The sequence below is a fragment of the Mycobacterium sp. NPDC004974 genome (assembly GCF_053600815.1).
Genome location: NZ_JBSGAQ010000003.1, coordinates 111,455 through 167,955, shown reverse-complemented (window position 1 = coordinate 167,955; position 56,501 = coordinate 111,455). Strand labels below are relative to the sequence as shown.

At 67.4% G+C, this 56,501-nt stretch carries 51 protein-coding genes (2 of these 51 running past the window's edge); 24 read left to right on the top strand and 27 right to left on the bottom strand.

What is annotated here, in order from left to right:
* A protein-coding gene (locus tag ACWEFV_RS08835) for an HpcH/HpaI aldolase/citrate lyase family protein (RefSeq protein ID WP_135457259.1) crosses the window boundary here: on the top strand, positions 1-870 show its 3' portion. Its footprint begins 96 nt before the window's first position; only the last 870 of its 966 coding nucleotides appear in the window; its start codon lies beyond the left edge, outside the window; the stop codon is at positions 868-870.
* A gap of 41 nt (positions 871-911) precedes the next feature.
* Here the strand turns inward: ACWEFV_RS08835 and ACWEFV_RS08830 are convergent, their stop codons facing one another.
* Positions 912-1,604 (bottom strand): DUF4190 domain-containing protein, encoded by a 693-nt coding sequence (locus ACWEFV_RS08830; protein ID WP_450069865.1) that lies wholly within the window; start codon positions 1,602-1,604, stop codon positions 912-914.
* Positions 1,605-1,730: 126 nt separating this feature from the next.
* On the opposite strand from ACWEFV_RS08830, the gene ACWEFV_RS08825 reads away from it, so the two are divergent.
* The 6 genes from ACWEFV_RS08825 (at position 1,731) to ACWEFV_RS08800 (ending at position 7,432) form a co-directional block, all read left to right on the top strand.
* Positions 1,731-2,237, top strand: coding sequence for a general stress protein (locus ACWEFV_RS08825; protein ID WP_135457255.1), 507 nt, complete (start codon positions 1,731-1,733; stop codon positions 2,235-2,237).
* 160 nt (positions 2,238-2,397) lie between these two features.
* Positions 2,398-3,795 (top strand): ABC transporter substrate-binding protein, encoded by a 1,398-nt coding sequence (locus ACWEFV_RS08820; RefSeq protein WP_450069864.1) that lies wholly within the window; start codon positions 2,398-2,400, stop codon positions 3,793-3,795.
* Positions 3,792-4,682: a carbohydrate ABC transporter permease gene (locus tag ACWEFV_RS08815; protein WP_135457251.1), complete on the top strand. Its 891-nt coding sequence runs from the start codon at positions 3,792-3,794 to the stop codon at positions 4,680-4,682. Before ACWEFV_RS08820 ends, ACWEFV_RS08815 begins: the two co-directional genes overlap by 4 nt.
* An 8-nt stretch (positions 4,683-4,690) precedes the next feature.
* Positions 4,691-5,515 carry a carbohydrate ABC transporter permease gene (locus ACWEFV_RS08810; RefSeq protein WP_210115690.1) on the top strand — a complete coding sequence of 275 codons (825 nt, stop codon included), beginning with the start codon at positions 4,691-4,693 and terminating at the stop codon, positions 5,513-5,515.
* A gap of 4 nt (positions 5,516-5,519) precedes the next feature.
* Positions 5,520-6,815 (top strand): ABC transporter ATP-binding protein, encoded by a 1,296-nt coding sequence (locus ACWEFV_RS08805; protein WP_450069863.1) that lies wholly within the window; start codon positions 5,520-5,522, stop codon positions 6,813-6,815.
* On the top strand, positions 6,812-7,432 hold the full coding sequence (locus ACWEFV_RS08800) for a suppressor of fused domain protein (RefSeq protein ID WP_450069862.1): 621 nt from the start codon (positions 6,812-6,814) through the stop codon (positions 7,430-7,432). The genes ACWEFV_RS08805 and ACWEFV_RS08800 overlap by 4 nt, the downstream gene beginning before the upstream one ends.
* 6 nt (positions 7,433-7,438) lie before the next feature.
* Here ACWEFV_RS08800 and corA read toward each other — a convergent pair whose 3' ends face one another.
* Positions 7,439-8,542, bottom strand: coding sequence for a magnesium/cobalt transporter CorA (corA, locus tag ACWEFV_RS08795; protein ID WP_450069861.1), 1,104 nt, complete (start codon positions 8,540-8,542; stop codon positions 7,439-7,441).
* A 133-nt stretch (positions 8,543-8,675) separates the two neighbouring features.
* On the opposite strand from corA, the gene ACWEFV_RS08790 reads away from it, so the two are divergent.
* The gene (locus ACWEFV_RS08790) at positions 8,676-9,887 is read left to right on the top strand and encodes an NAD(P)-dependent malic enzyme (RefSeq protein WP_135457241.1); all 1,212 of its coding nucleotides are present in this window, start codon (positions 8,676-8,678) and stop codon (positions 9,885-9,887) included.
* Positions 9,888-9,895: 8 nt separating this feature from the next.
* On the top strand, positions 9,896-10,747 hold the full coding sequence (locus ACWEFV_RS08785) for a glycine betaine ABC transporter substrate-binding protein (protein WP_450069860.1): 852 nt from the start codon (positions 9,896-9,898) through the stop codon (positions 10,745-10,747).
* A gap of 275 nt (positions 10,748-11,022) precedes the next feature.
* On the opposite strand, the gene ACWEFV_RS08780 is transcribed toward ACWEFV_RS08785, so the two are convergent.
* Entirely contained in the window at positions 11,023-11,364 is a 342-nt protein-coding gene (locus ACWEFV_RS08780) for an ArsR/SmtB family transcription factor (protein ID WP_135457237.1), read from the bottom strand.
* 268 nt (positions 11,365-11,632) lie between these two features.
* Between ACWEFV_RS08780 and mgtA the strand changes: the two genes are divergently transcribed.
* Genes mgtA through ACWEFV_RS08760 form a run of 4 tightly spaced genes read left to right on the top strand, consistent with a single transcriptional unit; the run spans position 11,633 to position 18,141 of the window.
* Positions 11,633-14,269 (top strand): magnesium-translocating P-type ATPase, encoded by a 2,637-nt coding sequence (mgtA, locus tag ACWEFV_RS08775; RefSeq protein ID WP_450069859.1) that lies wholly within the window; start codon positions 11,633-11,635, stop codon positions 14,267-14,269.
* A gap of 30 nt (positions 14,270-14,299) precedes the next feature.
* The gene (locus tag ACWEFV_RS08770; protein WP_450069858.1) at positions 14,300-15,016 is read left to right on the top strand and encodes an MgtC/SapB family protein; all 717 of its coding nucleotides are present in this window, start codon (positions 14,300-14,302) and stop codon (positions 15,014-15,016) included.
* A gap of 6 nt (positions 15,017-15,022) precedes the next feature.
* Entirely contained in the window at positions 15,023-16,765 is a 1,743-nt protein-coding gene (locus ACWEFV_RS08765) for an ABC transporter permease (RefSeq protein WP_450069857.1), read from the top strand.
* A gap of 23 nt (positions 16,766-16,788) precedes the next feature.
* Positions 16,789-18,141 (top strand): ABC transporter ATP-binding protein, encoded by a 1,353-nt coding sequence (locus ACWEFV_RS08760; RefSeq protein ID WP_450069856.1) that lies wholly within the window; start codon positions 16,789-16,791, stop codon positions 18,139-18,141.
* Here the strand turns inward: ACWEFV_RS08760 and ACWEFV_RS08755 are convergent.
* From ACWEFV_RS08755 to ACWEFV_RS08745, 3 genes are read right to left on the bottom strand one after another with little or no spacing between them, the layout of a single operon-like run.
* Positions 18,080-18,904, bottom strand: coding sequence for an SDR family NAD(P)-dependent oxidoreductase (locus ACWEFV_RS08755; RefSeq protein WP_135457227.1), 825 nt, complete (start codon positions 18,902-18,904; stop codon positions 18,080-18,082). The two genes, ACWEFV_RS08760 and ACWEFV_RS08755, sit on opposite strands and share 62 nt — an antisense overlap.
* 36 nt (positions 18,905-18,940) lie before the next feature.
* Positions 18,941-19,711 (bottom strand): class I SAM-dependent methyltransferase, encoded by a 771-nt coding sequence (locus ACWEFV_RS08750; protein WP_450069855.1) that lies wholly within the window; start codon positions 19,709-19,711, stop codon positions 18,941-18,943.
* A 16-nt stretch (positions 19,712-19,727) separates the two neighbouring features.
* The gene (locus ACWEFV_RS08745; protein ID WP_135457225.1) at positions 19,728-19,988 is read right to left on the bottom strand and encodes a helix-turn-helix domain-containing protein; all 261 of its coding nucleotides are present in this window, start codon (positions 19,986-19,988) and stop codon (positions 19,728-19,730) included.
* 69 nt (positions 19,989-20,057) lie between these two features.
* Here ACWEFV_RS08745 and map point away from each other — a divergent pair, with 69 nt between their 5' ends.
* A complete protein-coding gene (map, locus tag ACWEFV_RS08740) occupies positions 20,058-20,819 on the top strand; it encodes a type I methionyl aminopeptidase (RefSeq protein WP_450069854.1) in 762 nt (253 codons plus the stop codon).
* 13 nt (positions 20,820-20,832) lie between these two features.
* Here the strand turns inward: map and ACWEFV_RS08735 are convergent, their stop codons facing one another.
* From ACWEFV_RS08735 to ACWEFV_RS08725, 3 genes are all read right to left on the bottom strand, one after another.
* The gene (locus ACWEFV_RS08735; protein WP_450070157.1) at positions 20,833-22,143 is read right to left on the bottom strand and encodes an MFS transporter; all 1,311 of its coding nucleotides are present in this window, start codon (positions 22,141-22,143) and stop codon (positions 20,833-20,835) included.
* 146 nt (positions 22,144-22,289) lie between these two features.
* Entirely contained in the window at positions 22,290-26,015 is a 3,726-nt protein-coding gene (locus ACWEFV_RS08730) for a multifunctional oxoglutarate decarboxylase/oxoglutarate dehydrogenase thiamine pyrophosphate-binding subunit/dihydrolipoyllysine-residue succinyltransferase subunit (protein WP_450069853.1), read from the bottom strand.
* Positions 26,016-26,159: 144 nt separating this feature from the next.
* Positions 26,160-26,930 carry a hypothetical protein gene (locus ACWEFV_RS08725; RefSeq protein WP_135457222.1) on the bottom strand — a complete coding sequence of 257 codons (771 nt, stop codon included), beginning with the start codon at positions 26,928-26,930 and terminating at the stop codon, positions 26,160-26,162.
* Between the two features lie 146 nt (positions 26,931-27,076).
* Between ACWEFV_RS08725 and ACWEFV_RS08720 the strand changes: the two genes are divergently transcribed.
* Positions 27,077-28,375, top strand: coding sequence for a multidrug effflux MFS transporter (locus ACWEFV_RS08720; protein WP_135457221.1), 1,299 nt, complete (start codon positions 27,077-27,079; stop codon positions 28,373-28,375).
* A 79-nt stretch (positions 28,376-28,454) separates the two neighbouring features.
* Entirely contained in the window at positions 28,455-30,176 is a 1,722-nt protein-coding gene (locus tag ACWEFV_RS08715) for a DHA2 family efflux MFS transporter permease subunit (RefSeq protein WP_450069852.1), read from the top strand.
* On the opposite strand, the gene ACWEFV_RS08710 is transcribed toward ACWEFV_RS08715, so the two are convergent.
* From ACWEFV_RS08710 to ACWEFV_RS08700, 3 genes are read right to left on the bottom strand one after another with little or no spacing between them, the layout of a single operon-like run.
* Positions 30,139-31,503, bottom strand: a complete 1,365-nt coding sequence (locus tag ACWEFV_RS08710; protein ID WP_450069851.1) for an FAD-binding oxidoreductase — start codon at positions 31,501-31,503, stop codon at positions 30,139-30,141. The genes ACWEFV_RS08715 and ACWEFV_RS08710 overlap by 38 nt on opposite strands.
* Complete coding sequence (locus ACWEFV_RS08705; RefSeq protein ID WP_450069850.1) at positions 31,496-34,921, bottom strand: TM0106 family RecB-like putative nuclease; 3,426 nt, start codon at positions 34,919-34,921, stop codon at positions 31,496-31,498. The genes ACWEFV_RS08710 and ACWEFV_RS08705 overlap by 8 nt, the downstream gene beginning before the upstream one ends.
* A 39-nt stretch (positions 34,922-34,960) precedes the next feature.
* Complete coding sequence (locus tag ACWEFV_RS08700) at positions 34,961-35,497, bottom strand: LppP/LprE family lipoprotein (protein ID WP_450070156.1); 537 nt, start codon at positions 35,495-35,497, stop codon at positions 34,961-34,963.
* A gap of 111 nt (positions 35,498-35,608) precedes the next feature.
* On the opposite strand from ACWEFV_RS08700, the gene ACWEFV_RS08695 reads away from it, so the two are divergent.
* Genes ACWEFV_RS08695 through ACWEFV_RS08685 form a run of 3 tightly spaced genes read left to right on the top strand, consistent with a single transcriptional unit; the run spans position 35,609 to position 39,314 of the window.
* Positions 35,609-37,396, top strand: a complete 1,788-nt coding sequence (locus tag ACWEFV_RS08695) for a DEAD/DEAH box helicase (protein WP_135457208.1) — start codon at positions 35,609-35,611, stop codon at positions 37,394-37,396.
* Positions 37,393-38,553: an acyltransferase family protein gene (locus ACWEFV_RS08690; RefSeq protein WP_450069849.1), complete on the top strand. Its 1,161-nt coding sequence runs from the start codon at positions 37,393-37,395 to the stop codon at positions 38,551-38,553. The genes ACWEFV_RS08695 and ACWEFV_RS08690 overlap by 4 nt, the downstream gene beginning before the upstream one ends.
* Positions 38,554-38,603: 50 nt before the next feature.
* Positions 38,604-39,314 carry a siderophore-interacting protein gene (locus ACWEFV_RS08685; RefSeq protein WP_450069848.1) on the top strand — a complete coding sequence of 237 codons (711 nt, stop codon included), beginning with the start codon at positions 38,604-38,606 and terminating at the stop codon, positions 39,312-39,314.
* A 10-nt stretch (positions 39,315-39,324) separates the two neighbouring features.
* Here ACWEFV_RS08685 and ACWEFV_RS08680 read toward each other — a convergent pair whose 3' ends face one another.
* The 4 genes from ACWEFV_RS08680 to ACWEFV_RS08665 are packed head-to-tail and all read right to left on the bottom strand — an operon-like array spanning position 39,325 to position 43,623.
* Positions 39,325-40,161: a DUF5995 family protein gene (locus ACWEFV_RS08680; protein WP_450069847.1), complete on the bottom strand. Its 837-nt coding sequence runs from the start codon at positions 40,159-40,161 to the stop codon at positions 39,325-39,327.
* Between the two features lie 45 nt (positions 40,162-40,206).
* Positions 40,207-40,797 carry a TetR/AcrR family transcriptional regulator gene (locus ACWEFV_RS08675; protein WP_135457200.1) on the bottom strand — a complete coding sequence of 197 codons (591 nt, stop codon included), beginning with the start codon at positions 40,795-40,797 and terminating at the stop codon, positions 40,207-40,209.
* On the bottom strand, positions 40,797-42,035 hold the full coding sequence (locus ACWEFV_RS08670; protein ID WP_450069846.1) for a cytochrome P450: 1,239 nt from the start codon (positions 42,033-42,035) through the stop codon (positions 40,797-40,799). Before ACWEFV_RS08670 ends, ACWEFV_RS08675 begins: the two co-directional genes overlap by 1 nt.
* 58 nt (positions 42,036-42,093) lie before the next feature.
* Positions 42,094-43,623 carry a GMC family oxidoreductase gene (locus tag ACWEFV_RS08665; RefSeq protein ID WP_450069845.1) on the bottom strand — a complete coding sequence of 510 codons (1,530 nt, stop codon included), beginning with the start codon at positions 43,621-43,623 and terminating at the stop codon, positions 42,094-42,096.
* 215 nt (positions 43,624-43,838) lie between these two features.
* Between ACWEFV_RS08665 and ACWEFV_RS08660 the strand changes: the two genes are divergently transcribed.
* Positions 43,839-44,711 carry a rhomboid family intramembrane serine protease gene (locus ACWEFV_RS08660; RefSeq protein WP_450069844.1) on the top strand — a complete coding sequence of 291 codons (873 nt, stop codon included), beginning with the start codon at positions 43,839-43,841 and terminating at the stop codon, positions 44,709-44,711.
* Positions 44,712-44,718: 7 nt separating this feature from the next.
* Here the strand turns inward: ACWEFV_RS08660 and ACWEFV_RS08655 are convergent, their stop codons facing one another.
* The gene (locus ACWEFV_RS08655) at positions 44,719-46,065 is read right to left on the bottom strand and encodes an FAD-binding oxidoreductase (RefSeq protein WP_450070155.1); all 1,347 of its coding nucleotides are present in this window, start codon (positions 46,063-46,065) and stop codon (positions 44,719-44,721) included.
* A 44-nt stretch (positions 46,066-46,109) separates the two neighbouring features.
* Positions 46,110-46,799, bottom strand: a complete 690-nt coding sequence (locus ACWEFV_RS08650; RefSeq protein WP_450069843.1) for a maleylpyruvate isomerase family mycothiol-dependent enzyme — start codon at positions 46,797-46,799, stop codon at positions 46,110-46,112.
* Positions 46,800-46,875: 76 nt separating this feature from the next.
* Here ACWEFV_RS08650 and ACWEFV_RS08645 point away from each other — a divergent pair, with 76 nt between their 5' ends.
* Entirely contained in the window at positions 46,876-47,526 is a 651-nt protein-coding gene (locus tag ACWEFV_RS08645) for a winged helix-turn-helix transcriptional regulator (protein ID WP_450069842.1), read from the top strand.
* On the opposite strand, the gene ACWEFV_RS08640 is transcribed toward ACWEFV_RS08645, so the two are convergent.
* Together ACWEFV_RS08640 and ACWEFV_RS08635 are read right to left on the bottom strand one after the other, a co-directional pair.
* Positions 47,523-48,062 (bottom strand): DUF4262 domain-containing protein, encoded by a 540-nt coding sequence (locus ACWEFV_RS08640; protein WP_450069841.1) that lies wholly within the window; start codon positions 48,060-48,062, stop codon positions 47,523-47,525. The two genes, ACWEFV_RS08645 and ACWEFV_RS08640, sit on opposite strands and share 4 nt — an antisense overlap.
* A 9-nt stretch (positions 48,063-48,071) precedes the next feature.
* Positions 48,072-49,316: an MFS transporter gene (locus ACWEFV_RS08635; RefSeq protein WP_450069840.1), complete on the bottom strand. Its 1,245-nt coding sequence runs from the start codon at positions 49,314-49,316 to the stop codon at positions 48,072-48,074.
* 68 nt (positions 49,317-49,384) lie between these two features.
* Here ACWEFV_RS08635 and ACWEFV_RS08630 point away from each other — a divergent pair, with 68 nt between their 5' ends.
* Both ACWEFV_RS08630 and ACWEFV_RS08625 read left to right on the top strand, forming a co-directional pair.
* A complete protein-coding gene (locus ACWEFV_RS08630; protein WP_450069839.1) occupies positions 49,385-50,233 on the top strand; it encodes a uracil-DNA glycosylase in 849 nt (282 codons plus the stop codon).
* Positions 50,234-50,246: 13 nt separating this feature from the next.
* Positions 50,247-51,296, top strand: a complete 1,050-nt coding sequence (locus tag ACWEFV_RS08625; RefSeq protein WP_135457185.1) for an LLM class flavin-dependent oxidoreductase — start codon at positions 50,247-50,249, stop codon at positions 51,294-51,296.
* Here ACWEFV_RS08625 and ACWEFV_RS08620 read toward each other — a convergent pair.
* The 3 genes from ACWEFV_RS08620 to ACWEFV_RS08610 are packed head-to-tail and all read right to left on the bottom strand — an operon-like array spanning position 51,293 to position 52,664.
* Positions 51,293-51,736, bottom strand: a complete 444-nt coding sequence (locus ACWEFV_RS08620; protein WP_135460206.1) for a nitroreductase family deazaflavin-dependent oxidoreductase — start codon at positions 51,734-51,736, stop codon at positions 51,293-51,295. The two genes, ACWEFV_RS08625 and ACWEFV_RS08620, sit on opposite strands and share 4 nt — an antisense overlap.
* Positions 51,737-51,746: 10 nt before the next feature.
* Entirely contained in the window at positions 51,747-52,184 is a 438-nt protein-coding gene (locus ACWEFV_RS08615) for an HIT family protein (protein WP_135457183.1), read from the bottom strand.
* A gap of 9 nt (positions 52,185-52,193) precedes the next feature.
* Positions 52,194-52,664 (bottom strand): VOC family protein, encoded by a 471-nt coding sequence (locus tag ACWEFV_RS08610; RefSeq protein WP_135457181.1) that lies wholly within the window; start codon positions 52,662-52,664, stop codon positions 52,194-52,196.
* A gap of 27 nt (positions 52,665-52,691) precedes the next feature.
* Here ACWEFV_RS08610 and ACWEFV_RS08605 point away from each other — a divergent pair, with 27 nt between their 5' ends.
* Positions 52,692-53,516 (top strand): AraC family transcriptional regulator, encoded by an 825-nt coding sequence (locus ACWEFV_RS08605; protein WP_450069838.1) that lies wholly within the window; start codon positions 52,692-52,694, stop codon positions 53,514-53,516.
* On the opposite strand, the gene ACWEFV_RS08600 is transcribed toward ACWEFV_RS08605, so the two are convergent.
* The 4 genes from ACWEFV_RS08600 to ACWEFV_RS08585 all read right to left on the bottom strand — a co-directional run.
* Positions 53,513-53,806 (bottom strand): CDGP domain-containing protein, encoded by a 294-nt coding sequence (locus ACWEFV_RS08600; RefSeq protein WP_135457176.1) that lies wholly within the window; start codon positions 53,804-53,806, stop codon positions 53,513-53,515. The two genes, ACWEFV_RS08605 and ACWEFV_RS08600, sit on opposite strands and share 4 nt — an antisense overlap.
* A gap of 101 nt (positions 53,807-53,907) precedes the next feature.
* Positions 53,908-55,500 (bottom strand): DUF222 domain-containing protein, encoded by a 1,593-nt coding sequence (locus ACWEFV_RS08595; protein ID WP_450069837.1) that lies wholly within the window; start codon positions 55,498-55,500, stop codon positions 53,908-53,910.
* 78 nt (positions 55,501-55,578) lie between these two features.
* Positions 55,579-56,424, bottom strand: a complete 846-nt coding sequence (locus ACWEFV_RS08590; protein WP_450069836.1) for a sensor domain-containing protein — start codon at positions 56,422-56,424, stop codon at positions 55,579-55,581.
* 68 nt (positions 56,425-56,492) lie between these two features.
* Positions 56,493-56,501, bottom strand: the 3' end of a protein-coding gene (locus tag ACWEFV_RS08585) for an ATP-binding protein (RefSeq protein ID WP_450069835.1). It continues 3,159 nt past the right edge of the window; the window shows 9 of its 3,168 coding nt (coding positions 3,160-3,168); its start codon lies off the right edge, out of view; the stop codon is at positions 56,493-56,495.

Below are 56,501 nucleotides of genomic sequence, written 5' to 3'. Positions count from 1 at the left end.
GTGTTCCTGGACCTGGAGGATGCGGTCGCTCCCGAGGCCAAGGAATCGGCCCGTACGCAGGTGGCGGCGGCGCTGGCAGACGACGGCTGGGCCGGCCAGCTGCGCGGGGTGCGGGTCAACGACTGGACCACACCGTGGACCTACGCCGATGTGATCGAGGTGGTCACCGGGGTTGCGGCCGCCGGCACCGACTTGGACCTGATTGTGTTGCCGAAGGTGACCGAGGCGGCCCATGTCCAGGCCCTCGATCTGCTGCTCAGCCAGCTGGAGGCCACCCACGGCCTGGAACCCGGCCGGATCGGCATCGAGGCGCAGATCGAGAACGCGCAGGGACTGACCAACATCGACGCCATCGCGGCGGCCCCACGCGTGCAGGCGCTGGTGCTCGGCCCCGGGGACATGGCGGCCAGCCTCAACATGCGCACCCTGGAGGTCGGTGGGCAGCCCGACGGATACGACATCGGCGACGCCCACCACCACGTGCTGATGCGCATCCTGATCGCCGCGCGCAACCGCGGTATCAACGCGATCGACGGGCCGTACGTGAAGGTGCGCGACGTCGACGGGTTCCGCCGGGTGGCCGGCCGTTCAGCCGCGCTGGGCTACGACGGCAAGTGGGTTCTGCATCCGGACCAGATCGAGGCGGGCAACGAGATCTTCAGCCCACGCCAGGCCGATTACGACCATGCCGAGCTGATCCTCGACGCCTACGAATGGCACACCTCGCACGCCGGTGGGGCCAGGGGAGCGGTGATGCTGGGCGACGAGATGATCGACGAGGCCAGCCGGAAGATGGCGCTGGTGGTCGCAGGCAAGGGCCGGGCGGCTGGGATGACTCGGCTGGCCGAACCGTTCCGGCCGCCGAGCTGAGGCGGGTCGTGCAGTGCCGCACCGCAATTCGATGCGGCCTGCTACGTGGAGGATATGCCGATCAGGAACAACAGAATCCAGCCCCCGTTGAGGAGGGTGCCGAGCACGCCGATGATGATGCCGGCGATTGCCAGGCCCCGGCCTGATTGTCCGCCCTGCGGACCGAAGCCGGATTGCCCGCCCTGCGGACCGAAGCCCGCCTGCTCGCTCCGCGTGATCTGGTTCAGCGCGGTGATCCCGAGACCGATTCCGACCAGGGCGGGAAGCAGTCCGATCGCGCACATCGCGAGCAGTGGCAGCGACATGATCGAGGCCACCAGCGATCCGATGGCCACGCTGTTGGTCGTGCCCGACGGCGACATCCCGTAGCCGCCGGGGTATCCGGGGCCGGTTGGGTACGCGGGGTATCCCGGCATGCCGTAACCCGGCGGAGGCGGATACCCGGGCACTGGCGGGGGATAGGGCGGGGGATAGCCGGCCGCGCCCGGGTACGGCGGTGGCGGCGCGTAGTCGTGTGGGATGTCCGCGGGATAGTCGATCGCGGGCGGATACGGCGGGCTGGCCTCGTAGCTCTGCGGTCCCAGCTCGTAGGACGGTTGCGCCCCGCCGCTGTGCGGCCGATCCTGGGAATGCTCGATGGAAGGTGCTTCGTAGCCGCCGGACAACGGTTCCGACGGCTGGGAGCCGGGGTCGGATGGCGGCGTTTCGCCCGCGTTGCCGTCCGGGTTTGTCATGCTGATCAACCTAGCGCACGGACGGCAACGCCCCGGTCGCGTGACTGCGGCACCAAATCCGGTGCCAGGGCGTTGCTGTAACGAGAGCCGCCGCCGAGCAGGCGGTGCGGAGGAGAGTGAAGATCGATGACGAGCCCATTTCAGTCCGGTCAGACACCGGGTGCCGCGCCCGCTGCGCGCGGCGCGTTGCCGACGCCGCCCAAAGGCTGGCCAATCGGTTCCTACCCGACGTACGCGGAGGCCCAGCGTGCCGTCGACTACTTGTCCGACCAACAGTTCCCGGTGCAGCAGGTGACGATTGTCGGGGTGGATCTGATGCAAGTCGAGCGGGTCACCGGTCGGCTGAGCTGGCCCAAGGTGCTCGGCGGTGGTGTGCTGTCGGGTGCCTGGCTCGGCTTGTTCATCGGCCTGATCCTGGGTTTCTTCAGCCCCAACCCGTGGAGCGCACTGCTCACCGGCCTGGTCGCCGGTGTCTTCTTCGGCTTGATCACCTCTGCCATCCCTTATGCGATGGCTCGCGGCACAAGAGATTTCAGTTCGACGATGCAGCTGGTCGCAGGCCGCTACGACGTTCTGTGCGATCCGCAGAGTGCCGAGCAGGGTCGGGATCTGCTGGCGCGCTTGACGATCTGACCTCATATGCGGCCGCGGGCCGGCCGCGGTGGCAAATGTCCGCAGGTCACGATTGTGACGCGGCACGCCCAAACTGTTGCACATAAGCGGGCAGAGCTCTACGGTTTGCGCGCGGGAGCCGCTCTGGCGGCGACATCGAATGCGAACGGGAGGCACAGCGGTGCGCGCTCGGCGGCTATGTGCTGCGGCAGTGGCCGCGTTGACGACGGCCTCGGTGCTGTCTGCGTGTGGTAAGGCCGATGGCGGGATCGTCATCAACTACTACACGCCGGCCAACGAGATGGCGACTTTCACCGCCGTTGCCAAACGCTGCAACTCCGAACTCGGCGACCGCTTCACCATCAAGCAGGTGAGTTTGCCGAAAGGTGCTGACGACCAACGGTTGCAGCTGGCCCGGCGGCTGACCGGTAACGACAAGACCCTCGACATCATGGCGCTCGACGTGGTGTGGACCGCCGAGTTCGCCGAGGCGGGCTGGGCGGTCCCGCTATCAGAGGATCCGGCGGGTGAGGCGGAATCCGACGCGCTGGACAACACCCTGCCCGGTCCGCTGGAGACCGCCCGCTGGCAAGGCAAGTTGTACGCATCACCGATCACCACCAACACCCAATTGCTTTGGTACCGAGCCGATTTGATGGCTGAGCCGCCGTCCACCTGGGACGGTATGGTGTCTGAGGCGAACCGCCTGCACGCAGCGGGCAAGCCCAGTTGGATTGCGGTGCAGGCCAAGCAGTACGAGGGCCTGGTGGTGTGGTTCAACACCCTGCTGGCCAGTGCGGGAGGGCAGGTGCTCTCCGATGACGGGAAGACCGTCACGCTGACCGATACACCGGAGCATCGTGCGGCGACGGTCAAGGCGCTGGAAATCATCAAGTCGGTTGCCACTGCGCCCGGCGCCGATCCGTCGGTGACCCAGACCGATGAGGGGACTGCCCGACTCGCACTCGAGCAGGGCAAGGCCGCCCTCGAGGTCAACTGGCCGTTCGTGCTGCCCTCGCTGCTGGAGAACGCAGTGAAGGGCGGAGTGAACTTCCTGCCGCTCAACGAGCGTGCCGACCTCGCCGGGGCCATCAACGATCTGGGCACCTTCTCGCCCACGGACGAACAGTTCGAGTCTGCCTACGAGGCCAGCAAAGATGTGTTCGGGTTCGCCAACTATCCGGGCGTGCGCGAGGGGGAGCCGGCCAAGGTGACCCTGGGCGGGCTGAACCTCGCGGTGGCCAAGACCAGCCAGCACAAGGCCGAGGCCTTCGACGCCATCCGATGCCTGCGCAACGTCGAGAACCAGCGCTACACCTCGGTCGAGGGCGGGTTGCCCGCGGTGCGCGAGTCGCTCTACGACGATCCGGCGTTCCAGGCCAAGTACCCGCAGTACGCGATCATCCGTGAGCAGCTCACCAACGCCGCGGTGCGTCCCGCGACCCCGGTGTATCAGGCTGTGTCCACCCGCATTTCGGCCACCCTGGCCCCGATCACCGACATCGATCCGGAGCACACCGCCGATGAGCTGACCGAACAGGTGCAGAAGGCCATCGACGGCAAGGGGCTGATTCCATGAGCCGCACCGACAACCGCACGTCCGAACGCAAGTTGGCGTTCGCGCTGATCGCGCCCGCCGTGATTCTGATGATTGCGGTGACCGCGTACCCCATCGGATATGCGGTGTGGCTGAGCCTGCAGCGCTACAACCTGGCGGCCCCCGACGACACCGCCTTTGTGGGGTTCGCCAACTACCAGACCATCCTCACCGACCGCTACTGGTGGACGGCGTTCGCGGTGACGCTGGCGATCACCGTCGTCTCGGTGACCATAGAGTTCGTACTCGGCATGGCGCTGGCACTGGTCATGCACCGCACCATCTTCGGTAAGGGTGTGGTCCGTACCGCGGTGCTGATCCCCTACGGGATCGTGACGGTGGCGGCCTCCTACAGCTGGTACTACGCCTGGACGCCGGGTACCGGTTACCTGGCGAACCTGCTACCCGACGGCAGCGCCCCGCTGACCGAGCAGCTGCCATCGCTGGCCATCATCGTGCTCGCCGAAGTGTGGAAGACCACCCCGTTCATGGCGCTGCTGCTGCTCGCCGGCCTGGCGCTGGTGCCGCAGGATCTGCTCAACGCTGCCCAGGTCGACGGCGCCGGAGCCTGGACGCGATTGGTGAAAGTGATTCTGCCGCTGATCAAACCGGCCATCCTGGTCGCGCTGCTGTTCCGGACCCTCGACGCGTTCCGGATCTTCGACAACATCTATGTGTTGACCGGAGGTGCCAACAACACCGGGTCGGTGTCGATCCTGGGGTACGACAACTTGTTCAAGGCATTCAACCTCGGATTGGGTTCGGCCATCAGCGTGTTGATCTTCCTGTCGGTCGCGATCATCGCGTTCATCTTCATCAAGATCTTCGGTGCGTCGGCGCCCGGTGCAGACGTGGAGGGACACCGATGACCGAGCGAGTGGGTGCGCGGCGCGCGACCGGGTGGACGATCGTGAACATCCTGGTGGTGCTCTATGCGTTGGTACCGGTGTTGTGGATCCTGTCGCTGTCGTTGAAACCGACGTCAAGCGTCAAGGACGGCAAGCTGATTCCGACCAAGATCACGTTCGACAACTACAAGGGCATCTTCAGTGGCAACATCTTCACCTCGGCACTGATCAACTCGATCGGTATCGGTCTGATCACCACGGTGATCGCCGTGGCGATCGGCGGCATGGCCGCCTACGCCGTGGCACGGTTGGATTTTCCCGGCAAGAAGCTGTTGGTGGGCGTAGCCCTGTTGATCGCGATGTTCCCGCAGATCTCGCTGGTGACCCCGATCTTCAACCTGTGGCGGAGCATCGGGTTGTTCGACACGTGGCCCGGGCTGATCATTCCCTACATCACGTTCGCACTGCCGCTGGCGATCTACACACTGTCGGCGTTCTTCCGGGAGATCCCATGGGATCTGGAGAAGGCCGCCAAGATGGACGGGGCCACTCCGGCCCAGGCCTTCCGCAAGGTGATCGCGCCGTTGGCGGCCCCGGGCATCGTCACGGCGGCCATCCTGGTCTTCATCTTCGCGTGGAACGACCTGCTCCTGGCGTTGTCGCTGACCGCGACGCAGCGGGCAATCACCGCACCCGTGGCGATCGCGAACTTCACCGGCAGTTCGCAGTTCGAGGAGCCGACCGGGTCGATCGCGGCGGGCGCGATGGTCATCACCATCCCGATCATTATCTTTGTTCTCATCTTCCAGCGGCGCATCGTCGCTGGCCTGACATCCGGTGCGGTAAAGGGGTAATTGGATGGCCGAAATTGTGTTGGACCGGGTCACCAAGAGTTACCCCGACGGTGCAGGCGGTACCAGAGAAGCCGTCAAAGAGTTCTCGATGACCATCGCCGACGGCGAGTTCATCATCCTGGTGGGGCCGTCGGGCTGCGGTAAGTCGACCACGCTGAACATGATTGCCGGGCTTGACGACATCTCGTCGGGCGAGCTGCGCATCGGGGGCGAGCGGGTCAACGAGAAGGCGCCCAAGGACCGCGATATCGCGATGGTGTTCCAGTCCTATGCGCTCTACCCGCACATGACGGTGCGCCAGAACATCGCATTCCCGTTGACCTTGGCCAAGCTCAAGAAGGACGAGATCGCGGCCAAGGTCGAAGAGACCGCCAAGATCCTCGACCTGACCGAACTGCTCGACCGCAAGCCGGCCCAGCTGTCCGGCGGGCAGCGTCAGCGAGTGGCGATGGGCCGGGCGATCGTGCGCCGCCCCAAGGCATTCCTGATGGACGAGCCGCTGAGCAACCTGGACGCCAAGCTGCGCGTGCAGATGCGTGCCGAGATCGCGCGGCTGCAGAGCCGGCTGGGCACCACGACCGTCTACGTGACGCACGATCAGACCGAGGCGATGACGCTCGGTGATCGCGTCGTGGTGTTGCTGGCCGGCGAGATCCAGCAGATCGGCACGCCTGACGAGCTGTACAACAACCCCGCGAACCTGTTCGTGGCCGGTTTCATCGGATCCCCGGCGATGAACTTCTTCCCGGCCACCTTCACCGACGTCGGGGTGCGGCTGCCGTTCGGCGACGTCACTCTGACGCCGCAGGTGCACGATCTGCTGGACCGTCAGCCCAAACCCGACAACATCATCGTCGGAATCCGGCCCGAGCACCTGGAGGATGCGTCGCTGCTCGACGGGTACGCCCGGATCCGGGCGCTGAGCTTCGGAGTGCGTGCCGACATCGTCGAATCGCTCGGTGCGGACAAGTACGTGCACTTCACCATCGACGGTGCCGGCGCGGAGGCGGCGCAGCTCGCCGAGTTGGTCGCCGATTCCGGGGGCGGTGTCAACGAGTTCGTGGCTCGGGTGTCGGCAGAATCCACGGTGGCCAATGGTCAGCAGATCCAGTTGGCGTTCGACACCTCAAAGTTGGTGATCTTCGATGCCGAAACCGGAGCGAACCTGACCCGTACCGAGCCCGTGGCGGCCGAGGAGCCCGAGGAGCCCGAGACCGAAGAAGCCGAGGCACCCGAGGCGCCCGAGGCAGCTGCACCCGCCGAATCGGCCGAACCGGCCGGAGAACCGACAGAAGAGTGATCGACGTCCTGGCTGCGGTTCGCGCCCATGTGGTCGAGCACTTCGGTGCGGTGGGTATCACCGCGGAACCTGTCAGCGCCAGCGTCACCTTCCTGGGAACCGAGCGCATCGACGTGCTGCGGTTCGGGCCGGACCTGCGGGCCGGGGGTACCGACAGTGCTGGCAGGGATCTGTATCACTATGTGACGCTGGGCTGTTCGCGGCACCCGATGTTCGATCCGACTGAGCTGGTCTCCGATCCGATCCACGGTCCCCGGGCCGAGGTGGTGCTGTCGCTGCGGGGGCCGACCCCCGGCGGGCTGGCCCGGTCGCTGGCCGTCCTGGCTGCCGCGCCCGCCGTGGAGGGGCTGATCCTGGAGGCCGACGCGCTCGTCGACCTGGAGACGCAGTTGTTCGACTCCGCACCGTTCAGTGCATTCCTGTTGGGCCCCAGCGATATCGGCGAGGTAGTCCTGTCCGACCCGCTGTCTCCGGTGACGGTGCTCTCGGCTACGCCGATCACTGCCACCGAGGCCGCCTGGGTGCGGCTCAAGGGTGCGGATGCGATGCGCGAGGCGTGGCAGACCGACGGGGTCGACGTGCTCGATCCGACCCGAAGGGCCGCCAGCCCAAGCTGATCCGGGCTAGAGCCAATCGTTGTGACGGAACGTGCGGTACAGCACGAAGCAGATGGTGGCCATCGTCAGTAGCACGGCGGGATAGCCCCACGTCCACTGCAATTCGGGCATGTGTTCGAAGTTCATCCCATAGATCCCGGCCATCGCGGTGGGTACCGCGGCGATCGCCACCCACGCCGAGATCTTGCGCATGTCGACGTTCTGCTGCATGGCGACCTTGCCGAGCGCGGCCTGCACCAGTGAGCTGAGCATCTCGTCGTAGCTCGTGACGCGGTCGGAGGCCTGCACATTGTGGTCGTGCACGTCGCGCATGTACCTGCGCACCTCGACCGAGATCAGGTCGTTGTGGTCGGTCAGCAACCGGGCCAGCGCGAGCGTCAACGGCGCCACGGCACGGCGCATCTCGACGACCTCCCGCTTGAGCAGGTAGATGCACTCGATGTTGGTGTGCGTGCGGGGGGAGAAGATGTCCTCCTCCATGGCGTCGATGTCGGTTTCCATCAAGTCGGTCACGTCGAGGTAGCTGTCCACCACGTGGTCGGCGATCGCGTGCATGACGGCGAACGGTCCGAGTTTGAGGATGGCGGGCGAGGATTCGAGCTGTTTCCGGACCCCGGCCAGTCCGCCGTGTTCGCCGTGCCGCACGGTGACCACGAAGTCCGGCCCGACGAAGATCATGATCTCGCCGGTCTCGACGATCTCGCGGGCCAGCGCCACCGACTCGTGCTCGACGTAGTTGATGGTCTTGAGCACCAGGAACAGGGTCTTGTCGTACCGTTCGAGCTTGGGACGCTGGTGGGCGTGCACAGCATCCTCGACAGCCAGCTCGTGCAAGCCGAAAACGTCTGCCACCGACTGCATCTGGAATTCGTCGGGTTCGTGCAGGCCGATCCAGACGAACGCCTTCTCGCCTGCGGCCTGCAGTTCGCGGACCTTGTTCAGTGCCGCCGCGTGGGTGTATTTGCCGGGCAGCCGGTCGCCACCGCTGTAGACACCGCAATCGACCATGGCCCGCGCCACCGGAACGTGGATCGTCCTGGCGTCGGGGTCTGCGGGCCGGGTCCTCGCCGTGGCCCGCAGGGCCGGTGGCAAGGCGCGGAATGTGGGCATCGTTTCCGGCCTTCCTGGGCGATGTGCAGCAACCTGATCAGCACAACGAATGGTACGCGTACCTACTGTTAAGTAACGCTCACCAGCGGGGAACCCGCCCCTGTGAGAATTGGCATTGAAGTACCCTTGCGCCGTGTCGGAAAGTACAGTCGCCTCCTCGTCCGAGCGCTCGTCAGCGGAGCGCACCCCGCAAGTTGTCATCGAAGACGCCGAGATCTTCGATCATCACGAAGGCGGAAAGCTCTCGGTCGAGTTGAAGGAGCCGCTGGATACCCAGCGTGCGCTGTCGATCGCCTACACCCCTGGCGTCGCCCAGGTGAGCCGGGCGATCGCCACTGATCACACCCTTGCCGCCAAGTACACATGGGCCAACCGCCTGGTCGCGGTGGTCAGCGACGGTACCGCGGTGTTGGGCCTCGGCGACATCGGCCCCGCGGCGTCGCTGCCGGTCATGGAGGGTAAGAGCGCGCTGTTCAAGTCCTTCGGCGGGCTGAACTCGATCCCGATCGTGCTCGCTACCAAGGATCCCGACGAGATCGTCGAAACCCTGATCCGGCTGCGTCCGACGTTCGGCGCGGTGAACCTGGAGGACATCTCGGCCCCGCGGTGCTTCGAGATCGAGCGCCGGGTCATCGAGGCGCTGGACTGCCCGGTCATGCACGACGACCAGCACGGCACGGCGATCGTGGTGCTGGCCGCGCTGCTGGGCGCCACCAAGGTGCTCGAGCGGGACATCCATGCATTGCGTGTGGTCATCTCGGGTGCCGGTGCGGCGGGTGTCGCCTGCGCAAACATCTTGCTGAACAAGGGCATCGCCGACGTCGTCGTGCTCGATTCGCAGGGCATCGTGCACTCCGGCCGGGACAACCTCAATGCCTTCAAGGCGGAGCTGGCCGGGCGCACCAACCCGCGCAAGCTCACCGGCGGTGTGGCCGAGGCGCTCGAGGGCGCCGACGTCTTCCTCGGGGTGTCGGCCGGCGTCGTGCCCGAGGAGCTCATCGCGACGATGGCGCCCAACGGCATCGTCTTCGCACTGTCCAACCCGGATCCCGAGATCCACCCGGACGCCGCCCGCAAATACGCGGCGGTCGTGGCGACCGGGCGCAGCGACTTCCCGAACCAGATCAACAACGTGCTGGCCTTCCCCGGGGTGTTCCGCGGTGCGCTCGATGCCGGCGCCCGCCGCATCACGGAGAAGATGAAGGTGGCGGCTGCCGAGGCGATCTTCTCCGTCGTCGGCGATGATCTGGCCGTCGACCACATCGTGCCCAGTGCGCTGGATCCGCGGGTCGGCCCTGCGGTTGCGGCCGCGGTCGCGGCGGCGGTTGACCCCGCAGAGTCCTGAGCTCACGAATGCGCCGCACCCTGGCGTCGGCACTACTGCTGCTGTTGGCGCTGGTGGCACCGGTGTTGGGGGGATGCGTGTCCAACTCGGCCCCGGCCGCTCTTGCGGTCGGGGCGGGTCCGGCGCCCGAGTCGGTGCTGCTCGGTCATCTCTACGCGGCGGCGCTGCGCTACTACGGCACCCCGGCGGTGGTGACCGACACCGATGGCGTCCCCGGCGTGCTGGATTCCGGATCGGTGACGGTGCAGCCGGGGTTCACCGGCAGGTTTCTGACCGAGCTCGATCCGAGCGCCACGGCACGCGCGGATGAACAGGTCTACCGGGATCTGCTGTCGGCGCTACCCGAAGGTGTCGCGGCCGGCGACTACACCATGTCGGCGCAGGACAAGCCCGCGCTGGTGGTCACCGAGGCCACGGCCACGGCGTGGGGTGGGACCGATCTGAGCGCGCTGCGCCGTAACTGTGCCAAGGCCCGGCCGGGTGCCGTGGCGTCGATGCGTGTGCCCGCGGCAGTCGGGTCGTGCACGCTGCCCGAGGCACTCGTGTTCCCTGATGACAAGAGCCTGTTCGCGGCCCTGCGGGCCGGCAAGATCAACGCGGCCTGGTCGACGACGGCCGATCCGGCCATCCCGTCGGACCTGACCGTGTTGGCTGACAAGACGTCCCTGATCCGCGGCGAGAACGTGGTGCCGCTGTATCGCCGCAACACGCTCGACGAGCGCCAGATCCTGGCTCTCAACGAGATCGCCGGTGTCCTCGACACGGGGTCACTGGCCGATATGCGCAGGCAGGTCGCCGAGGGCAAGGATCCCGGTGCGGTGGCCGATGCGTTCCTCCAGGCCAACCCGCTGGGTCACTGAGCCTTCCCGGTCAGCCGGGCAGGCGCCGGTTGATGACCAATCCGGCCACAGTGGCCGGCGCCAGGGCCATCACTCCCAGCCAGTCCAACGGTGAACACCGCGAACGAGCACACCAACAGCAGTGCGGGTACCTGCCGCCATCGTGAAATCCGTTGCGGGGCAACGCTGGAAAGCGGGTCCAGAGTCGCGAAGCGCAGCACGCGCCTGCGTTGTGACACCTGCGCCACCGCATACCAGGCGCACAGGGCCGGTACCGGTGTCTGCTGCTGTCAGGCTCAGGCGTGGCGGATGCGCAGCGGCATGTCCGGGTCGGCGTGCCCGCCGATCGCCTCTCGGATGACAGCGAGTACGCGCGGGTCTGTCGCGACGTAGACCTGGCGCTTGCCGTGCCGTTGGGCGCGCACCAGGCCGGCCAGCTTGAGCTTGCCGAGGTGGTGGCTCACGGTGGCCAGGCTCTGTCCGGTCTTGTCGGCCAGGGTGCCGACGTCCTGTTCGCCGCGGGAGAGCAGCCACAGGATGTGCAGACGTACGGGCGCGGACAGCAACCCGAAGGTGGCCGCGGTGTCTTGCAACAGCCGCGGCGGAAGCTCGTCGTCAGCTGGCGTGGGGTCGGGCACGGAACTCCTCTCGATGGCATCTGCCAGGCTGACGGATTTCTAACAGTTGTGCAAGCGTTTGACTGTTCGGATGTCTTGGGTTCTACTGGACTGCGACGCCGCACCCGCGGCGAACGGCGGCTTGGAGGTGGACCACATGGTCGAGGGAAGTAGTACCCGCCTCCGCGCACGGACGCAGCGCAACCTGTTGCAGTCCGTCTAGCCGGCCTCGGTCCGCGCGGAGCACAAACCCCACCCAAGGAGCCTCCGACGCGATAAGGACCGGATCATGACCTCACCCGGGATTCACCGCAGTGCGGGCCGTCTCGACGCGGTCGGCGACGTGATGCCGCTGCGCGAACTGGCCGAGGCGCCGGTGTTCACGGTGTTCCAGCAGATGGACGCGACGCCGCGGGGACTGACCGAAGCGCAGGCGGCTGAACGGCTGCACCGCCACGGCGAGAACCTCCCAACAGCCGCCGAGGACGGCTTCTTCGCGCGGCTCGCCGCGGCACTGCGCAGTCCGTTCGTCGCCCTGCTCAGCGGACTCGCCGCGATCTTCGTGGCCGTCGGTGACCCGCGCGGATCCATCACCGTGGCCGTAATGGTGGTCCTCGCGGTCGGGCTGCGGCTGTGGCAGCAGACGCGGACGGTACGGGCGACGCGACAGCTGCGCACCCTGGCATCGGCCACCGCGACGGTGCGCCGCCGGGCCGACGAATCCGAGGAACCGCTCGCGCGTGAAGTGCCCGTGAGCGACCTGGTGCCCGGCGACGTCGTGACGCTGCGGGCCGGCGACGTGGTGGCAGCCGATCTGCGGCTGCTGTCCTGCACCGACCTCCTCATCGACCAGTCGGTGCTCAGCGGTGAGGCGCTGCCGGTGCGCAAGAGCGCCTCGGTGGCCGACGGCGCCGCGGCCGGCACCGGGATCATCGAATCGGCCAGCCTGTGCTTCGCGGGATCGGCCGTGGTCGCGGGAAGCGGTACCGCGGTGGTGGTGGCCACCGGAAGTCAGACCTACGGCGGATCGCTCGCGCGCGATGCCGCTCGCGTGCGCACGGAGTCCAGCTTCGACATCGGGGTCCGCACCGTCGGCTGGACCCTGATCCGGTTCATGCTGGTGCTGGTCCCGATCGTGTTCGTGGTCAACGGATCAGTCTCCGGAATCTGGTCCCAGGCAGCGATGTTCGCGGTGGCGGTGGCGGTCGGCCTGACCCCGGAGATGCTGCCCGTAATCGTCACCTCCAATCTCGCACGGGGTGCCACCCGGCTGGCCCGCGACCGGGTGGTGGTGAGCCGGCTCAACGCCATCCAGGATCTGGGTGCGGTGGAGGTGTTGTGCGTCGACAAGACCGGAACCCTCACCGAGGACCGGGTGGTCTACGCCAACAGCATCGACGTCACCGGCCGGATCGATCACGGGGTTGCCGAGTTCGCCTACCTCGCATCATTTTTCGCCGATGAGTCGCACGACCGGCTGGACGCCGCGATGTGCGAGATGCTGGCCGAACACGGCATGCCGTTGCTGGCCGAGGCCGCTTTCGACAAGGTCGACGAGATCGCCTTCGACCCTGCGCGCCGCCGCTCCAGTGTGGTGGTGCAGCGCCAGCCGGATGAGCATGTACTGATCTGCAAAGGTGATCCCGACCGGGTGCTGCCGCGCTGCTCGCGGGTGTGGCTGGAGCAGGCGGATGTCGCGCTGGGCGACGACGTCCGGCTGGAGGCCGACGATCTCGTTCAGGCTTACCGCAGGCAGGGCATGCGGGTGCTGGCCGTGGCGGTCAAGCCGGGACCCGCCCGCCTGGAGCATTACCGCGAGGACGACGAAACCGACCTGATACTGGCCGGATTCGTGGGATTCGTCGATCCGGTACGGGCCAGCGCGGCGCCCGCTGTCGGCCGGCTCGCCGACTGCGGCGTCGAGGTGAAGATTCTCACCGGCGACAGCGCGATCGTCGCCCGGCAGGTCGCCGGCCAGGTCGGGGTCGACCCGGAGCGGGTGTTGGTCGGTACCCAGATCGACCGGATCGGCGACCACAGGTTACCCGCGGTGGTAACCGGAACGTCGGTGTTTGCCGAGTTGGGGCCGGGGCACAAGGTCAGGATCGTTTCCGCGCTCCGCCAAAATGGCTGTGCTGTCGGCTTTCTCGGTGACGGAGTGAACGACGTCGCGGCGTTGCGCACCGCCGACGCCGGGATCGCTGCCGACACCGCCACCGACGCGGCCAAGGACGCCGCCGACGTGATCCTGTTGGACAAGGATCTCGAAGTGGTGGCCCGCGCGGTGGTCGAGGGCCGGCGCACGCTGGCCAACACCATGAAGTACGTCAAGATCACCGCCGCGTCGAACTTCGGCAACGTGTTGTCGGTCGTCGCCGCAAGTGTTCTCCTGCCGTTCCTGCCGATGCTGCCCATCCAGTTGATGGTGCAGAACCTGCTGTACGACACCGCACAACTGGCCTTGCCGTGGGACCGGGTCGAGCGTGACTACCTGCGTGCGCCGCGACGGTGGCCGTCGGACGGCCTGGTCGGCTTCATGGTGGTCTTCGGTGTGCTGAGCTCGATGTTCGACCTGGCCACATTCGCCGCGCTGTGGTGGATCTTCGGGGCCGGCCAGAACCCGGCGATGTTCCATGCCGGTTGGTTTGTCGAAGGCCTGCTGACCCAGCTCGCGGTGGTGCTGGTGCTGCGCTCGACAATGGCGCCGTGGCGCGGCGCGCGCCCCGCCCGCATCGTGGTGGCGGCAGCCGCCGTCGTGGCGGGTGTGGGTCTGGTTCTCGGGTTCACCCCGTTGGCCGGTTTGCTCCAAATGAGTCCGTTGCCAATGACATACGCACTGTGGTTGACCGCGGTCGTGGCGGCGTACGGACTCGCCGCGCACGTGGTCAAGCGCAGGTACCTTCGCCGGCACCGTAGCTGGCTGTAATTCCTTCACGATTTCGAAAGCGAGCGCAGGATGACGACTGCGGAGATGTTGCTGCGCCTTGGGACCGGGGTGGGCCTGGGGGCACTGATCGGACTGGAGCGCCAGTACCGGGCGCGTATGGCGGGGCTGCGCACCAATGCGCTGGTGGCCGCCGGGGCCACGCTTTTCGTGGTGCTCTCGGCGCACGGCTTCGCCGGTGCCACCGCTGACCCGACACGGGTGGCCGCCCAGATTGTGTCCGGTATCGGATTTCTCGGCGGCGGGGTGATCCTGCGCGAGGGATTGACCGTGCGCGGGCTGAACACCGCGGCCACCCTCTGGTGTTCGGCGGCGGTCGGTGCGCTGGCGGGGGCCGGCATGTACGTCGAGGCGGTCGCCGGTGCCGGTGTCGTGGTCGCCGTGCACGTGATCCTGCGGCCGGTCGGGATGTTCGTGGACCGGCAGCCCGACACCGGGACCGAGACCCCGACCACCTACACGTTCCGCGCGATGGCCGCCGACAGCGCCGAGGCGCACGTGCGCACAGTTCTGGTAGATGCACTGTCCCGCACCGATTTTGCGCTGCAATCGGTGCAGAGCACGCACATGGCCGACGGCGACCGGGTCGAGGTGTGCGCGACGCTGAGGGCACCCGGGCGTGACGACAAGGGCATGGAGACGGCGGTCAGCCGGTTGTCGTTCGAGCCGTCGGTGATCAGTGTGCGGTGGCAGATCGACGAACCAGAGACCAACGAGGATCAGGACTGAGGCGATATGGCTGTGACACAAACCTTTCCGACCCGCGGCGCTCTGTCGCGACCGTCCCGCAGCGTGGCTGCCGACGTGCTGGTGTTCGTCGGCGCGGCCGCGGTGCTGTGGGTGGTCGTGCGGCTCGTGCAGAGCGCCGCAGTGCCGTGGCAGGTGACCTCCGCCCCGTCCTCGGTGTCCACCGATCTGGCGAATCTGCCGTACTACGCGGGCCGGTCGCTGTTGCGCATGTTCGCCGCGCTCGGGCTGTCGCTGGTGTTCACCTTCGTCTACGCCACCGCCGCGGCACGCTTGCGGCGGGCCGAGAAGGTGCTGATCCCACTGCTGGACATCCTGCAGTCGGTGCCGATCCTGGGCTTCTTATCGATCACCATCACCGGCTTCATCGCGTTGTTCCCGGGCTCGGAGCTCGGGCTGGAATGCGCCGCGATCTTCGCGATCTTCACGTCGCAGGCCTGGAACATGACGTTCTCGTTCTACTACTCGCTGAAATCGCAGCCGCGTGAGCTGGATGAGGCCTGTCGTCTGCTGAGACTGTCTCGGTGGCAACGGTTCTGGCGGGCGGATCTGCCCGGCGGCATGATCCCGCTGGTGTGGAACGGCATGATGAGTTTCGGCGGCGGCTGGTTCTTCCTCACCGCGGCCGAGGCGCTCAGCGTCAACAACCACGAATTCGCGTTGCCGGGTATCGGCGCGTTCGTCGCCGCCGCGAGCGACGCAGGTGAACTGAACAAGGTGCTGGTGGCGATCTCGGTGATGATCGTGATGGTGGTCGGGGTGAACGTGCTGTTCTGGCGCCCGCTCACGGCCTGGGTGGAACGGTTCCGGATGGAGGATTCCGAGGCGGCGCAGGCGCCGCGCAGTATCACCCTGGACGTGTTGCGCCGGTCGAATGTCTCGCGCCTGGTGGGACGTCCGCTCGGTTTTCTGGTCTACCCGATGGATCGGGTGATGTCGGTGTTCGGCGTCGCCGAGCGCCCACTACGGACCGCGATGGCCCGGCGCCGGTTGGGGGACTGGGTGTTCGGGGTCGTTCTGGCGGTACTCATCGGGTACGGCTGCTACCGCGCGATCGGTTTCATCTCGAGCACCGTCGGTCTCGGCGAGGTCGGCGATGCACTGCTACTCGGGCTGGCAACCTTTGCCCGGGTCGTGGTGCTGGTGGCGGTCGCGACCGCGATCTGGGTTCCGGTGGGGGTGTGGATCGGATTGAACCCCAAGGTGTCCCGGCTGGCGCAACCGGTGGTCCAGGTGCTGGCGTCGTTTCCGGCGAACTTCCTGTTCCCTCTGGTCACCGCGGTGTTGCTGTTCACCGGCATCAGCCTGAACATCGGCGGCATCCTGTTGATGGCACTCGGTGCGCAGTGGTACATCCTGTTCAATGTCATCGCGGGGGCCAGCGCGATCCCCAACGACCTGCGCGAGGCCGCCGCCAATCTCCGGCTACCGCGAATGCTCTGGTGGCGCAAGCTGATTCTTCCCGCGATCTTCCCGAGCTATGTCACGGGCGGCATCACTGCCGCGGGCGGGGCCTGGAATGCGTCGATCGTGGCCGAGGTGGTCAGCTTCAACGGCACCACGCTGACCGCAACCGGTCTGGGTGCCTACATCACCCATGCGACCGCGGCAGGCGACGGCGGCCGCATCCTCGTCGGCGTGATCGTCATGAGCATGTACGTGGTCGCGACCAACCGGCTGTTCTGGCGTCGCCTGTACACCTTGTCCGAACGCCGATTCTCCTTGTCCTGAAACGAAATCCGATGGAGGTTCCCATGACCGACAACGTACTGGTCAGCGTCGACGGCGTGAGCAAGAGTTTCACCGGGTCGGCCGGTGACTCCCTGCTGGTGCTCGACGACATCAAGCTGGACCTGCGGGCCCGCGAGGTCGTCGCACTGCTGGGCCGCTCCGGCTCCGGCAAGTCGACCCTGCTGCGCACGATCGCCGGCCTGATCGCCCCGACGAGCGGCTCCGTCCGTTATCGCGGCACCGAGCTCAACGGCGCGAATCCAGGCACCGCCATGGTGTTCCAGACGTTCGCGCTGATGCCGTGGCTGACCGTGCAGGACAATGTCGAGCTCGGCCTGGCCGCCCGCGGTGTGTCGCCGTCACGGCGGCGGGCGCAGGCCCTGGCCGCGATCGACATGATCGGCCTGGACGGGTTCGAATCGGCTTATCCGAAGGAGCTTTCCGGCGGCATGCGGCAGCGGGTCGGGTTCGCCAGGGCGCTGGTGCTGGAGCCGGATCTGCTGTTGATGGACGAGCCGTTCTCCGCGCTGGACGTGCTGACCGCCGAGAACCTGCGCACCGAGCTGATGGCGCTGTGGACCGGAGGGCAGTTCCCGACCCAGGCGATCTGCCTGGTGACCCACAACATCGAGGAGGCCGTGCTGCTCGCCGATCGGGTCATCGTGCTGGACGCCAACCCCGGCCGGATCCGCGCCGAGGTCAGCGTGGACCTGGCCCGGCCCAGAGACCGCCGCGCTCCGGCGTTCGAGGCGCTGGTCGACAAGCTCTACGAGCTGTTGACCGGTACCGAATCCGGTGCGGCGCGGCCCGAATCCACCGAGGCGACCCCGACGAGCGTCCCGCTGCCGGATGCCACCGTCGGCGGCCTGGCCGGGCTGGTCGAGATCGTCTACGCCAGAGGCGGGAAAGCCGACCTGCCCGACATCGCCACCGAACTCAACTTCGAGATCGACGACCTGCTGCCGCTCGTGGACGCCGCGGCCATGCTCGGGATGTTGCACGTGCGCCACGGGGACCTCGAATTGACGGTTACCGGAGGTGAATTCACCACCGCCGACATCCAGTCGAGCAAGCGGATCTTCGCCGAGCAAGCGCGCACGCGGGCGCCGTTGGTCCGCACCATCTGCACCGCGCTGGGTACCAGCTCCGATGGAAACCTGCGGGCCGGGTTCTTCCTGGATCTGCTCCGGCGTGGGTTCGGTCCGGACGACGCCCAGCGCCAACTCGACATCGCGATCGACTGGGGTCGCTACGGCGAGCTGTTCGACTACGACACCGACAGCGACCAGATCTCGGCAGATCCAGTGGCCGGCGTCAGCGCGGGATCATCCGACCCATCGCGGAGGCGAACAGCTTCTGGTAGCCGGAGCCGGTGATCCGCACGATGACGTCGAGGATCTTGGCGTCGGCCCCGACCAGCACGCGCGCCTTGTCCTTGCGCACGGCCTCGAGGATGATCGTGGCGGCGCGCTGGGGAGTGGTGTTGGCCAGCTGCCGATCGAAGGTTTCCGCGAGCGCCTTCTGGTCCAGTCCCTCGGCGACGGTGGCATTGCGCGCGATGGCGGTCTTGATCCCGCCCGGGTGCACACACGTCACCTTGACCGGATGCTTGGCCAGGGCCATTTCCTGACGCAGGGCCTCGGTGAAGCCGCGCACCGCGAACTTGGCCGAGTTGTAGGCGGCTTGGCCGGGAACCGAGAAGATGCCGAACAGGCTGGAGACGTTGATGACGTGCCCGTCGCCGGAGGCGATCAGGTGCGGCAGGAAGGCCTTGGTGCCGTTGACGACGCCCCAATAGTCGACGTCCATCACCCGCTCGATGTCCTTGAACTGGCTGATCTCGACGTCGCCGCTGAATGCGATGCCTGCGTTGTTGTAGATCTGGTTGACCTTGCCGAAGTGCTCCTTGACAGCGTCGGCGTAGAGCAGGAAAGCCTCGCGCTCGGTGACGTCGAGCCGGTCGGTCTTGACCTCGGCGCCGATCGCCTTGAGGCGTTCCTCGGTGACGGCCAGGCCTTCGGTGTCGACGTCGCTGATCGCCAATTTGGCGCCCGAGCGTCCCAGCTCGATGGCCAGAGCCTGTCCGATGCCTGATCCGGCGCCGGTTACGACGGCGACCTTTCCGGCGAAGCCTTCCATGCCCACTCCCTTGTGTCGTTCGACCTTTTGTCGAGATTAGCCGGTACCCGCGGTCTCGCGTTCGTCGGCTGGCTTGGTGGCGGTCACCAGGTGAGTTCCCACATAAGGGCCGCCCCACCACATCCGCCAGCCGAGATTTCGTCGCCGCACGTCTTGCCAGCCGATGGCGCGCAACCGGTCGGTGTGGCGCCGGGTGTCCCAGATATCGGCGATCGCCAATCGCCCACCGGGGCGCAACACCCGGGCGGCCTCATCGAGTGCGCGGGACCGGCCGGCGCGATCCGGGATGTTGTGAATGGCCAGGCTGCTGACGATGACGTCGACGCTGGCATCGTCGAACGGCAGCGCGGTCATGTCGCCGGTGTGTACCTCGACCCTGTCGGCGACGCCCTCGGCTGCCGCGTTGGCCAGAGTCTGCTCCGGCGAGTTGCCGGTCTGATCGGCACGCCACAGGTCGACGCCCAGGGCGCGTCCGTCCGGTAGCCGTTTGGCCGCGGCGTGCAGCACCGCGCCGCGCCCGCAGCCGAGATCGAGCAGCGTCTCATCGCCCCGCAGGGCCAGGTCGTCGAGGATGTCGCGCCACACCGCGAACTTCCCGCGCCGCGTGGCGTGCACGAACAATCCGACGGTGGTCGCCAGCAACGCGGCCAAACCCCCTGCGAGCAAGCCGGTTCGGTGTCGACCGCGAACGATGCCGATGATCGCCGTGATCAGCAGGCCGATGAACGCGCCGCCGGCAATCGCGGCCTGGTTGCGTGCCGACACCTTGTTGTAATCGCCGTCGAATCCGTAATCCGGGGAGTCCATTTCTCCCACGGTAGGGCTATGACGCCGCCGCGCGCACCGGCCGCCATACCTGCGCCAGGGCCTCCAGCGGAATTCCGAGGGCGTCGCTCAGTCCGACGACCGTGCCGAACGCGGGGGAGGGCAGCCGGCCGGTCTCGATCTTGCGCAGGGTCTCCGGGGAGATGCCGGCATGTTCGGCCACCTCGTCGAGCGAGCGGGCGCCCCGGGCGGCGCGCAGGGTCTCGCCGAGCCGTCGGCCGGCCGCGATCTGTGCGGGTGTGAGCGGGGTGCGGACCACGGCTCCACGGTAGCGCCGGTATTTATATACCGCTAGTGTTGGTATTTAAATACCGAGGAAGGTGTAGACATGATCGAGCTGAAGACCGACGCCGAGATCGAGAAGATGCGGGTCACCGGGCGGTTCGTGGCCGAGGTGCTCAGCGAGCTGAGTGGGCTCGCCGCGATCGGAGTGAACCTGCTCGACCTCGAACACCACGCCCGCGACATGGTCAAACGCCGCGGCGCCGAGTCCTGCTACTGGGACTACGACCCGTCGTTCGGCAAAGGTCCGTTCCGCAACGTCATCTGCCTGTCGGTCAACGACGCTGTGCTGCATGGCCTTCCGCATGACTACCGGCTGTGCGACGGCGATGTGCTCAGCATGGACTTCGCGGTGTCCATCGATGGTTGGGTGGCTGACTCGGCGCGCACCGTGATCGTCGGAACCCCCGCGGCCGCCGACGTGCGACTGGTCCGGGCCACCGAGGAGGCGCTGGCCGCCGGAACGGCCGAAGCACGGCCGGGTAACCGGCTCGGCGACATCTCGGCCGCCATCGGCGCCGTCGCGGCCGACTATGGCTACCCGGTCAACCTCGAATTCGGTGGGCACGGGCTGGGCCGGACCATGCATGAGGACCCGCACGTGCCCAACCGCGGCAATCCGGGCCGCGGCATGAAGTTGCGGGCGGGGATGACGCTGGCGCTCGAACCGTGGCTTGCCGCCGGCACCAACCGCATCGTCTACGACCGCGACGGGTGGACCATCCGATCGGCCGACGGCTCCCGTACCGCCCACACCGAGAACACCGTGGCGATCACCGAGTCCGGCCCGCTGGTACTGACGTGCTGACTCTTGCTGCCGCCTAGTGCTCGGGGCGCAGCAACAGTGTCGCGACGACGCTGATCACCGCGGTGGCCACCAGGTACCCGCACGCCAACCAGGGGGTGCCGCCGCCCGCCGCGATCAACGCCGTCAGGATCAGCGGGGTCAGGCCAGAGGCGTAGACCCCGGAGAGCTGATACACCGTCGACAGCCCCGTGTAGCGGGTGCGGGTCGGGAACAGTGACGCGTACAGCGTGCCCTGCGCGCCGTAGAACCAGGCGTGAATGACCCCGAACGCCAACAACATTCCCACCGCGTACGCCACGATGTTGCCGGTGCCGAACAACGCGAACGCCGGGAACACCACGACCGCGTACGCGGCGATGCCCGACGCGTAGACGGCCTTCGGGCTGAACCGGTCGGCCAGCAGACCCGACACCGGCAGCAGCACCGCCATGAGCAGCGCTGCCGCGGTCACCACGGTCAGGACGGGCACCTTGCCCAGGTGCAGGGTCGCGGTGGCATACGAGATGGTGAACACGCCCCAGGTGTTGAACGCGGCGCCCTCGCCCCAGCGTGACAAGAGGCCCAGCACGGTCGAGCGCAGCGTCGGGGGACGGAAGATCTCCTTCACGGGGACCGCCGAGCGTTCGTCGTCGTCGCGCAGCTTCTCGAACGCCGGGGTCTCGGCCACCCGGAACCGCACCACGACGCCGAAGATCACCAGCACGACGCTGAACAGGAACGCGATCCGCCACCCGTAGGCCTGGAACGCCTCGGCCGACAGCCACAGCTGCAACAGCACGAACACTCCGGTGCCGAGCGCCAGGCCCAGCGCCAGCCCGACCTGGGGGATGCTCCCGAACAATCCGCGGCGATGACGAGGGCTGTGCTCGACGGCCAGCAGCACCGCGCCGGCCCACTCACCGCCGAGGGCGAATCCCTGAACCACGCGCAACACCAGAAGCAGGATCGGCGCCAGCACACCGATCTGCGCCGCGGTGGGCAGCACACCCATCAACGCGGTGGCCGTGCCCATCAGCAGCATCGTCAGGGCGAGCGTCTTCTTGCGGCCGATCCGGTCGCCGATGTGACCGAAGACGAATCCGCCGATGGGCCGGACCAGGAACCCGACCGCGAACGTGGCGAACGCCAGCATCGTGCCGACGAAAGAGCTCTGGTCCGGGAAGAAGGTGTGGTTGAACACCAGGCTCGCGGCCGTGGCGTACAGGAAGAAGTCGTACCACTCGATCGTCGTCCCGAGCACGCTGGCCAGGACCGCGGTGCGCACCGTGGCGGGATTGGTGGGTGTCGCTGGGCCCGTCTGGGCGGGGGCGGCGACGGGCGTCAATGTCACCCTAGTTGTCTAGTTAGCGCCACTCGCCCCGCCCAGCGTTGTGCGCACCCTGATCGAAACCCGCCCCGAAAGAAGCGAAATGGTCGCTACCGTCGTGCGGCAGCGACCATTTCGTTGACTTCGGAGATCAGGGAAGCTGGTTACCCGAAGGCCAGATCGATGATCTCCTGCTGTTCGACGGCATGTACCTTCGACGACCCCGAGGACGGAGCCGACATCGCGCGCCGCGAGATCCGCCTGATCGGGGTGAAGTAGTCCGGCAGCACCTCGGGCAGGGTCAGGCCCAGTGACGGCCATGCACCCTGGTTGGCCGGCTCCTCCTGTACCCAGAACTTCTCCGTGGCGTTCGGGTAGCGGTCCAGAGTCTCCGCCAGCCGGCGCCGCGGCAGCGGGGCGAGCTGTTCGAGACGCACGATCGCGACGTCCTCACGGTTGTCCTTGGCCTTGCGTGCCGCCAGGTCGTAATAGATCTTGCCGCTGCACAACAGGACCCGGGTGACCTTGCTGCGGTCGCCCTCACCATCGGTGTAGGAGGCTTCCTCCAGCACCGAGCGGAACTTGTTCTCGGTGAAGTCCCGGATGTCGCTGACGGCGGCCTTGTTGCGCAGCATCGACTTCGGGGTGAAGACGATCAGCGGACGCTGGATGCCGTCGAGGCCGTGGCGGCGCAACAGGTGGAAGTAGTTCGCCGGGGTCGACGGCACCGCGATGGTCATCGAACCCTCGGCCCACAGCTGCAGGAAGCGCTCGATGCGGCCCGACGTGTGGTCGGGGCCCTGGCCCTCGTGGCCGTGCGGCAGCAGCAGCACGACGTCGGACAGCTGACCCCACTTGGCCTCACCGGAGCTGATGAACTCATCGATGATCGACTGGGCGCCGTTGACGAAGTCGCCGAACTGGGCCTCCCACAACACCATTGCGTCCGGGTTGCCCACCGAGTAGCCGTATTCGAAGCCCACCGCGGCGTACTCCGACAGCGCCGAGTTGTACACCAGGAGCTTGCCGCCGGTCGGGGTGCCGTCGGTGCTCGTGGCCAGCAGCTGCAGCGGGGTGAACTCCTCGCCGGTCTTGCGGTCGACGATGACGGCGTGGCGCTGGGTGAACGTGCCGCGCTGGGTGTCCTGGCCGCTCAACCGGACCAGCTTGCCCTCCGAGATGAGCGACCCGAGCGCGAGCAGCTCGGCGAATGCCCAGTCGACCTTGCCTTCGTAGGCCATCTCCCGGCGCTTCTCCAGCACCGGCTTGACGCGCGGGTGCACGGTGAACCCGTCCGGCAGGGCCAGGTGGGCATCGCCGATCCGGGCCAGCAGCGACTTGTCCACCGCGGTGGCCAGCCGCTGCGGGATCTGCTGGTCGGACTCGACGGACTCGCTGGGTTCGGCGGCGTGCTTCTCCAGTTCGCGCACCTCGTTGAACACCCGCTCGAGCTGGCCCTGGTAGTCGCGCAGGGCGTCCTCGGCCTCTTTCATCGAGATGTCGCCGCGGCCGATCAGGGCCTCGGTGTAGGCCTTGCGGGAGCCGCGCTTGGTGTCGATGACGTCGTACATGTACGGCTGGGTCATCGACGGGTCGTCGCCTTCGTTGTGTCCGCGGCGGCGGTAGCACAGCATGTCGATGACGACGTCCTTCTTGAACGCCTGGCGGAAGTCCACGGCCAGCCGCGCCACCCAGGCGCAGGCCTCCGGGTCGTCGCCGTTGACGTGGAAGATCGGCGCACCGATCATCTTGGCGACGTCGGTGCAGTACTCGCTGGAGCGCGAATCCGTTGGCGCCGTGGTGAACCCGATCTGGTTGTTGACCACGATGTGGACGGTGCCGCCGGTCGTGTAACCGTTGAGCAGCGCGAGGTTCAGCGTCTCGGCGACCACGCCCTGGCCGGCGAATGCCGCGTCGCCGTGCAACATCAGCGGGACGACGGGGTACTCACCGGAGACGTCGGCGTCCCTGCTGCCGTCCAGTAGATCCTGCTTGGCTCGGACCAGGCCCTCGAGCACCGGGTCGACCGCTTCGAGGTGCGACGGGTTGGCGGTCAGCGACACCTGAATGTCGTTGTCGCCGAACATCTGGATGTAGTTGCCGGATGCGCCGAGGTGGTATTTCACGTCGCCGGAGCCATGCGCCTGCGACGGGTTCAGGTTGCCCTCGAACTCGGTGAAGATCTGGCTGTAGGGCTTGCCGACGATGTTGGCCAGCACATTGAGCCGGCCGCGGTGTGGCATGCCGATGACGACCTCGTCGAGCGCGTGCTCGGCGCACTGGTCGATCGCGGCGTCCATCATCGGGATGACGGTCTCTGCACCTTCGAGCGAGAAGCGCTTCTGCCCAACGTATTTGGTTTGCAGGAAGGTCTCGAACGCCTCGGCCGCATTGAGCTTGCTCAGAATGTACTTCTGCTCGGCGACGGTCGGCTTGTCATGCTTGATCTCGACGCGTTCCTGCAGCCAGCGTTGCTGCTCGGGCTCGAGGATGTGGGTGTACTCCACGCCGATGTGGCGGCAGTACGCATCCCGCAGCACCGACAGCACATCGCGCAGCTTCATGTGTTGCTTGCCGGAGAACCCGTCCACCTTGAACTCGCGGTCCAGGTCCCACAGCGTCAGCCCGTGGGTGTTGACGTCGAGGTCCGGGTGACTGCGGAACCGGGTGTTGTCCAGCCGCAGCGGGTCGATGTCGGCCATCAGGTGGCCGCGGTTGCGGTAGGCCGCAATCAGTTCGATGACGCGTGCGTTCTTGTCGGCGATGGAGTCCGGGTTGTCCGTGCGCCAGCGCACCGGCTCGTACGGGATGCCGAGTTCGCGGAAGATCTCGTCGAAGAACTCGTCGTCCAGCAGCAACTGGTGGATGGTGCGCAGGAAGTCACCCGACTCCGCGCCCTGGATGATGCGGTGGTCATACGTCGAGGTCAGGGTGATCAGCTTGCCGATGCCCAGGTCGGCGATGCGTTCCTCGCTGGCGCCCTGGAACTCGGCCGGGTACTCCATGGCGCCGGCACCGATGATGGCGCCCTGGCCCTGCATGAGCCGCGGCACCGAGTGCACGGTGCCGATGGTGCCCGGGTTGGTCAGCGAGATCGTCACGCCGGAGAAGTCCTCGGCGGTCAGCTTGCCGTCGCGGGCCCGCCGCACGATGTCCTCGTATGCTGCGATGAACTGGCCGAAATGCATGGTCTCGCAGCGCTTGATCGCGGCCACGACCAGTGAGCGGCTGCCGTCCTTGCCGGGCAGGTCGATGGCCAGGCCCAGATTCGTGTGGGCCGGCGTGACCGCGGCGGGCTTGCCGTTGGCCTCGGCGAAGTACCGGTTCATGTTCGGGAACTTCTTGACCGCCTGCACGATGGCGTAGCCGAGCAGGTGGGTGAAGCTGACCTTGCCGCCGCGGGTGCGCTTGAGGTGGTTGTTGATGACGACGCGGTTGTCGATCATCAGCTTGGCCGGGATGGCCCGCACGCTCGTCGCGGTGGGCACCTCCAGCGAAGCGTTCATGTTCTTGACGACGGCTGCTGCCGCGCCGCGCAGCACCTGCGTCTCGTCGCCCTCGGCCGCGGTGGGAGCGGCCGGCGCAGCCTTGGCCGGAGCCGCTTTTGCCGGAGGCTTCGCGGGCGCCGCCGGAGCGGCGGTTGCCGGAGCGGCCGCCGCAGGCGCGGCCGGAGTTGCTGCCGGCGCAGCCGGCGCTGCTGGCGCTGCCGGCGCTGCCGGCGCCGTCGACTGACCGTTGGCGACGGTGTTGTCGGTGGTGGGCTCAGGGGAGTAGTCGACCAGAAATTCGTGCCAACTCGGATCCACCGAAGAGGGATCCTCGCGGAACTTGCGATACATCTCCTCGACCAACCACTCGTTCTGCCCGAATGGTGAAGGTGAACTGCTCACGGCAGACACTCGCCTCGATTCTTATGTCCGGCTCGCCGTCACAAGGAGGCTTGCCGCTTGTGTTTCTTCTGTGGGCGGTTGACCCCGCTCGACCGCCGCATAAAGGCTATCGCCTTTCGGCGCGACCCGAGGTCGGCATGGGCCTCAGGACTTTGCGGACGGCAGTACATGCAGCGTTGCAGGCCACCGCGGCGGGGGCGCGCCGAACGCCTGGCGGGCGTTGGCGACGATCTTCTTACCCATCAGCCGGTTGCCGACACCGCCGATGACAGCACCGATACCCACCGGCAGCATCTTGCCGAAAGCCATCGCGCCGCGCTTGAGCGTATACCGCTTGACGAAGTACTTGACCAGCCGGGAGTTGAGCTGCGAGACGGCGGGCAACGGTAGGGTCGCGGCACCGTCGGACAGCCATGCGCCGCTGGTGCGTCCGGTGCCCAGGAGGTCGGCGATGGCGTGCTTGCTGTCATCGCCGACGAGCACCGAGAGCACCAGGGCGCGGCGCCGTTCGCGGTGGTCGGCGGGGATGCCGTGGACCTCGGCGACCGCCAGCACGAACACCGACGTGGCTTCGAGGAACACGACTGTCTCGCCGGCGACGGCCGACAGGGCCACCAGGGTCCCGATGCCCGGGAACGCCGCCGCGGAGCCGACGGCGGCACCGCTGGCCATCACTGCGGCCAGGTAGTGCTTCTCGAGCCGGGTGACGATCTGGGCCGGGGTGGCATCGGGCTGGTTGCTGCGCAGCCGATCCACGTACGCCTTGACCGCGGGCGCCTGGACCCGTGAGCTGCCCTCGATGATGGTCGAGAGCACCCTGGCGGCGGCGCTGGGATCTTCGGACGCCTCGACCGTCGCAGGCAGTTGTGGCTTGGACCGCGCACGCACTTCGGGGCCTCCCAGGTGTGAACCCATCGTTGACTGCCAGGCTAACGCGTGACCTGACGCCGGGAGAACGAACGACGACCGGCTGCGGGTGCCCGAGGGTGACGGCTGTCACTGCGTACGTCCGCCGGACGTGACGGGGAACAAAAAACTCAAATGCGGGGCTGTTCAACTTCATGGCATCATCGCCCGACGTGGGGCAGGCAGCATCGGCAACAGCGCACACTCGGATGCCGGGCCGGATCCGGATGATCCTGGTGCTGGGCGCCCTGGTGGCGCTGGGGCCGCTGACCATCGACATGTATCTGCCGGCGCTGCCCCGGATCGCCGACGAGCTCTCGGTCTCCTCCTCGGTGTCGCAGTTGACGCTCACCGGCACCCTGGCCGGCCTGGCACTCGGCCAGCTGATCGTCGGCCCGCTGTCCGATTCGCTGGGCCGCAGGCGTCCCTTGATGGCGGGCATCGTGCTGCACATGGTGGCCTCGGTGCTGTGTGTACTGGCGCCCAACATCGCGATCCTCGGGCTGGCCCGCGGACTGCAGGGCATGGGTGCGGCGGCCGCCTCGGTGGTGGCCATCGCCGTGGTCGGTGACCTCTACAGCGGCACGGCGGCGGCGACGGTGATGTCGCGGTTGATGCTGGTGCTCGGGGTGGCTCCGGTGCTGGCCCCGTCGTTGGGCGCGGCGGTGCTGTTGCACGGGTCCTGGCACTGGGTCTTCGTCGCGTTGGTGGTGGCGGCCGGCGGACTGTTGGTGATGGCTGCGCTCGCCCTGCCCGAGACGCTGCCGGTTTCGCACCGGCGCCCGCTGGCGGTGGGCGGCATCATCGGCACCTACGTCGAGCTTCTGCGTGACTCGCGGTTCGTGATCCTGGTGCTGGTCGCCGCGCTGGGCATGTCCGGGCTGTTCGCCTACATCTCGGCCGCGCCGTTCGTCCTGCAGGGCCATTACGGTCTGGACCAGCAGGCGTTCGCGCTGGTGTTCGCCGCGGGCGCCATCGCGCTGATCGGCTCCACACAGTTCAACGTGGTGTTGCTGCGCCGGTTCTCGCCGCAGGCCATCACGGTGGCGGCGCTGACCTGGTCGACGCTGGCCGGCGTGGTGTTCGTCGCACTGACCGTCGCGCACGTGGGCGGGCTGTCCGCGTTCTTGGTGCCGGTGCTGGCGATCCTGGCCGGGATGGGCCTGGTGCTTCCCAATGCCCCGGCGGTGGCGCTGTCGCGCCATCCCGACGCTGCCGGAACGGCGGCCGCGCTGCTGGGCGCGGCGCAGTTCGGGCTCGGTGCCGCGGTGGCACCCGCGATCGGGGCCCTGGGCAACGGTGCGCCGGCGTTGTCGTGGGTGATGACGGCCGGCATGGCGATCGCCTTGGCGGCGCTGCTGATGGTGGGCCGGCGTAACGGTGACGACGATGCCGGCGAATACCCAGGCGACACGCTCGACGTCGCTCCGGAGGCGGTTGTCGAGCCGGCCTGACCCGTCCCGGGTAGCGTCGGCTGGGCGCGCCAACAACCCAAATTAGGTCGGACCCGAGGCCCAACCCACCACATTCGACATGTCTCCAGTGCTGAACGCCCGCACCCCGAGCCCGCAGGGCAGGGTGTCCGCGCGTCCGGAGAATCCGTGGAACGCGCTGTGGGCCATGATGGTCGGCTTCTTCATGATCCTGGTGGACGCGACGATCGTCGCGGTCGCCAACCCCACGATCATGGATCAGCTCGGTGCGGACTACGACGGGGTCATCTGGGTGACCAGTGCGTACCTGCTCGCTTATGCGGTGCCGTTGCTCGTCGCCGGTCGGCTCGGCGATGTGTACGGGCCCAAGAACCTCTATCTGGCCGGACTGGCCGTGTTCACCTTGGCCTCGCTGTGGTGTGGTCTGGCCGGCAGCGTCGAGATGTTGATCGCCGCACGCGTGGTGCAGGGCATCGGCGCGGCGTTGTTGACGCCGCAGACGTTGTCGACGATCACCCGCATCTTCCCGCCCGAGCGGCGCGGGGTGGCGATGAGCGTGTGGGGTGCGACCGCCGGGGTGGCCACCCTGGTCGGGCCGCTGGCCGGTGGCGTGCTGGTCGGGGGACTGGGCTGGCAGTGGATCTTCTTCGTCAACGTGCCGATCGGAATCCTGGGTCTGGCGCTGGCGGTGTGGTTGGTTCCGGTGCTGCCGACCCAGCCGCACCGGTTCGACGTGCTGGGCGTGGTGTTGTCCGGCGTCGGCATGTTCCTGATCGTGTTCGCGCTGCAGGAGGGGCAGTCGCGGGACTGGGCGCCGTGGGTGTGGGCCACCGGGGCCGTCGGCATCGCGGTGATGGTGGCGTTCGTGTGCTGGCAGGCGGTCAACACCGCCGAGCCGCTGATCCCGCTGCGGATCTTCAAAGACCGCGACTTCAGCCTGGCCAACGTGGGCGTCGCGACGATCGGGTTCGCGGTGACCGCGATGATCCTGCCGTTGATGTTCTACGCCCAGACCGTGTGCGGGCTGTCGCCGATCCGCTCGGCCCTGTTGACCGCGCCGACCGCGATCGCCAGCGGTGTGCTGGCACCGGTGGTGGGCCGCATCGTCGACCGGGCGCATCCGACGCCGGTGATCGGCTTCGGCTTCTCGGCCATGGCGATCGGGTTGACCTGGCTGGCGCTGGAGATGACGCCGACGACGCCGATCTGGCGGCTGCTGCTGCCGCAGGTGGTGATGGGCGTCGGGATGGCATTCATCTGGTCGCCGCTGGCCGCGACGGCGACGCGCAACCTGCCGCCGGACCTGGCCGGGGCCGGGTCGGGTGTGTACAACGCCACGCGCCAGGTCGGGTCGGTGCTGGGCAGCGCCGGTATCGCGGCGTACATGACGTCGCGCATCGGCGCCGAACTGCCGGGGGCGGCAAGTGCGGCGCCGCGCGGGGAGGGTTCGGCGGCCGAGCTGCCCGAGTTCCTGCACGCGCCGTTCGCCGCGGCGATGTCGCAGTCGATGCTGCTGCCCGCGTTCGTCGCGCTGTTCGGTGTGGTGGCGGCCCTGTTCCTGCTCGGTTTCGATGCCCAGCCCACCTTGGCGGCGGAGCCCGACCCGGAGCCCTACATCGATCCTCGTGACGACGATGACGACGACTACGTCGAGTTCACCGTGAGCCATGACGGCGACGACGACGCAGTGGACGCCGAGGCGGTGACGGATGCATTCCGGGCGGTCCCCGTGGCTCAACCGGTATCCGCTGACCCTGACCGGTGGGAGAACCTCTACGCCGAGTTCATGTCCGAGCGTGACCGAACAGTACGGCGCGATTGAGGTGACCACCGGGGTCGAACGCGGCCTTGACCGTGCGCATTGCCGCGATGTCGGCCTCGGTGCGTGACATCGCCACGTAGTCGCGTTTGCGTGAGCCGACGCCGTGTTCTGAGCTGACGTTGCCGCCGCAGTCGGCGATCAGCGTCATCATCGCGGCGTACAGCCCGGGTTCGGACTGGGTGGAGCAGCGCAGCACGTTCAGGTGCAGGTTGCCCTCGCCGATGTGACCGAACAGCACCGGGATGGCGTCTGGCGCGTGGCTGGCGATCAATTCGGCGGCCGCGTCGGCGAAACCCTGGATGGCCGACAGCGGCAGGGAGACATCGAATTTCAGTGGCGGGCCGAACAATCCGAGTACCTCGGCCACCGATTCGCGCACCTGCCACAACCGCTGCTGGGAGTTCGTGTCGACGCCGACGGCAGGTTCGCCGCAGAGGTCGGCGCCCTCGAGCGCATCGGCCAGGCGTTCGGTCTGGTCGCTGTCACCGGCCAGTTCGATCAGCAGCTGCCAGGCACCGTCGACCGGGGCGCCCACGCCGAGGTGCTCGGCGGTCAGTGCGCTGGCTCGGGCGTCGATCAACTCCAGGGCGGCGATGCCCTCGAGGTCGCGGAAGATGCGGCCGGCGCCGACCAGTGCGTCCAGGTTGGCGAACCCGCAGATGGCGGTGACCCGGTGGGTGGGGGTGGGATGCAGCCGGAGGTCCAGCCCGGTGATCACGCCGAGGGTGCCCTCCGCGCCGACGAAGAGGGAGGCCAGGTCGTAGCCGGTGTTGTCGCGTCGTACCCGGCTGTGCCGGTGCACCACCGACCCGTCGGGCAGTGCGACGTCCAGGCCCAGTACCTGCTCGCCCATGTTGCCGTAGCGCACCGTGCGCAGACCGCCGGCGTTGGTGGAGGCCATGCCGCCGACCGTGGCCGATTCCCGCGCGGCGAGGTCCACCCCGAACACCAGACCGGCCGCGGTGGCAGCCCGCTGCACGGCGGCCAGGGGAGTCCCGGCGCCGACACTGACCCGGCGCTCGACGGTGTCGACGGTGCCGATCTCGGTGAGTCGCTCGGTGGACAGCAGGATGTCGTCGTTCTCGGGCACCGTCCCGGCCACCAGCGAGGTTCGGCCGCCCTGCACCGTGACACACGCTCCGGCGTCGCGGCAGGCCCGCAGCACCGCGGCCACTTCGTCGGCGCTGCCGGGGCGGACCAGCGCGGTGGCCTGTCCGCGGTAACGCCCGGTGTGGTCGACGCAGCGACCGTCCAACACGTCGGGGTCGGTGGTGACGTACCCGGCACCGACGATCCCGGCAAGCGTTTCGGTAAGCGTTTCAGTCACCGGTCGGGTGTATCACAGGATCGGTCAGGGCCAGGAATGCACCGAGCGCGATCAGGCTGTCCGGCTGAGCCGGCAGATAGTCGGTGAGCTGGGGTGAGCGCACGATGTACGCGACATATTTGGCCCGGCTGATCGCCACGTTGAGCCGGTTGCGGTTCAGCAGGAACCCGATCCCGCGGGGCACATCGGCGGCCGAGGACGCCGTCATCGATACGAAGACCACAGGTGCCTGTCGGCCCTGAAACTTGTCCACCGTGCCGGCCTGTACCTCGGTCAGGCCCGCCGCGTCGAGAGCTCGACGCACGGTGGTCACCTGGGCGTTGTAGGGCGTCACCACCAGGAAGTGGTCCTGCCCCAGCGGCGTGCTGCCGTGCTCGTCGGTCCAGGTGGCGCCGAGCAGGCCGGTGATGGCCGCGACGATCGCTGCGGCCTCTTCGGGACTGTCGGTCGAATTGCCCAGGTGCCCGACCTCGAGTACCCGAACTCCGGGTTCGATACCGTCGAGTTTGCGTGCGCCACTGACCTTTTCGTGTGACTTCAGCCGACCGTCATAGGACAGGCGCGACACCGGGCCGCACACTGCCGGATGCATCCGGAACGAGCAGTCCAGGAAATAGCCGCGATCGGCCGGCAGCGTGTGCGCGCCCTCGACCAGCCACCCCAATGCGGAATCGTCGACCGGTGCCGGATGGGTGCCCTGGCAGACCTGGGGCAATTGCTGCGGATCCCCCAGGAGCAGAAGGTTGCGTGCGGCCGGGGCCACCGCGACGGTATTGGCCAGGTTGAACTGGCCGGCCTCTTCGATCACCAGCAGGTCGAGGCAAAGGCGCGGGACCCGGGCCTCGTTCGCGAAATCCCATGCGGTGCCGCCGATCACGCATCCGGGATGATCAGCGATGAACGACGCGAAGGCGTTCTCGCCGATCTCAGTCCACCGGGGGTCGGCGCCCTTGCGTTTCTTGGCAACCAGCGCCGCGTCCACCCCGGCGTCGATCACCTGATCCAGCAGATGCTCGATCACCGCGTGTGACTGCGCGACGATGCCGATCCGCCAGTGATATTCGTTGGCCAGGCGGGCGATGATCTTCGCCGACGTGTGGGTCTTGCCGGTGCCGGGCGGCCCGTGCACCGCGAGGTATGAGGAGTTCAGATCCAGCAGGGCCGCGGTGATATCGGCGGCGGTCTCCCCGCCGCGGGGCAGTGCCCGGCCGCTGACGGTGCGGGGTGGGCGGCGCAGCAGGACATCGGTCACCGCGTCGGCGGGCAGCTTCGGCAGACCGGCGGAGACGGTGGTTGCCGTGCTGTCGATGGATGCCTGCAGGGGCTTGGTGTTGATCGGCGGCCCGGGGGTCAGCGCGAACGGCACCTGGGCGAAGGCGTCGCCGTGTTTGGGTTGGCGTTCGGTGATCACCACCTCGGTGGGCGCATCCGGGTTGTTGCACTCGACGACGGCGGCGCTGCCGAAGCCGCGACGGTCCGGGTCGTCGGACAGGCCTGCCGGTGCCGGCGGGGCGTAGAGCGCGTACATCTCGGTGCCCAGCTCCCCGGTGTCGATGGTGCCGGTCAGCAGGACCTGTCGTTGTGGTTTGCGGGCCCGGGGCGGAGTGTGCCAGTCGGTCACGACCCGGGCTTGTTCGGCGACGAAAACACCTGTGCTGTCGGCCCATTCGTCGACAGGACTGTTGATCCGATCGAAATGACCCCACCAGAACGGTTTGTCCTCACGTTTGTGGAAACCGCGGGCCGCGGCGATGAGTGCCACCGCCTGTTGCTCGGCCGTTCGAGGTTCCACTCCGTCACCGGCGAAGCGCATCAGCTTGCGGTCGACGGCGTCGGCTTTCTCGATCGGTGCTCCGTCGCGCACCGGTTGTGGGCCGCGCGGTGGCACCTCGGCTTCGAACGCTCGATTGATCAGCCAGTCCCGCAGCCGGTGGGTGGACCGGCAGTCGTAGCGGTTGTAGTCCTCGATCTCCTTGAGTACGGTGGCAGCCTCGTCGTGGTGACCGGCGTCGCGCAGTGCGCAGTAGCGTGCGTATTCGGTGATCGAATCGGTGGCCTTGGTGACCTCACCGCCGCGCAATTCGTTACCCATGTACAGCGGTTCCAGCGATTTGATGCTGTAGTTCTCGGTGCCGACGCGAATGCTCTTGCGTACCAACGGAAGCAGATCGACGAGGATACCGTTGCGCAGCAGGTCGTCGACATCGTTCTCGCCGACCCCGTAGCGGCCGGTCAGACGCAGCAGGGTGCTGCGCTCATAGGGCGCGTAGTGGTAGATGTGCATCTTGGGAAAACGCTTGCGCCGCTTGCGGACCAGGTCCAGGAAATCGATGAGTACCTGGCGTTCGCTGGCCCGGTCGTGCGCCCACAACGGCTGGAAGTTCCCTTCGGCGCCCAGGACACCCCACAGGTATTCCAGGCCCCAGTCCTGTCCGTTGGCCGTCCACAACGGGTCGCCTTCGTAGTCGAAGAACAGGTCGCCCTTGTCCGGATCCGGCAGCAGCATCAGCGGTTGCGGATCGGCGACTTCGTAGGGCGGCTTGCCATCTGGCCGCGGTGCCACCTGTAGCCGGGCCTGCCCGCTCAGCGCGGTCAGGGCGCGCTGGGCCAACCCGGGCACCGCATCGGTGTGGTCGGCCAGTTGACGGGTGGTGGTGACACCGGCCTCGATGAGCCGGGCGCGCTGGCTGGCCCGAATTCCGGCCACCAGGAACAGGTCCTCGGTGGCGCGGATCTGCTGCTCGCATTCACTGCAGCCGAAACACGCCCGCACCGTGTCGTCGGACCACTGCACTGCGGTGCCGCCGGCCAGGTGACCGTCGAGCAGTGCCTGAAGCGCGGTGCGCCGCGGGCGGTACACCGCCAGCAGTTCGTCGACGCGGTAGCTGGATATCGCCCCGTCGCCGAGGACGAGGTCGACCTCATCGGCGACCGGCACGCCGGCGCCCGACAGCACATCGGCGTAGGCGGCCAGCTGGAGCAGCGCCTCCACCTTGACCGAGCGGGACAGTTTGGTGTCCCGCAGGCGGTAGCGCTGACCGTCCCAGATCAGGAAGTCGGCGAACCCGGCGAACCGTCCGTCGAACATCGCGGCCTGATAGATCGCCGGGTCGCGGCGTTGCGCTGCTTCGAGGGTGGCTTCGGCCGCCGTCGTCAGCCCCGCCGCCGTGTAGGTGGGCCGGCCGATCACCGTCACCTCAGAGTGCGCGCGCAGGTCCTCGAGATGGCGCTGCTCGTGTTCGCCGCCGAGTTGTGCGGTGCGAGCGAGCAGTTCGTCGTCGGACGACACCGCAGGGCCACGACCGAGCTGCGCGTCGAAGGAACGCAGCAGGGCGTACTCACAGCGGGCGGCCGCGGCCAGATCCGAGGCGCTGTAGATGACCGTCGGACCCGACGCGCCCTCGTCGGTGACGAACACGCTGCCACTGTAGGTGAGGGCACCGACATCGGGATGAAGCTAGACGTTGCCCGTCAACTCCACACCGCTGCCGTTCCAGCGGAACTTCACGGTGCTGGCCAGCCCGTGGAATCCGCCGGAGTACTGCAGCGCCACGGTGTCACCGGTGCTGACCGATTTGTCGATGCCATTGAAGCCGTAGGTGTCGGGCACGCCGGTCGGGATGAACTTGCCGAGGTGGAACAGCACCGCCCGGGTGTTGGGGTGCTCGGTGTTGGTGTTGGCCCGCACGATCACCGCCGACAGCTGTGCGCACTCGTTGAAGTTGCCCGCCACCGGCTCGGGGCTCCAGGCCTGATTGCTGCGCGGATCACGGGGCAGCTCGGAGACGGCCTTGGCGATCTCCGGGGCGGCCAGGTTCACCGCGCAGGGGTCGGCCTGTGGTGGTGCTGACGTCGGAGCGGCCTTCGGGGCAGGTGCGGACACCGAGGTCGGGGCCGGGCCGGGTCCCGCATCGGGGGTTTTGGAGACGGTTGAATCGCCCGATCCGCACCCCGCGAGAGTGAGCACAGCCGCCAAGATGGCGCCGGGGGCCATGGTGAACATTGCGACCCGTTTCACAGTTGGGCAACCTACCGCGCTCCTGTGGCGGGTTTGTGCAGGCGCGCGGCCAGGATTCCCGTCGATTGGCACTAGACTTCTGAACCGATGACCTCGCCAGACCCGGATTCGGGGGATACCGCCCCAACGTTTGCCGACCTGCAGATCCACCCTGCGGTGTTGAAGGCAGTCACTGAAGTCGGCTATGAATCGCCGTCGGCGATCCAAGCCGCGACCATTCCGGCCATGCTCGCCGGCTCCGACGTGGTCGGGCTGGCCCAGACCGGTACCGGCAAGACCGCGGCCTTCGCCATCCCGATCCTGTCCAAGATCGACACCACCAGCCGCAACACCCAGGCGCTGGTGCTGGCACCGACTCGTGAGCTGGCATTGCAGGTCGCCGAGGCGTTCGGCCGGTACGGCTCGCATCTGCCCGCGATCAACGTGCTGCCCATCTACGGCGGGGCGTCCTACACCGTTCAGCTGTCCGGGCTGAGGCGCGGAGCGCAGGTGGTGGTGGGCACCCCGGGCCGGGTGATTGATCACCTAGAGCGCGGCACGCTGGATCTGTCGAACCTGGACTACCTGGTGCTCGACGAGGCCGACGAGATGCTCACCATGGGCTTCGCCGAAGAGGTCGAGCGGATCCTCGCCGACACCCCGGAGTACAAGCAGGTGGCGCTGTTCTCGGCCACCATGCCGCCGGCCATCCGCAAGATCACCACCAAGTACCTGCACGATCCGGTCGAGGTCACGGTCAAGGCCAAGACCGCCACCGCCGAGAACATCACGCAGCGGTTCATCCAGGTGGCCGGCGCGCGCAAGCTGGACGCGCTGACGCGGGTGCTCGAGGTCGAAGAGGGCGACGCGATGATCGTGTTCGTCCGCACCAAGCAGGCCACCGAGGAGGTCGCCGAGCGGCTCAAGGCCCGCGGTTTCGCGGCTGCAGCCATCAACGGTGACATCAACCAGGCTCAGCGTGAGCGCACGATCAGCGCGCTGAAGGACGGCACGATCGACATCCTGATCGCCACCGACGTCGCCGCGCGCGGTCTGGACGTCGAACGCATCTCGCATGTCGTCAACTACGACATCCCGCACGACACCGAGTCGTACGTGCACCGCATCGGCAGGACCGGCCGGGCCGGCCGGTCCGGACATGCGCTGCTGTTCGTCACCCCGCGCGAACGCCACCTGCTCAAGTCGATCGAGAAGCACACCCGGTCGAAGGTTATCGAGGCCGAGCTGCCCAGCGTCGACGATGTCAACGCGCAGCGCGTGTCCAAGTTCCGTGACTCCATCACCGACTCGATCAATGGTCCGGGCCTGGAGTTGTTCCGTCGGATCATCGAGGACTACGAGCGCGAGAACGACGTGCCGATGGTCGATATCGCCGCGGCGTTGGCGTTGCAGTCGCGCAACGGCGAAGAGTTCCTGATGACCGAGCCGCCGCCGGAGAAGCGCCGCGAGCGCGACCGTGACGATCGGGGCGAGCGGCCCGCGCGCAAGGAGCGCCCGCCGCGCGAAGGGTTGGCGACCTACCGGATCTCGGTGGGCAAGCGGCACAAGGTCGGGCCCGGCCACATCGTCGGCGCCATTGCCAATGAGGGTGGCCTGCACCGCAACGAATTCGGCCACATCACCATTCGCGGCGACTACTCGCTGGTGGAGCTGCCGGAGAAGCTGCCCAGCAAGACACTCAAAGCCCTGGAGAACACCCGTATCTCGGGGATGCTCATCAATCTGGAGCGGGAGCATGTTGAGCGCGCCGACCGCGGCGATCGTGGGCCGCGCCGCGAATACAAGGGCCGTTCCGAGTACAAGGGCCGATCCGACAACAAAGACCGTTCGGATTACCGCGATCGCTCGGGGAAGCCGCACCGGAAGACCAAGTGACGGTCTCCAGGAGCGTGACGGGGCCGTCGGATCAGGGTGGCCTTGAGTCGATAGACACCGTGGCTTCTGCCTCGACGCGTGTCGCCGCTCTGACGGGGATCCGTGCCGTGGCCGCCATCCTGGTGGTGCTGACGCATGCGGCCTACACCACCGGAAAATACGGGCAGGGCTATCTCGGGCTGGTGTATTCGCGCGCCGAGATCGGTGTGCCGATCTTCTTTGTGCTCAGTGGTTTCCTGTTGTTCCGGCCCTGGGTGAAGGCCGCGGCCACGAATGGCGAGGCACCGTCGGTGCGCCGCTATGCCTGGCACCGGGTGCGACGGATCATGCCGGCCTATGTCGTGACGGTGCTGATCGCCTACCTGCTCTACCACTTTCGCACGGCGGGCCCGAATCCTGGTCACACCTGGATGGGGCTGTTTCGCAATCTGACGCTGTCGCAGATCTACACCGACAACTACCTGTTCGCCTATCTGCATCAGGGGTTGACCCAGATGTGGAGCCTGGCGGTCGAGGCGGCGTTCTACGTGGCGCTGCCGCTGATGGCCTATCTGCTACTGGTGGTGCTGTGCCGGCGGCGCTGGCGGCCGGGGTTGTTGTTCTTCGGCCTGGCGCTGCTGGCCGCGGTGTCGCCGGGGTGGCTGTGGATCGTGCACGATTCCACGAATCTCCCTGACGGGGCCCGGCTTTGGCTGCCCACCTACATGGCCTGGTTCGTGGCGGGCATGGCGCTGACGGTGCTGGGGCAGCTCAAGGTGCGCGGCTACGGGATGGTGTGTGTGCCGTTGGCCCTGGTGAGTTACTTCATCGCGTCGACGCCGATCGCGGGGGAGCCCACCACGTCGCCCGCCAAGTTGAGCGAGGCGCTGGTCAAGACGTTCTTCTACGCGTTCATCGCGGCATTGCTGGTGGCACCGCCCGCACTCGGCGACCATGGTTGGTACAACCGGTTTCTGGCTTCCCGCCCGATGGTCTTCCTCGGTGAGATCTCCTACGAGATCTTCCTGATCCACCTGATGATCATGGAATTGGTGATGGTCGAGGTGATGCGCGATCCGGTCTACACGGGGTCGATGTTCAACCTGTTCGTGCTCACGATGGTCTTCACCATTCCGGCGGCCTGGCTGCTGCACCGGTTCACGCGCGTCCGCTCCTGAATATTTAGTTAGGTTATGCTTACCTAACGAAGATGTTCACGGGAGGTGGCATGGGCGAGCAGAAGGCGTCGCGCGGGCTCGAAGGAGCCCTGGTCAAGCTCTGGCGGGGCGGTGACTACGAGCTGACGGTGTCGGGCCGTACCGAGCTCACGCCGAATTACCTCAGGCTGCATTTCAGTGCCGAGCGGTTGCTCGCCGAACACCGGGTGCACCCGACGATGTGGGTGCGGGGCTGGTTCCCTGACGAGGGCAAGGCCCATCAACGCGGCTACACGCTGGTCAACGCTGATCCTCAGGCCGGAACGGTGGACATCGATTTCGCCATGCACGACGGCATCGCCACCCGCTGGGCACGCGAGGCCCAGCCCGGCGACGTTCTGGACGTGACGGTCCTCGGCAGCAACTTCACGCTGCCCGAACCGGCACCGGCCGGCTACCTGATCGTCGGCGACACCGCCTCGCTTCCGGCCATCAACTCGCTGCTGGACGCGATCGGGGATGCCCCCGCGTGGGTCTTCCTGGAGGCGGGTCACGACGACGACCGTGAGCTCCCGGTCACCGGGGGCGCGGAGATCATCTGGGTGGACCGATTCGACGAGGATCTGCTGGAGACCCTCAGCGCATCGGCTTTCGACGCCTCCGACCACTTCGGCTGGGTCGCCTGCAACAACCGCACCACCCGGGCCGTGGCGCGGGTCTTCCGCGAGGAGTACGGGATCCCGCGCAGATCCATCAAGGCGCAGGCGTACTGGGTGGCCTGAGCCACCCGGATCACAGCGCGGTTTGGATCGGGGCGGGCGTCGCCGCGATCTCGTCGAGCACCTGGACGTTGTGGGCCACGTCGCGGCTCTCGCGCGCGGCGATCTCTTTGATCGCCAGATCGAATGCGCCGACCAGGCTGGGCGGGTCGAACACTGCCTGCGCCTGTTGGCTCACCTGTAGGTCTCGCGCCCAGATCGTCGCGGGCCGGGCGAATCCGGGTTCAAGGGCCAGTACCGTGGCGAACCGCCAGGCGCTGTCGCGCAGGGAGCGGATCGCCTCGTTGAGGACGAAGATCTGATGCTGTTGGAGTACGGCATAGATGTCCGCCAATGCCGGGGATAGTTCGTTGATGTCGTTGACCACCCCGCCGATCTGGCTTGCCAGCACCGCGTTGATGGTGTCGAAATCCTTGTGCAGCGAGGGTAGTCGGCCCGCGCCGACGAGACCCTGGACCGCAATGCCGAGATCCAGGACGATGTGGGCGGTGACCCCGGCGAGCATGTGCTGCACCAGGATCGGCTCGGGCTTGTCGGCCCACTCGAAGGTGGCCCGCCACGACCGGGTGGGTTTCGGGTAGCGGTCGGGGTGGAAGTACCCGTTGAGCGCATCGAAGTACCGGGACGCGAACGCCGCGTCGAGCCGGTCCATCCGCGGACCGTCCTCGAATGCCCCGTCCTCCACCGCGGTGCCGACTGCGATGGTGATCCGCTTGTACAGGGCTGCGAAATAGCCCAGCCGACTTGAGGTTTCCACGGCCCAGTCGGTAATCGTGTCGATCGCCGAGACAACTTCGGCGATGCTGGTGACCACCGGTAGCGGTGGCAGTGGCGTCGGATGGCTGCCCATACTCGAAAGTATGGGCCAGGTCAGCCTGTCCCGCCCGGCAATCGGCTACTCGACCGGTAGTTGTCCCGGTATGACGAGCGGGGCGACGAACTCGGCCAGCATGGCGCGCTCGTCGGCTTCGTTGCAGCCGGGAAAGACCAGCAGCGACACCATGACCCGCACCAGCCACCGGGCCCGCCGGCCCACCTCGTCGTCGCTGCCGTCGGCTCCGCCGGCGAGCGAACGGACGAAGCCCTCGACCAATGCCCGGATCACCTCGGAGTGTTCGGCCATCTCTCCGCCGATCGGTCGCTGTGCGGTGGCGAACCACGAGGCCAGCGCCGGACTGTCGCGCACTGCGTTCAGCGCGGTGATCACGCCTTCGATCAGCCGTTGCGCCGGATCGGTGACCGCGGCCACCTGCTCGCTGACCTCTTCGTACAGTCGGCGCGCCTCGCGGTGCACGTAGGCGGTATAGAGCGCGTCCCGATTCTCGAAATACCGGTACAGCGTGGCACGGGAACAGCCTGCGGCCGCCGCGATCTCATGCATGCCGACGGTCGCCGCGTCCTGTCGGGTGAACAGGGCGTCGGCGGCGTCGAGGATGTGGTCGGCGGCCACTTCGGACCGCCGTGCCGACAACCAGTCGCGGGGCATCAGGCCCCGGCCCGGAACGGCACCGACAACGGCCGTCGCACATAGCTGCCGCCTGCCCATGCCACCGAGTCCAGGTCGACCTCGAAATCCGGGTAGCGCGAGAGCAATTCGGTCAGCGCCACCCGGGACTGCATCCGCGCGGCCGCCGCGCCGAGGCAGAAATGCGCACCGTGGCTGAAGGTCAGGATGTTGCGCGGAGCCCGCCGCACGTCGAGTTCGGCTGCGTTGTCGCCGAATTCGCGTTCGTCGCGGTTTCCCGAGCCGTACAGCAGCAGGGTCTTCCGTCCGGCCGGGATCGTGGTGTCACCGATGGTGACGTCGCGGGTGGTGGTGCGAGCCAGTCCCTGTACCGGAGAGGTCAGCCGCAGGAATTCGTCGATCGCTTCCGGGATCAGTTCGGGATCGTCGATGAGGAGTTGGCGTTGATCGGGCCGCTGCTGCAGGAGTTGTACTGCGCCGCCGAGCATTCCGGTTGTGGTGTCGTTCCCGCCGGTGACCATGGTGAAGGTGAAGGCCAGGATCGACAGCACGCCGGCGATGTCGCCGTCGGCGCCGACGCCTGCGGCCACCAGGTGCGAGATCGTGTCGTCGCCGGGTTCGCTGCGGCGCCGTTCGATGAGCTCGGAGAAGTAGGCCATCATCGAGGCCACGGCGGCGCCGGCGGTGCCTATGGCCGCGGTGATGCCGCCGGCCGAGCTGTTGGCCGCGACGATCGCATCGGTCCAGGCGTCGAACTGGTCTCGGTCTTCCTCTGGCACCCCGAGATAGTGCGCGACGACCATCGAGGGCAGCGGTTTGAACAGCTCGGCGGCGATGTCGCCCCCGCCGTTCGAGCGCAACCCCTCGAGGCGCTCGACGACGAACTCCCGAACCTTCGGCTCGACGGCTTCTACCTGGCGTGGGGTGAACCCGCGGGAGACCAGCTTGCGGAACTCGGTGTGTACCGGCGGGTCCTGCATGACGAACGGCGGATTGTCGGCCAGGCCGATCATCTCCAGTTCGCCGTAGGTGACCGTCAGGCCCTGTGCCGAGGAGAAGGTCCCGTGGTCACGGGCCGCGGCCCAGATGTCGGCGTGCCGGGACAGCACGTAGTAGTCCTGCTCGGGATGCTCGTCGGGCACCACGTGGTGCACCGGGTCGTGGTCGCGCAGCGCGGCGTACATCGGCCAAGGGTTGGGCCAGGTGTCGGCGTCGGCGGGTACGAACCGGGCGGAGCTGTGAGACAAAGTCGCTGCCATGTCTTATTCGTACGACATCGAGCGGAATAGTGTCAATAGCTGGTTCGTGCGGTCGTACTCACCGCGCGTCGTGTAGGACAAGGTCTGCTGCGCGGTGGGCGATCATCATCGTGGGTGCGTTGGTGTTGCCCGAGGTCAATGTCGGCATGACCGACGCATCGATCACGCGGAGTCCCTCGATCCCGTGAACGCGCAGATGTGGGTCCACCACCGATCCGTCATCGGTGCCCATCCGGCAGGTTCCGACCGCATGGCCGATGCTGGCCTCGCGTTGTGCCAGCCAGGCGTGGTTCTGCTCGCCCGTGTTCCGGTATTCGCCGGCGATGCCCCGCATCGCCGAGGAATTCTCGATGATGTCGCGGGCAGTGGCGGTGCCCCTGAGAAGCCGCTGGACGTCATCGCCGTCGCCCAGGCGCTCGAATTCGATGCGTGGTGATCCGTGGTCCAGCACGACGCGACCACGTCCGCGCGGATGCATGAGCACGGTGTACACGGTGAATCCGTCGGTACGTTCGAGCCCCATCCGGCCGGAGTTGGAGTCGAGGTCGTAATGCATTGGGCTCACGGCGATTTGGAACTCATCGGTGAAGATCTGTGCCTCGAACGGAGACAGGGTGAGTATGCCTTCGCCTCTGAGCAACAGGGAACCGATCCCCTTGAGTGCACGGATGGGGCCCAGCGTATTGGCGGTGGGTACTCGAGATTCCCAGGTCTGGGTGGCGACCAGGTGATCCTGGAAGTTCGCGCCGACGCCGGGCAGATCCAACACAGCGCCCGACGGTCCGATTCCGGAACGCAACAACATGGCCGGTGAACCGATGGCACCTGCGCACACGAGGACCCCTTGGCGGGCCAGGAGTCGGCGGCCTGCACGGCTTCCACGGCCCGCACATTCGACACCTACAGCTCGGCCGTTCTCGACCAGAATCCGTTGCACGTACGTCCTGGTGAGAAGCCGGGGCCGTCTGTCCGGCGGTAGCGGTCGTAAGAAACCGCGCGCCGACGAAACCCTCAGTCCGCGGCGTTGATTGACCTGAGTCCGAGCGACGCCCAGCTGCGAAACGCCATTCTGGTCGGGGTTCAGTCGATGGCCGGCCTCGACGGCGGCCGCGATATAGGCCTCGTCGACGTCGTGATGGTGTCCGCACCACGACACCGGGATCGGGCCGGTAGCACCGCGATACGCATCCTCGCCGCCGGTCCAGGTCTCGATCGCCTTGAAATGCGGCAGCACCTCGTCGTACGACCAGCCCTGGCACCCGGCGTCGGCCCAACGGTCGTAGTCGTCGCTACGGCCACGCACATAGACCATGGCGTTGATCGACCCGCTGCCGCCGATGATCCGGCCGCCGGGAAACCGTTCGACGTCGCCATTCTTGCTGGAATCGGGTGCGCACTGGTGTTTCCAGTTCGCCGTCATGTAGAGCGAGGAGATCCCCGCCGGTATCCGGACATCGGGGCGACGGTCGGTCCCGCCGGCCTCGATGAGGCTGACCTCTGCGCCCGCCGAGGCCAAGCGCGAGGCCACGATTGATCCGGCCGAGCCTGCGCCGACGACGATGTAATCTGCGGCGTCGCTGTTGTTCATGTGGGCCCCTGATTCCGTTCGAGATTGCCTTGGAGGTCAGAACGGCGGTCGCGCAACCGTCAAACCACCCAATCGGTCGAAGCGGGGCCGACGCCTACCCACGTCCTGCCGGTACTGGTCAACGGTATGGAGTTCGGGCCAGACCTTAGCAATTGATTGTCCACTCGCCGATCTAATCGCCTCATGCGGATCGGCCCGCATTAGGCTCGGGCGTGATGAGCATCCCTGACACGCCGCAGCTACCTGCCCAGACGCCGACGTGTTACCGGCATCCGGACCGTCCCACCTACGTGCGGTGCACGCGTTGCCAGCGTCCCGTCTGCCCGGAGTGCATGCGCTCGGCGGCCGTGGGGCATCAGTGCGTGGACTGCGTCAACGAGGGAGCCAAGTCGGTTCAGGCACCGCGCACCCAGTTCGGCGGGAAGGTGCGCACGGGTGCGCCGATCCTGACCTATGCCCTTATCGCAGTGAACGTGCTGATGTTCGTGGTGCAGATGACCTCGAAGAACCTGGAGCAGGAACTCACGCTGTGGCCGCCCGGTGTCGCCGCGCACGACGAGTACTACCGCTTGGTGACGTCGATGTTCCTGCACTACGGCCTGATGCACCTGGCGTTCAACATGTGGGCGCTCTACGTGGTCGGGCCGCCGCTGGAACAGTGGCTGGGCCGGCTGCGGTTCGGGACGTTGTACGCGCTGAGCGGGCTCGGCGGCTCGGTGCTCGTGTATCTGCTGTCCCCGCTGAACAGTGCGACGGCCGGCGCCTCCGGGGCAATCTTCGGCCTGTTCGGCGCGATCTTCGTGGTGGCCCGCAAGCTCAACCTCGACGTCCGCTCGATCGTTGCCGTCGTCGTCATCAATCTGGTGTTCACCTTCGCCGGGCCGGCGCTGGGGACCGGAGCGATCAGCTGGCAGGGTCACATCGGCGGGCTGGTCACCGGTGCGGGCATCGCCGCGGCCTTCGTGTACGCCCCGCGTGAGCGCCGCAACGCGATTCAGGCCGGGGTCTCGGTGGCGGTACTGGTGCTGTTCGCCGCGTTGATCGCCTGGCGCACAACCAGTCTGCTCACCAGCTACGGGATGGCCTGAGCGGGGTCTAGATCGCCGCGCCCGGGTTGAGGATGTTCTGCGGGTCCAGCGCCCGCTTGATCCGGTGGTTGAGTTCCACTGCATCCGGGCCGATCTGACCGGCCAGCCACGGCTGCTTGAGCCGGCCCACGCCGTGCTCGCCGGTGATGGTGCCGCCCAGTCCCACAGCGAGATCCATGATCTCGCCGAATGCCAGCTGGGCCCGCGCCGCCATGTCGGCGTCGGCCGGGTCGAAGACGATCAGCGGGTGGGTGTTGCCGTCACCCGCATGGGCGATCACCGAGATCAGCAGGTCCCGATGGGCCGCGATCGCCGCCACTCCGCTCACCAGTTCGGCCAGTGCGGGCAGCGGCACCCCGACGTCCTCCAGGAGTAGTGACCCCTTGGCCTCCACGGCCGGGATGGCGAACCGGCGGGCCGCGACGAAGGCCTCGCCCTCGTCCGGGTCGGAGGTGGAAAACACTTCGGTGGCACCGCATTCGGTGAACACCTGTGCCATGAATTCGGCGTCGTCGGCTCCTGCGGCACCCCGATCGTCTGAGGCCGCCACCATCATCGCCGCGGCGTTGCGGTCCAGCCCCATCTTGAGCTTGTCCTCGACGGCGTTGATGGCAACCGAGTCCATGAACTCCAGCATGGACGGCCGGATCTTGCCGGTGATCGTCACGACTGAGTTCGACGCGGCTTCCACGGAATCGAAGGTGGCCACCACGGTGCAGGGGGAGTGCTGCGGGGGTAGCAGCCGCAGCGTAGCCTCGGTGACCACGCCGAGGGTGCCCTCGCTGCCGACGAACAGCTTGGTCAGGCTCAGTCCGGCAACGTCTTTCAACCTCGGGCCGCCCAGGCGCACCGCAGTGCCGTCGGCCAGCACGACCTGCAGGCCCAGAATGTAGTCGGTGGTCACGCCGTACTTGACGCAGCACAGCCCGCCCGCGTTGGTGGCGACATTGCCGCCGATGCTGCAGATCTCGAAGGACGACGGGTCGGGTGGGTACCAGAGGCCCTGTGCGGCAACGGCTTTCTTCACCTCGGCGTTGAGCAGCCCGGGTTGGACGACGGCGGTGCGGGTGACCGGGTCGACGGTGATGTCCCGCATCTTCTCGGTGGACAACACGATGCCGCCGTCGAGTGCCGTCGCGCCGCCGGACAACCCGGTGCCCGCGCCGCGCGGCACGACCGCCACCTGGTGCGCGCTGGCCCAGCGCAGCACGGTCTGCACCTCCTCGGTGCGGGTGGGCCGGACCACCGCCAGCGGTGTGCCCGCAGTCGGATCGGCAGCCCGGTCCTGGCGATAGGAGGCCAGGATGTCGGGGTCGGTGACGACGACACCCTCGGGGAGTTCGCTGATCAGCATCGGCAGCGCGGCGGCATTCACGCTTCGATGCTAGAAGGGCTGTCTCAGAGCGGGCGAATCGCTGCGCCCACCAGGTCGTCGGCTTCGCCCCGGCGCAGCATGAGCCGGGCGATCGCGTCGTCGGAGCCGTCGACGCGGTGCTCGTCGGCCCCTGGGCCCTGGACCCAGTTCGTTCCGGTCCAGGTGATCGCCATCGACTTCGACGGCGCGGTCAGCCTCAAGGTGACGGGCCCGCTCTCCAGCGGCTGGGCTTGGCGTAGCAGGAACAGCTCACCGAATCCGAGGATCGCTTCGATGGTGGCGGGGGAGAACGTCGAGTGCCGGTCGCCGGTGGCCACTCTCAGGTCGTCGAGGTGTACCCCGAATTCCAGGATCAGCGAGCGGAGCGCGGCGGCCACCGGGAAGTCGCCGAACGGGGCCGGTATCACCGGCCACTGACTGGGCGCCTGGTCGAACGCGGTCTGCAGATGTCCGACCGCCAGCCGGATGGCCGCCGGTAAGTCGGGGTTGGCCAGCGTGAGTTCTCTTGGCGGCGTGGTGATTTGGGCCCGTGCACGGTGGTAGGCCTCGGCGTCGCGGAAACAGACGACGGCCACGTGGTCGGCCAGGTCGTCGATTGTCCACCCCGCGCATGGGGTGGGGCAGCGGCGCTGGTCCGCGTCGAGGCTTTCGAGCAGGTCGGCGAAGGCCAGGGCCTCGTCGGTGGCGGCGGTGAGCAGATGGTCGAGGGTCATGTCGTCACGGTAGGCCCACCGACTTGGAAAAAACAAGTATCAAGTTGGAAATTCCAACTTCAGCTATTCTGGGCGTATGGCGTCACGGTCCTACGGGCAGCACTGCGCACTGGCGAAGAGCCTCGACATGGTCGGGGATCGCTGGACCCTGCTGGTGGTCAGGGACCTGCTGGAAGGCCCGCTGCGGTACGGGGATCTACTGAGCTCGCTGGCCCCGATCTCCACCGACATGCTGGCCGGGCGGCTGCGCGACCTGGAGGCGAACGGGCTGGCGCGCAAGCGGATGCTGCCCAAGCCCGCATCCACCGCGGTGTACGAGCTCACCGACGACGGCCGGGCGCTCGAGGAGGTGATCAACGCCTACTCCCGGTGGGGCCGGCATCTGATCGAGACCCGCGCACCCGGGGATGCGGTGCGTCCCGAGTGGCTGATCCGCGCGGTGCGTGCCTTCGTCAGTGCGGACCGTGACGGGCCACCGGTCACCGTGTGTCTGGTGACGCCCGAGGGGCAGGCGACCGTCGAGATCGGGCCGGACCGCATCGACGCGTGTGAGGACGGGACGGCGGCCGACGTGACACTCATGGGCGAGGCCGAGGTGTTGGGTGCGGCGATGGACCCGGCGCAGGTGCCCGCCCTGTTAGCCGATGGCAGCCTGGTGATCGACGGAGATCCCGCCGCGGTCAGGCAGTTGGCGAAAGTCTTTGCCCCGCCACGGATCAGGAGCTAGTCGAGCTCAGCCCACGGTCCGCTGGTCTCCTCTTTCGGGATCCACAACAGCGGCTGGCTCGCCCGGCAGTATTCCTGCGCCTGCTCGTCCCAGGGGAATCTGCCGTCCCGGTCGGGCCAGAACATCTGTACGACCGGGAACCATGCTTGGTGGAAGTCGATCCCGGCACCGAAGAAGTCCCGGTACCAACTGGGGTGTACCTCCCGGAGGGCCACCGAATAGTCGTCGAGGATGTCGTCACGTTCCTGGTCGGGTTCCAGTGGACGGCCGTCGCGGACTTCCTGTCCCGCGACATTGACGATCGTCATCATCGTTTCGATCCGTAGGCCGAACAGGCAGACCTCCGGACTGCGCAGGGTGTGCCACAGGCCGATCGAGTACGCCCAGTCGGCAGGGGCCTCGCCCCCGGCGCCGACGCCCATCACGTGCCAGCCGTGATCGGTCACGCTCGCGCTGATGCGGTTGTCGCGTTCCTCCCAGGCGGGGCCGTCGGCCGGGGGTGCGCACAGAAGGCAGAGGCACGAGTCGTCGCTCACCCGAAGAGGTTACGTCGAATCGTGTTCCTGTCTGGACGGCCGGTCCAGCTCGCGTAGCGCGGTCAGGAACAGCGCGACCAGGCCGAGCAGCAGCATCGGCAGGGACAGGGCCAGGAACGTCGCGTGCAGGCCGGCGGCGTCGGCCAGCGGCCCGGCCAGGATCAGCCCGAGCGGGCCTGCGGCGTAGGCCAGTGAACCCATCACCCCGACCACCCGGCCGCGCAGGTGCTGCGGTGCGGTGGTCTGCATGACGTAGTTGTAGATGGGCGCAATCGGGCCGTATACGAACCCGACGATCCCGCACAGCACCAGGATCAGTGGAAGCGGCGGCAGGAACGCGATCACAGTCATCGCCACACCGAGCGTGATCACCGCGGTCAGCATGGTGGCCCGTCGGCTCATGTACTTCGACAGCACCGCGTAGCCGAGTGCGCCCAGCAGCCCGCCGATGCTCAACGCCATCAGCACCCAGCCCAGTTCGGTTGGCTCGTTGCGGTCGGTGAAGTACTTCGGGAACAACACGGATTCCATCGGCATGTAGAGGCCGGTGGCCACCAGGTCGACGATCGCCAGCGTCCGCAATACCGGTGTGTGCCAGACGAATCGCAGCCCTTCGACGATGCCCGCGAGCACGCCCTCGGTCAGCATCGAGCGGTCCGGGGTGCCCGCGCCTTCCAGTCGTAGCACCGAGATGGCCAGGATCGAACAGCAGAACGCCCCGGCGGTCACCCACATGGTGTTGATCCCGCCGAGGGTGGCGATCAGCAGACCGCCGATGCCCGGGCCGACGATGTAGGCCAGGTTGAACACCGCCTCGTACACGCTGTTGGCGTGGTCCAGCGTCCACCCGGCCCGGCCCGCCGCCTCGGGCAACATGGTCTCGCGCGCGGTCATCCCGGCCGGGTCGAAGAACGCGCCGAGCGCGGCCAGGGCCGCCAGCACCGCGACATTGACCGCGTCCACCCCGAATATCAGGGCCAGCATCGGAACCGCCGCGACCGACAGGGCCGAGAGCAAATCGGAGATCATCGAGACCCGCCGGCGGCCCAGATAGTCGACGGCGGCCCCGGCGATCAGGGTGGCCACCAACAGGGGCAACGTCCCGGCCATCGCGACGATCGACGCATCGAGCGCGGATCCGTTGCGCTGCAACACCAGCCACGGGAATGCGACAATCGTGATGCCGTTGCCCGCGCCGGCCATCAACGCGGCGAACAGGATCAGCAGCAATGGGCCGCGCTTGGTGTTCGTCATGGGGTATCGCGGCGAATCTAACAGCGCGCCCGCACCCGCCGCGACGGAATTTCCGGCACAGTGAGTTGGTGCGATTGCCTCATCCCAGGACGGGGGTTGAGTTCACCTCGCCGGTACCGCCCGGTTCGGGGTGGCCCGGCGATCCGGCGGATGCGACGACGCCGGTGGCCAAGACCGCCGCGCAGGTGCGGCGACTGGCCGCCCGAGTGCCCACCGTGCCGGAACTGGACGCGCTGATCTCTGCCTGCCGGGCCTGCCCCCGGCTGGTCGAATGGCGCGAAGAGGTGGCTGTGGCCAAGCGAAAATCCTTTGCCGATCAACCGTATTGGGGTAGGCCGGCCACCGGGTTCGGTGCGGAGGCGCCGGGCATCTTCATCGTCGGGCTGGCCCCGGCCGCCCACGGCGCCAACCGCACCGGGCGGGTGTTCACCGGGGACCGGTCCGGGGATTTCCTGTTCGCCGCGTTGCACCGGGCCGGGTTGGCCAACCAGGCGGTGTGTGTCGATGCTGCCGATGGCATGCAGCTGATCGGCACCCGGGTGGCCGCGGCGGTGCGCTGTGCGCCGCCGGCCAACGCGCCGACCCCAGCCGAGCGCGCCACCTGCGCGCCGTGGTTGCAGGCCGAGTGGCGGCTGGTCGGGCCATCGGTGCGGGTGGTCATCGCGTTGGGTGGGTTCGCGTGGCGGGCCGCGCTGGAGTTGCTCGGTTCAGACACCAAACCGGCCCCGAAGTTCGGCCACGGCGCGACGGCGGTGCTGACCTCGGCTTTCGGCCCGGTCACCCTGCTCGGCTGCTTTCACCCCAGCCAGCAGAACACCTTCACCGGTCGGCTCACCGAGGCCATGCTCGATGACATCTTCGTCACCGCCGAACGCCTGGTGGCACAGGTGGGCGGGAACGAACCGGGCCGCTCGTGACGTTGACGCTGTCATGCGGCTTTCTGTCCTCGACCTCGTCCCGGTGCGTACCGACCAGTCCACTGCCGATGCCCTGACCGCAACGACTCACCTGGCCCAGACCGCCGACCGGCTCGGTTATACCCGCTACTGGCTCGCCGAGCACCACAACATGCCGGCGGTGGCTGCCACCAGCCCGCCGGTCCTGATCGCCCATCTGGCCGCGCACACCACGCAGGTGCGGCTGGGTTCGGGCGGGGTCATGTTGCCCAACCATGCACCGCTGGCGGTGGCCGAGCAGTTCGCGCTGCTGGAGGCCGCCCATCCGGGTCGCATCGACCTCGGCATCGGCCGGGCCCCGGGTTCCGATCCCGTCACCTCGCTGGCGCTACGCGGCGCCGCCGGCCGCGATGATCGCGATATCGAGGCGTTCCCGCAGTACCTCGACGACGTGGTGGCGCTGATGGGCGCGCGCGGGGTACGGGTGCCGTTGCCGCGGGATCTGATGCGGGAGAACTATGTGCTCAAGGCGACGCCGGCCGCGGTGACCGAGCCACGGATGTGGCTGCTCGGCTCGTCGATGTACTCGGCGCACCTGGCGGCGGCCAAGGGGCTGCCGTATGTGTTCGCCCATCATTTCTCCGGGCACGGCACTGCCGAGGCGCTGGCCGTCTACCGCGACGAATTCCAGCCCAGTGACCTGGCGTCCGAGCCGGTGACCTTCCTGACCGTCAACGCCTCGGTGGCCGAGACCACCGAGGAGGCCAAGGCGTTGCTCCTGCCGCAGCTGCAGATGATGGGCCGGTTGCGCACCGGTCAGCCGCTCGGCGCCCTCGATCTGGTCGAGGATGCCGAGGCGACGACTCTCACTCCGCAGGCACAGGCCATCGTGGCCTCCGGTCTGGCCCGCGCGGTCGTGGGCTCGCCCACCGAGGCGGCCGACCAGGTCCGGGCCCTGGCCGAAGAATTCGACGTCGACGAGGTCATGGTCAACCCGGTGGGCTCGGCTCGCCGCGGTGCCGACCCGGCCACCGCGACGGCGCGCGACACCACCCTGGAACTGCTCGCCAAGGAACTCTTCTAAGGCGTCAGCACGACCACCGGAATGGGGCGTGTTGTCCGCTTCTGGTAGCCGATGTAGCGGTTCTTGTTGCCCTTCATGTCGTTGACGATGTCCCACAGCCGCGGGTAGTCAGGGTCGCCGGGCAGCACCGGCTTGGCCGTGACGCCGAACCGCTTGGGGCCGACGTTGATCTCGACCTGCGGCTTGGCCTTCAGGTTGTGGTACCAGCCCGGAGATGTGGGCTCGCCACCTTTCGACGCCACCACGAGGTAGTCGGCGCCGTCTTGTGCGTAGGCCAGCGAATTCGCGCGCTGCTGACCGGTTTTGGCGCCGACGGTATGCAGGATCAGCGTCGACGGGCCGCCAGGGATCGTGTGGCCGATCCGGCCGTCCGTGGCTTTGTAGATCTTGTCGTGCAACATCAACATCGGGAGACCGATATAGCGCTCCCACCAGGGCATGCTCATGCGCTCAATCTTGCGCGGATTCGTCGAGCCGCGCCAACGCCGCACGTAGGAGGCGCCCTGATTCCTCACGGTCGGGGTCACGGCGCACCACCATGCCCTTGACGAACGACAGCTTGTCGCCGGCCTGGCGCGGCACCACGTGCAGGTGGATGTGGAACACGCTCTGGAAGGCGGCCTTACCGTCGTTGATCACGATGTTGTTGCCGTCGGCGTGCAGCCCGGACAGCCGGGCTGCGCGCGCGATGCGCTGGCCGATGCCGGCCATCGCGGCCACGGTTTCCGGCGGGGTATCCGTCAGGTCCACGGTGTGCCGTTTCGGGATCACCAGGGTGTGTCCCCGGGTGAACGGCCTGATGTCGAGAATGCCCAGGAAGTCGTCGTCCTCGTAGACGCGGACGGCGGGGGCTTCCCCTGCGACGATGGCGCAGAATACGCAAGACATGCCGCCACGTTAACCCCCGGCGGTGGCCGCCCATTCGGCGACGCGGCGTTCGCGCTCCTGCGGCGTGAAGTCCTCGACGCGCGTCATGACGGTCCAGCGCTGGCCGAACGGATCGAGGATGGAGGCGAACCGGTCGCCTGTGACGAAGGTCTGCGCGGGCTCACGGATCGTCGCACCCGCCTCCTCGGCCCGGGCCACCACCTCGTCGACGTCGGGGCAGTACAACCCGATCGAATGAGTTGCAGGGGCTCCGGGGGTGGGGGCAGCGATTTGATAGGCCTCCTGCGGATCGCCGAGCTGCAGCCGGCCGGTGCCGAAGTCCAACTCGGCATGTGCCACGGTGCCGTCGGGTCCGTCCATCCGCTCGGTGACATCGGCGCCGAACACGTTCTGGTAGAACGTGATCGCCGCGGCGGCACCGTCGACGCAGATGAACGGGGTCAGGCTGCTGTAGCCCGCGGGAATCGGTGTGACACTCATGTTGACCAGTTTCGTAGGCTATTGGCCATGGCCGCTTGGAAAAACGCGCCAGTGCGCGGGGTGGTCGGCCGTTCCGGCAATGTCTCGGCGTTCGACCTGCACCGGTGGGCGCCGTCGGAGGACGCCGCGAGGTTCGTCGAGCACTTCTGGTCGGTGAGTTGGGACCGGCGCGAGGCAGGTCCGGTCGAGAGCACCGTGATCACCTTCCCGGCCATGCATCTGACCCGTGAGTGGGGCGATGATGTTGTGCGCCATGGTCATCAGCTGCCCAGTACCTTGCTGCATGGTGTCGTGCCCAAGGTTTTCCGCATCACCATCAGCGGGCGCGGGGCTGTGGTCGGAGCCCGATTCCGGCCCGGGGGCTTCACCGCCCGCTTCGGTGGGGACGCTGCCGCGATGACCGGTCGGGTGGTACCTGCGAGTGACGAATTATTCGGTACACCAGCCGTTCTAAGTGAGGATGCGGCTACCGTCCACGCCCGCCTGGAAGCCGGCATCTCCGCTTCGACAGCCCCGATGGATGAGACCTACCGTGCGCTGGTCCCGTTGGTCGACCGGATGCGTGACGACGCGTCATTGCATCGGGTGGAACAGGTCATGGCGCTCTCACCGTGGAGTGCGCGGACCACGCAGCGGGTGTTCCGTCGCTATGTCGGGGTGACGGTCAAGTGGGTGCTGTGCCGGTACCGGTTGCAGCAGGCGGCGCTGGAGATCGAGAGTGTGCCCGGCGTCGATTTCGCCGATCTCGCAGTGCGACTCGGCTGGTATGACCAGGCCCACTTCATAAACGACTTCCGGTCCATGCTGGGCAGCACGCCGGGGGAGTACGCGGCTCAGCATGGAGGCGATTAGTCGTCGATATGGGTCGGCGGATCGGTGAAGGTGAAATCGAAGGGATAGTCGTGGCCCGGGCCCATCGGGTCGCAGCGCTTCACGGGCACCAGGTGGGAACTGAAACCGCTGGGCACATAGCCCCAAGTTCCGATGCAACGTTGCCAGCTGCCGTCGGGCTGGATGGGTCCGTCGCACTTGCTGATGACGTTACCGCCATACAGGCAGCCGGCACTGGCCGGCGGGGCCGAGGTGATCAGCCCGGCCGCCGTCAGCACGGCAGCCAGGCCTCCGATGATGAAGAGCTTCATGGGTTCTCCCGTCTGCAGCTACCCACGGACGCTACCGCGCAGGCAACTCGTGGGTGGCGCCTTTGTACCTTTCGCTGCGGGCAAGCAGCGTCTACACCTAATCAGAATGGTGGGGGTGGTCCGTATTCTTCGGCGAGCCAGGCTTGGTATTGGCGTTCGATTTCGAGGTCGTTGTTGAGTTCGGCGCGTAGCCGGCGTTCGGCGTTGATGCGGTCTCGGCGGTCTTGTTCGCGGGTTTGGCGGCGGGTCGGCATCATCGCGCCCCGGTTCGGGTGGTGGGCCGGCGGTTCGGGGAGGTTCAGTTCCCCGGTGGGTTGTGCCAGGGTCGGGAACAGGCCGGCGCCGTGGGGTTCAGTGGTGTAGGTGTGCCCGGTGGGTGCGGTGAATTCGACGGTGCCATCGGGCAATTGACGGTCTGACCAGCCCGCGCAGAAGGTCTTGACCAAGTGGTGGGCGCGGCAGTAGAGCTTGTTGTTCGAGGGATGCGTGGGCCCCAGCGGGTAGGGCATCGTGTGGTCGATGTCGCAGCGCTCGACGGGGGCATCGCAGCCCGGGAACCGGCACGTCAGGTCGCGCCAGCGGATGAATTCCGAGAGTGCGACCGAAGGGCGATAGCGAGGCTCACCGGCATCGGGGTCGGCGGGTTCGGCGGGCGCGCTGGGATCGGCCGACTCAAACATGTCGGGCGACTCGCTGGGTACTCCAGGTTCGGCAGGCTCGCCAGGTTCGGTGGGCTCGCCAGGTTCGGTGGTTTCGGTCGGCTCAGTCGCGTCAGACGACTCGCTGGGTTCTGCAGGTCGGGTGGGCACGTGCAGGGGCTTGAGTTTCGCCGTGGCGGCCAGGTCGCGCACCGACTCGGCGGGCAGGATCCCGTGCCCGGGTAGATATCCCGGATCATCCGAGCTGCCGTCGACGGTGGCCCGATCGGCCAGCACATGAACCACCGCCGCATCGGCCGCGGCCCGCTTCTGCGCCGCGGGGCAGTCGTCATGACCACACCGGCACGGCAGTTGGGATTCCAACCGGGCCAAGGGCCCCACCGCATCGGCGCGGCGCTGCTCATGGGTACGTGGATCGTTCTCACACACCGTGTCGGCCAGGGCGTTGAGGCGTTGATCCAACGCTGTCCCGTCGGCGGCATCCAGGTTGGCCCACACTGTGGCCTTGCCGGGGCTGCCCGGCTCGATCTGCACGAACCGTTCCTCAGCCACATCCGGGGGCACCCGCACCCCATTCGGGTCGAGTTTGGCGATCCACTGATCCACCCGATCCCGCAACTGCCGCTGCGAGAACCGCATCCACCGATGCGCCCGCGCCGCCAGTTCGGCATCCAACCCGGCCCACACCGCAGGATCCACGATGCCGGTGCGGGCAATGATGGTGCACACCACCCGATAGTCGATGTCCCCGACCGCGAACCGTGCCGCCACCTGGGGCAGCTTGTCCCGCAATACTCGAGCATGGTGAACCTGGGTCCCGGCCCGACCCCGACTGATCCGCAACGCCGCCGAGACCTCCGCGGCCACTTCCTCGAACGGATCAGTCCGCCACAAAATGCTTTCGACCAACTCCTGTTCCCGCAGGCTGTCCAACGCCCCGATCGCGGCCAACCGTGCCGCGATCGCCACCGACTCCGCCCGCGCCGCAGCACTGATCCTGTCGACCAGGGATACATCAGAATCGGTGTCGAACATACGTTCGATTATGCCACCGTCTACCGACACAAGCGCAGTTTCAGTGGATTCCGGTCTGGAGAAGCTGTAGCGCGATCGCTATCTTCCTGCCGCCTCATCGATCTTGTTGGTCATCTCCGAGACGAGCTGACCGAGGGTGTCGGCATCGGCGTTGCCTCCGCACAACTGGATTTCGGCCACGACATTGTGCCGTGGGGCGACCGCGTACTGACAAGTCCAACCGCCCGCGTCGCCGAGTTCATCCGCCGAGGAGGACAGCACGCCGTCGACTTCTGAGACATCGCCGTTGCGCCACTGGTGGGCCGACCCATCGGTATCGTCCGATTCCACGGTCTTTCCGGCGCATTGCTGCAATTTCTCTTTCGCCTTCTGGACGAATCGCCGCGCGGTGTCAGCATCGGGAAACGCTACGACTGCCTGGTCGAAATAGGCGCTCGGTCCGTCGCCGCTGTCGTCGGGTGACTGCAGATACTGCCGCCGTACGGCCGTCGATCCGCTGCCCTCGTGATCGCGTTCGGCGCCGGGGGTGCCGACCAGACAGGTTTCGCCGGGGTCACTGGTATCCCAAGTCGACTGAACACTGCCGTTGCCATCGTCGGAGTTGCCGATCAGCGTTCCGACGTGCAGGACCTTGCCGGCTTCTTCCTCGGTCAGCAGCGCACCCGACAACGCGGAATCCCCAACGGTCTTGGTCTTCTCGCCGAATCTGCCGAGCAGCAGAAGCGCCGCGACAATCACGACTACGACAACCAGGATCACCACGGCAATCATGATCAGCCGGGTGGATCGGTTGCCGGGCGGCGGGCCGGCCGGGGGTGGCGTCGGGTAACCGCCGGGGGCCGGTCCCCACCCCTGACCGGGCACAGGCTGTGGTGGCGGCCAGTTCTGCGAAGGGGGCCAGGGGCTTGTCGGCGGAAACGTCATCGATCACCTCAATCGGCTAGGGCGTGGTGGCTGAAGCGTAATAGGTTGCCCGCGACCCGGCCGCGCAGTCAGGGCAA

What these genes read in the sequence shown, in the direction of transcription:
- ACWEFV_RS08830 (WP_450069865.1), bottom strand. Translation starts at nt 1,604, where the DNA reads ATGACAAACCCGGACGGCAACGCGGGCGAAACGCCGCCATCCGACCCC.
- ACWEFV_RS08825 (WP_135457255.1), top strand. Translation starts at nt 1,731, where the DNA reads ATGACGAGCCCATTTCAGTCCGGTCAGACACCGGGTGCCGCGCCCGCT.
- ACWEFV_RS08815 (WP_135457251.1), top strand. Translation starts at nt 3,792, where the DNA reads ATGAGCCGCACCGACAACCGCACGTCCGAACGCAAGTTGGCGTTCGCG.
- ACWEFV_RS08805 (WP_450069863.1), top strand. Translation starts at nt 5,520, where the DNA reads ATGGCCGAAATTGTGTTGGACCGGGTCACCAAGAGTTACCCCGACGGT.
- corA (WP_450069861.1), bottom strand. Translation starts at nt 8,542, where the DNA reads ATGCCCACATTCCGCGCCTTGCCACCGGCCCTGCGGGCCACGGCGAGG.
- ACWEFV_RS08785 (WP_450069860.1), top strand. Translation starts at nt 9,896, where the DNA reads ATGCGCCGCACCCTGGCGTCGGCACTACTGCTGCTGTTGGCGCTGGTG.
- mgtA (WP_450069859.1), top strand. Translation starts at nt 11,633, where the DNA reads ATGACCTCACCCGGGATTCACCGCAGTGCGGGCCGTCTCGACGCGGTC.
- ACWEFV_RS08770 (WP_450069858.1), top strand. Translation starts at nt 14,300, where the DNA reads ATGACGACTGCGGAGATGTTGCTGCGCCTTGGGACCGGGGTGGGCCTG.
- ACWEFV_RS08765 (WP_450069857.1), top strand. Translation starts at nt 15,023, where the DNA reads ATGGCTGTGACACAAACCTTTCCGACCCGCGGCGCTCTGTCGCGACCG.
- ACWEFV_RS08760 (WP_450069856.1), top strand. Translation starts at nt 16,789, where the DNA reads ATGACCGACAACGTACTGGTCAGCGTCGACGGCGTGAGCAAGAGTTTC.
- ACWEFV_RS08755 (WP_135457227.1), bottom strand. Translation starts at nt 18,904, where the DNA reads ATGGAAGGCTTCGCCGGAAAGGTCGCCGTCGTAACCGGCGCCGGATCA.
- ACWEFV_RS08750 (WP_450069855.1), bottom strand. Translation starts at nt 19,711, where the DNA reads ATGGACTCCCCGGATTACGGATTCGACGGCGATTACAACAAGGTGTCG.
- map (WP_450069854.1), top strand. Translation starts at nt 20,058, where the DNA reads ATGATCGAGCTGAAGACCGACGCCGAGATCGAGAAGATGCGGGTCACC.
- ACWEFV_RS08725 (WP_135457222.1), bottom strand. Translation starts at nt 26,930, where the DNA reads ATGGGTTCACACCTGGGAGGCCCCGAAGTGCGTGCGCGGTCCAAGCCA.
- ACWEFV_RS08720 (WP_135457221.1), top strand. Translation starts at nt 27,077, where the DNA reads ATGGCATCATCGCCCGACGTGGGGCAGGCAGCATCGGCAACAGCGCAC.
- ACWEFV_RS08715 (WP_450069852.1), top strand. Translation starts at nt 28,455, where the DNA reads ATGTCTCCAGTGCTGAACGCCCGCACCCCGAGCCCGCAGGGCAGGGTG.
- ACWEFV_RS08700 (WP_450070156.1), bottom strand. Translation starts at nt 35,497, where the DNA reads ATGGCCCCCGGCGCCATCTTGGCGGCTGTGCTCACTCTCGCGGGGTGC.
- ACWEFV_RS08695 (WP_135457208.1), top strand. Translation starts at nt 35,609, where the DNA reads ATGACCTCGCCAGACCCGGATTCGGGGGATACCGCCCCAACGTTTGCC.
- ACWEFV_RS08685 (WP_450069848.1), top strand. Translation starts at nt 38,604, where the DNA reads ATGGGCGAGCAGAAGGCGTCGCGCGGGCTCGAAGGAGCCCTGGTCAAG.
- ACWEFV_RS08680 (WP_450069847.1), bottom strand. Translation starts at nt 40,161, where the DNA reads ATGGGCAGCCATCCGACGCCACTGCCACCGCTACCGGTGGTCACCAGC.
- ACWEFV_RS08675 (WP_135457200.1), bottom strand. Translation starts at nt 40,797, where the DNA reads ATGCCCCGCGACTGGTTGTCGGCACGGCGGTCCGAAGTGGCCGCCGAC.
- ACWEFV_RS08670 (WP_450069846.1), bottom strand. Translation starts at nt 42,035, where the DNA reads ATGGCAGCGACTTTGTCTCACAGCTCCGCCCGGTTCGTACCCGCCGAC.
- ACWEFV_RS08665 (WP_450069845.1), bottom strand. Translation starts at nt 43,623, where the DNA reads ATGAACAACAGCGACGCCGCAGATTACATCGTCGTCGGCGCAGGCTCG.
- ACWEFV_RS08660 (WP_450069844.1), top strand. Translation starts at nt 43,839, where the DNA reads ATGAGCATCCCTGACACGCCGCAGCTACCTGCCCAGACGCCGACGTGT.
- ACWEFV_RS08655 (WP_450070155.1), bottom strand. Translation starts at nt 46,065, where the DNA reads ATGCTGATCAGCGAACTCCCCGAGGGTGTCGTCGTCACCGACCCCGAC.
- ACWEFV_RS08650 (WP_450069843.1), bottom strand. Translation starts at nt 46,799, where the DNA reads ATGACCCTCGACCATCTGCTCACCGCCGCCACCGACGAGGCCCTGGCC.
- ACWEFV_RS08645 (WP_450069842.1), top strand. Translation starts at nt 46,876, where the DNA reads ATGGCGTCACGGTCCTACGGGCAGCACTGCGCACTGGCGAAGAGCCTC.
- ACWEFV_RS08635 (WP_450069840.1), bottom strand. Translation starts at nt 49,316, where the DNA reads ATGACGAACACCAAGCGCGGCCCATTGCTGCTGATCCTGTTCGCCGCG.
- ACWEFV_RS08625 (WP_135457185.1), top strand. Translation starts at nt 50,247, where the DNA reads ATGCGGCTTTCTGTCCTCGACCTCGTCCCGGTGCGTACCGACCAGTCC.
- ACWEFV_RS08620 (WP_135460206.1), bottom strand. Translation starts at nt 51,736, where the DNA reads ATGCCCTGGTGGGAGCGCTATATCGGTCTCCCGATGTTGATGTTGCAC.
- ACWEFV_RS08615 (WP_135457183.1), bottom strand. Translation starts at nt 52,184, where the DNA reads ATGTCTTGCGTATTCTGCGCCATCGTCGCAGGGGAAGCCCCCGCCGTC.
- ACWEFV_RS08610 (WP_135457181.1), bottom strand. Translation starts at nt 52,664, where the DNA reads ATGAGTGTCACACCGATTCCCGCGGGCTACAGCAGCCTGACCCCGTTC.
- ACWEFV_RS08605 (WP_450069838.1), top strand. Translation starts at nt 52,692, where the DNA reads ATGGCCGCTTGGAAAAACGCGCCAGTGCGCGGGGTGGTCGGCCGTTCC.
- ACWEFV_RS08600 (WP_135457176.1), bottom strand. Translation starts at nt 53,806, where the DNA reads ATGAAGCTCTTCATCATCGGAGGCCTGGCTGCCGTGCTGACGGCGGCC.
- ACWEFV_RS08595 (WP_450069837.1), bottom strand. Translation starts at nt 55,500, where the DNA reads ATGTTCGACACCGATTCTGATGTATCCCTGGTCGACAGGATCAGTGCT.
- ACWEFV_RS08590 (WP_450069836.1), bottom strand. Translation starts at nt 56,424, where the DNA reads ATGACGTTTCCGCCGACAAGCCCCTGGCCCCCTTCGCAGAACTGGCCG.